Origin of the sequence: Rathayibacter sp. AY1G1 (assembly GCF_002932095.1) — a bacterium.
GTDB lineage: Bacteria > Actinomycetota > Actinomycetes > Actinomycetales > Microbacteriaceae > Rathayibacter.
Genome location: NZ_PSUZ01000018.1, coordinates 1 through 56263, shown reverse-complemented (window position 1 = coordinate 56263; position 56263 = coordinate 1). Strand labels below are relative to the sequence as shown.

Here is a 56263-nt window from a genome sequence, read left to right as displayed (position 1 = left end):
GGCTGACGGGCGGAGGGCCGGCCGGGTCGGCGCGGTCCATGGAGGAACCGCACCGCGGCTGATAGCATGAACCGGTTCCGAATCCGAAAGCGACCGCCGGTCGACCCAGGATTCGAGCCACGGAGCAGGCCGGCAGGAAGCTGGTCCTCGGTGGTGGAGTCCCGGACAGCGGCAGCGTGCGACAGAGCACGGGCCGCCGCGGCACGAGTCGCAGGCGGCACGTCCCGCTCGCGGCACAGGTCGCGACAGCCCGGAGCTCTTCTACTGGTGGCCAGCACGAACGCCCTCCACACGACGGCACGGCGCGAAGCCCTGCCGTGGGATCGTCTCGATTCCTGACCGGACCGCTGCTCCGACGAACGCCGGCGCCCAGAAGGGGCGCCGCTGCAGACGTTAAGGAGACAGACCTCTTGGAAGGTCCTGAAATCACATTCGCCGAAGCCGTTCTCGACAACGGCTCGTACGGTACCCGCACCGTCCGCTTCGAGACCGGCCGCCTCGCGCAGCAGGCTCAGGGCGCCGTCGCCGCCTACCTCGACGAGGACACCATGCTCCTGTCGGCCACGTCGGCCTCGAAGAACCCGAAGGACAACTTCGACTTCTTCCCGCTGACCGTCGACGTCGAGGAGCGCTCCTACGCCGCCGGCAAGATCCCCGGCTCGTTCTTCCGCCGCGAGGGCCGCCCCTCCACCGAGGCGATCCTGGTCTGCCGTCTGATCGACCGGCCGCTGCGCCCCTCGTTCGTCGAGGGCCTGCGCAACGAGGTCCAGATCGTCATCACGGTCCTCAGCATCGCGCCGGACGAGTTCTACGACGCCCTCGCGATCAACGCCGCGAGCGCGTCCACGCAGATCTCCGGCCTGCCGTTCTCCGGCCCGGTCGCCGGCGTCCGCCTGGCGCTCATGTCCGACGGCTCCGGCAACGACCAGTGGGTCGCCTTCCCCAAGGCCTCCCAGCTGGAGAACGCCGTCTTCGACCTCACCGTCGCGGGCCGCGTCGTCACCAACGAGGACGGCTCCTCGGACGTCGCCATCATGATGGTCGAGGCCGAGGCCACGGAGTCCTCCTGGAACCTCATCAAGGCGGGTGCGACCAAGCCCAGCGAGGACGTCGTCGCCGAGGGCCTCGAGGCCGCCAAGCCCTTCCTCCGCGCACTCGTCGAGGCGCAGGCGAAGCTCGCCGCCGAGACCGCGAAGCCGGTCAAGGACTACCCGGTGTTCCTGCCCTACGCGCAGGAGACCTACGACAACGTCGCCGAGCTCAGCTACGACGAGCTCGTCCGCGTGTACCAGATCGCCGACAAGGTCGAGCGGCAGGACGCCGACGACGCCCTCAAGGCGCGCGTCAAGGAGCAGATCGCCGAGCGCATCGCGTCGGGTCAGCTGTCGGCCGAGGCCTACAACCAGGTCGGAGCGGCGTACAAGTCCGTCACGAAGGTGGTCGTCCGCGGCCGCATCCTCCGCGACGGCGTGCGCATCGACGGACGCGGCCTGGCCGACATCCGCCCGCTCGACGCCGAGGTGCAGGTCATCCCGCGCGTCCACGGCTCGGCCATCTTCCAGCGCGGCGAGACCCAGATCCTGGGCGTCACCACGCTGAACATGCTCAAGATGGAGCAGCAGATCGACTCGCTGTCGCCCGTCACCAAGAAGCGGTACCTGCACCACTACAACTTCCCGCCCTACTCGACCGGTGAGACCGGCCGCGTCGGATCGCCGAAGCGTCGCGAGATCGGGCACGGCTTCCTCGCCGAGCGCGCCCTCGTGCCGGTGCTGCCGAGCCGCGAGGAGTTCCCCTACGCGATCCGCCAGGTCTCCGAGGCGCTGAGCTCCAACGGCTCGACCTCGATGGGCTCGGTCTGCGCGTCGACCCTGTCGCTCCTCAACGCCGGAGTGCCGCTGCGCGCCCCGGTCGCGGGCATCGCGATGGGCCTCGTGTCCGACGTCGTCGACGGCCAGACCCGCTACGCGGCGCTGACCGACATCCTGGGCGCCGAGGACGCGCTCGGCGACATGGACTTCAAGGTCGCCGGAACCGCCGAGTTCGTCACGGCCATCCAGCTCGACACGAAGCTCGACGGCATCCCGTCGTCGGTGCTCGACGCCGCGCTCAAGCAGGCCAAGGACGCCCGCACCACGATCCTCGCGGTGCTCACGGCGGCCATCGACCAGCCCGACGAGATGGCCCCGACCGCGCCCCGCGTGATCTCGGTGCAGATCCCCGTCGACAAGATCGGCGAGCTGATCGGCCCCAAGGGCAAGACGATCAACGCGATCCAGGACGAGACCGGCGCCGACATCTCCATCGAGGAGGACGGCACCGTCTACATCGGAGCCGTCGACGGCCCGTCGGCCGAGGCCGCGCGTGGGCAGGTCAACGCCATCGCGAACCCGACCAACCCCGAGGTCGGCGAGCAGTTCCTCGGAACCGTCGTCAAGCTCGCGACGTTCGGCGCGTTCGTCTCGCTCCTCCCCGGCAAGGACGGACTGCTGCACATCAGCGAGGTCCGCAAGCTCGCCGGCGGCAAGCGCGTCGAGAACGTCGAGGACGTCCTCGGAGTCGGTCAGAAGCTGCTCGTCCAGATCACCAAGATCGACGACCGCGGCAAGCTGTCCCTCGCGCCCGTCGTGGCCGAGGAGGCCGAGGCAGAGGCTCCCGCCGAGAGCTGATCCCTCCTGCACGACCGTGACGCCCGTCCCACTCCGGTGGGGCGGGCGTCCGTCGTCGGCGGGGGCATGGGGTACGGTGGCGGGACCGCGCCGCACCGCCCCGACCGGAGGACTCCGTGACCGACCCGACGCCCCTGGCCACCGAGCCGGAGACGCCCCTCCTCTCACGCACCCTGGGTCGGACCGGCCTCCCCGTGCATCCGCTCGCCCTCGACGGCTCCGTCTTCGGCTGGGCCGCCGGGATCGACGACACCACCGAGGTGCTCGACGCGTTCGGCCGTCTCGGCGGCACCCTGATCTCGACCGCGGACCACTACGCGACCGGTCGGAGCGAGTACATGATCGGCCGCTGGCTCGAGCAGAGCGGGCTGCGCGAGCGGATGCTGGTCGCGACGAAGGTCGGCCGGCACCCGGACGCGCCGGGCCTCGCCCCGGAGGACGTCCGCATCGCGATCGAGGGGAGCCTCGAGCGGCTCGGCACCCGGATCGACCTGCTCTCGTTCGACAGCGAGGACCCCGGGATCCCCATCGCCGACAGCCTGGCGGCGGTCGCGCCGTTCCTGGCGGACGGCTCGGTCGGCGCCCTGGGCGCCGCGCACTTCAGCGGAGCCGCGATCACGGCGCTGCACGAGACGGCGACCGCGTTCGCGCTGCCGTCGCTCTCGGCCGTCGTGTCGGAGTACAGCCTGATGGAGCGCCGGACCTACGAGACCGACGTCGCCCCCGAGGTGGTGCGGCTCGAGCTCGGCACCCTCGCGCGGCTGCCCCTGGCGAGCGGCTACCTCACCGGCGCCCTGCGCAGCCGCACGGACGAGCCGGAGTCGGCCCTGTTCGAGGCGGGCCTGGACTACGTCGGCCGCCACGGCTCCCGCGTGCTCGCGGCCCTCGACGAGATCGCCGGGGCCCACGGCACGGAGCCCGGCGTGGTCGCGCTCGCCTGGGTGCTCTCGCACCAGGAGGTCTCGGCGGCGATCGTCCGGGCGCGGAACGCCGCGGAGCTCGAGTCGCTGTTCGCGGCGGCCGCGCTCCCGCTGACCCGCAGCGACGTCGCTCAACTGGACCGCGTCTCCGCCTGAGGCCGTCGCCCGCTGGTCCACCGCCGTCGGGCGCCGCGCCCCGCGCCGTGCTCGGAGCGGGGCGCGGCGAGGTTCAGCGGCGCAGGATGCGCGCCTCCCACGGGCCGAGCGTCGACCCGGTCGCACCGGCGACGTTGCCGAGGACCGTCTCGGCAGCCGCCCACTCCTCGAGCAGCGGCACCTCGAGCGGCTCACCGGACACGTTCCCGACGACGAGCAGCTCGCCCGGTCCGGTGCGCGTGAAGGCGAAGAGCGCGGGGTGCTCGGGCTCCAGCAGCGCGAAGCGGCCCAGCTGCACCGTCTCGTCGGCGTGCCGCAGCGCGATCAGCGCCCGGTAGTACTCGAAGACCGACCGCTCGGCGGCCCGATCGGCGGCGACGTTCACCTCGGCGGCGTTCGGGTTGACCGCGATCCACGGCTCGCCGGTCGTGAAGCCGGCCTGGAGGCCGTCGTCCCACTGCACCGGCGTGCGGGCGTTGTCGCGGCTCTGCGCGCGCAGCCCGGCGAGCACGGTCGCCGGGTCCTCGCCGCGCTCGCCGACGGCCTCGGCCCAGTAGTTCAGGGACTCGACGTCGCGGAAGTCCTCGATGCCGGCGAACGGGACGTTCGTCATCCCGATCTCGTCGCCCTGGTAGATGTACGGCGTGCCGCGCTGGAGGTGGAGGAGCGTCGCCCAGAGGGTCGCGGACTCGTAGCGGTGCGCGCCGTCGTCCCCGAAGCGCGAGACGAGACGCGGCTGGTCGTGGTTGCCGAGGTACAGGCTGTTCCAGCCGCGCTCGGCCAGGCCGTCCTGCCAGCGCGCGAGGTTGGCCTTCAAGGCGACCAGGTCCAGCGGCACCGGGTGGAACTTGTCGACTCCGTGGTCGATGCCGACGTGCTCGAACTGGAAGACCATGTCGAGCTCACGCCGCTCGGGATCGGTCACCAGCACCGCCTCCTCGAGGGTGACCCCGGGCATCTCGCCGACGGTGAGGAAGGAGCCCTCGCGGTGCGCGAACACGGCCTCGTGCATCTCGCGGAGGTACTCGTGGAGCCGCGGACCCACCCCTCCGACGATGCCCGCGCCGCCCTGCTCGCCGTCGACGGCTCCGACGTCCTTCGAGACGAGGTTGATCACGTCCATCCGGAAGCCGTCCACTCCGCGGTCGAGCCAGCGGTTCATCATCGCGTGCACCGCGTGCCGCACCTCGGGGTTCTCCCAGTTGAGGTCCGGCTGCTGCACCGCGAAGAGGTGGAGGAAGTACTCGTCCGTCGCCGGGTCGAGCGTCCAGGCCGGGCCGGAGAAGTAGGAGCGCCAGCCGTTCGGCTCGGCGACGTCGAGGCCGGCGCCGGCGGCCGCCTCGAGCTCGCGGCCGGGCTCGGCCGAGCGGCGCCCGCGGCGCCACCAGTACCAGTCGCGCTTCGGGTCCTCCTGCGAGGAGCGGGACTCGACGAACCAGGCGTGCTCGTCGCTCGTGTGGTTGACCACGAGGTCCATCACGATGCGGATGCCGCGCTCGTGGGCCTCCGCGAGGAGCAGGTCGAACTCCTCCAGCGTGCCGAACCGCGGGTCGATGTCCTCGTAGTCCGAGATGTCGTAGCCGTTGTCGTGCTGCGGCGACGGGTAGACCGGCGAGAGCCAGATCACGTCGACCCCCAGGTCGGCGAGGTGGTCGAGCTTCGAGCGGATGCCGCCCAGGTCGCCGATGCCGTCGCCGTTCGAGTCCGCGAACGAGCGCGGGTAGATCTGGTAGACGACGGCGCTCGTCCACCAGGGCGCTGACGTCTCCCGCTCGGGGGAGTCGGAGGTCGGGGCGGCGGTCTCGGAGGGGGTCGGGGCGGCGGAGTCCATGGTCGCGAATCTAGCCCGGACGGCCGACACGGAGGGGCCCGCCGCACCGCTCGCCGGCGCGAGTCGACCCCGCCGGCGGCGCCCGTGTAACGATCTGGTGAACCGTGCGCGACCCGGCGGAGTGGCGGCTCCGGCGCTCGGATACTCTCTCCCCTGGCGGGACCCGAGCCGCCGCAGGGAGAGTGGTGGCGTGCCCAGGGACAGGACCGGCGCCGTCGTGCGGGCTCCCCGTCACAGTGCCGTCCCGCTCCCGCCCGCGGTCTCCCGCGCAGCCGCCTCGAGCGGCGTCCTCGCCGAGACCGGCCCCGTCGAGCCGACCGCCGTCGCACCCTCGCGCCGCCGGCCGATGGGCGACTCCGGCCACGACCTCTTCCCCTTCGTGCTCGACGCGGCGGCCCTCGGCCGCGACGACGGTGCCGCGCTGCTCGAGCGCTACGCGGCGTGGGGCGGCAACGGCGTCGTCGTCACCGACTCGAGCCTCGCGGAGGGCGTCGGCGGCTGGCCCGCCGGACACCGCGACCGGGACCGCTTCCTCCTGATCGGCCGCTTCGCCGCTCCGGTCGGCGCGCCCGCGACGCCGCGTGCGCTGGTGGACCGTGTCGAGGGGGCGCTGCGCCGCCTCCGCACCGACCGCCTCGATGTGCTGGCGGTCCGCCCCGACGGGGCCGGACGCCTCGACGAGCTCCTCAGCGCCGTCGACGTGCTGCTGGCGCGCGGGCTGGTGCGGTCGGTGGTCGCCTCCGGGTTCTCCCCGGAGGAGCTGTTCGAGGCGCGCGTCCTGGCCGCCCACGGGCTGCCCCGCCTCGCCGGCGCGGAGGTCCGCTGGAACCTGCTCGAGCGGCCCGGCTCGGAGGGCGATCTCGGCCTCGTCGCCGCCGGCCAGGGACTCGCCCTGCTCGCGACCGTCCCCCTCGCCCACGGGTTCCTCCGCGGCGCCGAGCGCACCCGCCGCGAGCTCGGCCGCCTGCCCGACGGGGCACTCGCCGCCGCCCACCTCGGGCGCCGCGGACGCCGGGTCCTCGCCGTCCTCGACGCGATCGGTGCCGAGCTCTCGGCCGCTCCCGCCGCCGTCGCCCTGGCCTGGCTGCTCGGCCGGCCGCGGCTGACCGCCGCGACGGTCGCCCCGCGCTCACCCGCCGACGTGGACGCGCTGGTGCGCGCGGTCTCGCTCGAGCTCGACCCCGGACACCTGGCCGCGCTGGAGCGCGCGCGCCGCTGACCGCGCCCGTCCGCGACGCCCCCTGCACCTCTCCCGCCACGGCGCGACAGCCCGGCTCGGGCCGCCGTCGCGGTGGCCTAGGGTGGGCACGATGAATCACGGAGTCGCACTGCCCCTCGACCAGCCGGAGACGTCAGTCCGGGCCGCAGGCGGATCCACGGTCCGCCGCTCCGTCCTCCCGAGCGGTGTCCGCATCCTCAGCGAATCGGTGCCCGGCGCCCGCAGCGCCACGATCGGCTTCTGGGTCGCCGCGGGTTCTCGCGACGAGCGGCCCGGCCGCCCCGCGACCGCGGGCGAGCCCGCCGTGCCCTCCAACGTCGGCTCGACGCACTTCCTCGAGCACCTGCTGTTCAAGGGCACGCAGAAGCGGTCCGCCCTCGACATCGCCGTGTCCTTCGACTCCGTGGGCGGGGAGCACAACGCTCTCACCGCCAAGGAGTACACCTGCTACTACGCCAAGATCCAGGACCGCGACCTCCCGATGGCGGTCGAGGTGATCGCCGACATGGTGACCTCGAGCCTGATCGATCCGGACGAGTTCGAGACCGAGCGCGGGGTCATTCTCGAGGAGCTGGCGATGGCGGACGACGATCCGGCCGACGTGGCGGGCGAGAAGCTGTTCGAGGCCGTGTTCGGCGACCACCCGCTGGGCCGCCCGATCGGGGGCACCGCCGCGACCATCGGCGAGGCCACCCGGGACGCGGTCTGGGCGCACTACCGCGCCGCCTACCGCCCGCGAGACGTGGTGATCACCGTCGCCGGCGCCGTCGACCACGAGGCGCTCGTCGCGCTGCTCCAGCGGGTCCTCGTCGCCGACGGCTGGGACCTCGGCACGGCGGCCCCGCCCGTCGAGCGGCGCGTCGGCGGCCGTGCGTCCTACACCCGCGGCAGCGCCCTGTCGGTGGTGCACCGCCCCACCGAGCAGGCGAACCTGCTGGTCGGCTTCCCCGGTCTCGCCGCGGGCGACGAGCGGCGAATGACGATGGGCGTCCTCAACTCGATCCTCGGCGGCGGCATGTCCTCGCGGCTGTTCCAGGAGGTGCGCGAGAAGCGCGGCCTGGCCTACTCCGTCTACTCCTTCGCCCCGTCCTACTCGGACGCGGGCCTCTTCGGGCTCTACGCCGCGTGCACCCCGGCGAAGGCGGGGACGGTCGCCGAGCTCCTGCTCACCGAGTTCCACCGCCTCGCCGAGGACGGCGTCACCGACGACGAGCTCGCGCGCGCCCGCGGCCAGCTCTCGGGAGCGGCGGCGCTCGCGCTGGAGGACTCCGACACCCGGATGTCGCGCCTCGGACGCGCCGAGCTGACCTTCGGCGAGTTCGTCGACCTCGACGAGAGCCTGCGCCGACTCGCCCTCGTCGGCGCGGAGGACGTCCAGGCACTCGCGGCAGACTTGGCCCGGGGGCCGTCGTCGATCTCGGCCGTCGGCGCGGTCGACGAGTCGGCCTTCGCCGGGATCGCCGGGATCGAGAGCGCCTCCGCGATCTGATCCGATCGTCGAACGCCCGCTGACCGCGCACCGCCGCGCCGCACCAGGGAGGACCCCGTGTCCCACTACATCTACCTCGTCCGCCACGGCGAGCAGCAGGACGCCGAGCACGGCATGCCGGACGGCCCGCTCTCGGCCCGTGGTGAGCGCCAGGCGAGGCTCATCGCCGAGCGGCTCGGCGGAGTCCCCTTCACCGGAGCGTGGCACTCCCCGCTGCGCCGGGCCGAGGAGACGGCCGCACGCTTCCAGACGCTTCTGCCGAGCCTGCCGCTCCAGCCGTCCTCGCTGCTGTTCGACTGCATCCCCTCGGGGCCGACCCCGGACATGCCCAAGGCGTTCGAGCCCTTCTTCGGCAGCGTCACCGCGGCCGAGATCGAGGCGGGGCACGCGCAGATGCAGGACGCGGTGGCCGAGTTCCTGGCGCCGTCGCGCGAGGACCGCCACGACCTCCTCATCACCCACAACTTCGTGATCGGCTGGTTCGTCCGCCACGTGTTCGACGCTCCCGACTGGCGGTGGCTGGGCCTCAACCAGGCCAACTGCGGGCTGACGATCATCCGCGTCCGCTCCCGCAAGCCGCCGGTGCTCGTCGTGCACAACGACCTCTCGCACCTGCCCGTGGAGCTGCGCACCGGCCTGCCCGAGGCCCAGCCGTACTGAGCCGCGGGCTACGCTGAGTCGGTGACTACCTCCGTCGCCGTGGTCGGCGCGTCCGGCCGACTCGGCTCGTTCACCTGCTCGCTCATCGAGGCGTCGAGCGAGTTCTCGCTCGTCGCGCGGCTCGGCTCGCGGAGCGATCCCGCCGAGATGCTCGCGGCCGACGTCGTCGTCGACATGACCGTGCCGGCCGTCAGCCAGCAGATCGTCGACTTCGCCGTGGCCAACGGGAGGAAGGTGCTCGTCGGCACCTCCGGCTGGACCGGCGAGCGGATCGCGGCCCTCCGGCGCAGCGTCGCCGAGCAGCCCGAGGCCGGCGTCGTGATCATCCCCAACTTCTCGCTGGGCTCGGTGCTCGCGACCGCGCTGGCCACCGTGGCCGCGCGGTTCTTCGACGCCGCCGAGATCGTTGAGACCCACGGCGCCCGCAAGGTCGACTCGCCCTCCGGGACCGCGGTCCGCACGGCCGAGCTGCTGCTGCGCGCCCGGGCCGAGCTCGGTCCGGTGCAGGCTCCGCACACCGACCAGCGGGCCCGCGGCCAGCAGGTCGCGAGCGTCCCGGTCCACAGCCTCCGCCTGCCCGGAGTGGAGGCGCGCCAGGAGGTCGTCTTCGGCGGCACCGGCGAGACGGTCACCATCCGGCACGACACCACCTCGCAGGCCTCCTACGAGCAGGGCGTCCTGCGCGCTCTCGACGCGGTCCGGACGACCACGGGCGTGGTGGTGGGCCTCGACGCGCTGATCGACCTGCGCGCCGCCTTCGACGCCGCGCCTCTCGCCGAGCGGCCGGTCGACGAGCAGCCCGTCATCGACCGGGCTCCGTCCGGCCAGGCCGCCGCAGCGACGAGCACCCCGTGAGGACCCGCGTCGGTGTCGTCCTGATGGCGGTCCTGCTCGCCCTCTACCTGTTCGTCTGCCTGCAGTACTCCGTCGTCGCCTTCGCCGCGGCGACGGTGCCCGGCATCGTGATGGGCGTCGGCCTGCTGATCCTCGGCGCCGTCGGCGTCTGGGGGCTCGTGCGCGAGCTGCTGTTCGGGCTCCGCGCCGAGAAGCTGGCCCGTCGGCTGGAGGGCGAGAACGCGCTGCCGCAGGAGGTCCTCGACTCGCGGGCCAGCGGGCGTCCGCTCCGGGAGGAGGCGGACGCGCTGTTCCCGCAGTACGCGGAGGAGGTCGATGCGCAGCCCGGGAGCTGGCGCGCCTGGTACCGTCTCGGCCTCGCCTACGACGCCAGCGGCGACCGCAAGCGCGCCCGAGGCGCCATCCGCCGGGCCATCGCGCTGGAGCACGAGGCTCCGGCCTGACCGCTCGGCCGCGACTCGAGCGCGGCTCGCCGGGCGAGGACCGCTCGGGCGGCCGGGATCAGGCGAGCACCCACTCCAGCGCCTCGCCGACCGTGCGGTGGCGGAACTCGAAGCCGTCGTCGAGCAGCCGCTGAGGGACCAGGCGCTGGCTCGAGAGCAGGAGCTCGTGCCCGGCGTCGCGCAGCGCGAGCTCGATGATCTTCTCGGGGACGGCCAGCTTGAACGGGCGGTGCAGCTGCTCGGCGAGGGTGCGCATCACGTCGTTCGCGGTCGCCGGCACCGGTCCGGCGAGGTTCACCGGGCCCGAGAGCGAGGACGTGAGCAGGTGGCGGATCGCCGCGGCCTCGTCGTAGAGGCTGATCCAGGGCCAGGCCTGGTTGCCGCTGCCGAGGGGTCCGCTGAGGCCGAGCTTCGTCAGGGGCAGGAGCGGCTTGAGCGCGCCGCCGTCGCCGAGGACGAGCCCGGTGCGAGCGGTGACCACCCGCGTGGCCTCGGGCGCGAGGTGGGCGGCCTTCTCCCAGCGGTCGACGACGTCGGCGAGGAACCCGTCGCCGCGCGAGGACTGCTCGGTGAGCTCCTCGCCCGGGCGGTCTCCGTAGTAGCCGACCGCGGAGGCGTTGATCAGCGTCGTCGGCGGGGTCGAGGACATCCGCATCGCGTCGGTGAGGGTCTGCGTGGACTGGATCCGCGAGTCGAGGATCTCCCGCTTGTAGGACGCGGTCCACGGCAGGCGGCTGATCGAGGCGCCGGAGAGGTTGATCACGGCGTCGACGCGGTCGAGCACGCTGAAGTCGAGCATGTGCGAGGTGGGCGCCCAATGGAACTCGTCCGGGCTCGACGGCGCGTGGCGCACCAGGCGCAGGATCTCGTGCCCCTCGGCGCGCAGCTGGCGGGTCAGCTCGGAGCCGATCATCCCGCTGGCGCCCGAGATCAGGACGCGGAGCCGGGGAGCGGACGCATGCGGCCGGGCCGAGGGCAGCTCGGACGGCGTCGACACGTGCTCGCCCGGCGTGCGCGCGGCGCGCCGCGGCGAGCCGGAGTCCGTGGTCCCGTCGTGGTCGGAGTGCCGTGCGGATGAGTCGCTCATGGTGCCTCCCGGAGCCGGTCGCGGGCCGCCCGCGAAGCGGACCCAGCCTAGAGCCTCACGCCCGGGAGCTGGCCGAGCGCCCGACCAGGCCGGCCCGCGCGAGCACGAGGTAGAGCTCGCAGCCCAGGCAGAGGCCGAACACGGCGTTGAGGAAGGCGGCGAGGAAGGCGACGGCCGCGGCGACCGGAACCGATCCCGGGACGCCGGCGACGTGCAGGAGGACGCCGGTGCCGGTCACCACCAGGCCGATCAGCTGGGCGAAGCGCGGCGGGCGGGCGTCCTCCCACTCGCGGGGCGGTGCCAGGTGCGGCCGGACCACCCGGCGGAACAGCACCGCCCAGGGGCCGGAGCCGACGCCGCGCGCGGCCGACCAGGCGAAGAGGGCGGCGAGCGCGAGCAGCAGGAGGAAGCCGGGCTGGGAGAGCCGGCCGTCGAGGTCGGCCCGGGCCGGGGCCGCGAGCCCGAGGCCCACGGCCGTGAGGAGGAGTGCGGCGGTGACTCCGGCGGCGACCCTCGGACCGCGGGGATCGACGGTGCCGGACGGGGGAGTGGCGCCGGTGGTGGAGGGGGAGCGGGTGCTCATCATGTCTCCTGGAGTCGGTCGAGCTCGATGGTCAGGGCTGCGCGGGTCGGAGCGCCGCCGATGCGGCTGCGCGGCACTCCGTCTCGATCGAGCAGGAGGAGCGTGGGCGTCTGCCGGACGCGGAAGCGCGCCGCGAGGTCGGGGCGGTGCGTCAGATCGACGTCGAGGTGCGCCAGCCCGGGCCGCTGCTGGGCGAGCTCCCCGAGCATCCGTCGCACTGCAGGGCACCGCGTGCAGACGTCGGTCGAGAATTGCACGACTGTGGCCCGGGTCCCGAGCACTGCGCCGGGGACGAGCTCGCCGGGGTCGATCGCGGGGTCCTGGCGCGAGGGGGCGCTCGCGACGCGCCCGGAGCGGGCCCGATGGACAGCCCCGAGGACGACGCCCAGCACGACGAGGCCGAGCAGTGCGGCGAGGATCGTCACGGGCTCCATCCGGGAAGCGTAGGTCGGCGCGGGCGCTGCGCGGACGACTGTTTCGGGATGTGACGACGGCCGCGGTCGGAGCGTGGTCTAGGTTCGATCCGTGACCGAACAGAGCAGCCTCAGCGCAGACCCGAGCAGTCCCGTCTTCCGCAGTGATGTCGTCGTCGAGCTGGTCCGCGCGAGCGCCCACGACTCCGACGTGCTGTTCGCGGCCCGCGTCTCGACCCAGGGCGAGAAGACGCTCGCCGAGGCGCTCGACGGCGAGGAGTCCGACGCCGAGTTGCAGCGCAAGCGCGACCGCGGCCTGATCAACTACCTCATGCGCGACCGCCACGGCTCGCCGTTCGAGCACAACTCGATGACCTTCTACGTGCAGGCGCCGATCTTCGTCTTCCGCGAGTTCATGCGGCACCGCATCGCCTCCTACAACGAGGAGTCGGGCCGCTACCGCGAGCTCCGTCCGGTCTTCTACGTGCCCGGCCCCCGCCGCAACCTCGTGCAGGTCGGCAAGCCCGGCGCCTACTCCTTCGAGCCCGGCACCGCGGAGCAGGCCGAGCTCGTCGCCGAGGAGACGCGCCGCGTCAGCACGCAGGCCTACGAGTCGTACCGGCGGATGCTCGGCGAGGGCGTCGCCCGCGAGGTCGCCCGGATCGTCCTCCCGCTGAACATCTACTCGTCGATGTACGTCACGCTCAACGCCCGCTCGCTGATGAACTTCCTCTCCCTGCGCACCAAGCGCGAGGACTCGACGTTCCCCTCCTTCCCGCAGCGCGAGATCGAGATGGCGGCCGAGCAGATGGAGACGCACTTCCAGGAGCTGATGCCCCTCACGGCCGCCGCCTTCACAGCGAACGGCCGCGTCGCCCCGTAGCCCGCCGCCCGGCGAGGACGAGCGGGCCGTCCCGCCCGATCCGCCTGCTGCCGTCCGCGCGGGCGGCTCCGGGAACCTCCTCCCGGCGGCGCGGCGGCGACCCGCTACCCTGGCAGCGTGTCAACTCCGGAGAATCCCTTCGGCCAGGTCCTGGTCGCCCTGGTCACCCCGTTCACCGCCGACGGCGAGGTCGACTGGCCCGGTGTGGAGAAGCACATCGACGACTGCATCGCAGCGGGCGCGGACGGCATCGTGGTCACCGGGACCACGGGCGAGACCAGCACCCTGACCGACCCGGAGAAGATCCGCCTCGTCGAGGTCGGCCGCTCGGTCGCCGGGGGCCGCGCCAAGATCATCACGGGAGGCGGCTCGAACGAGACCGCCCACGCCATGCAGCTCGCCCGTCAGAGCGAGAAGGCCGGCGCCGACGGCAACATGATCGTCACCCCGTACTACAACAAGCCCACGCAGGCGGGCGTGCTCACCCACTTCCGGATGATCGCGGATGCGACGGACCTGCCGGTGATCCTCTACGACATCCCCGGCCGCACCGGCGTGCCGATCCGCTACGAGACGATCCTGCGGGCGGCCAAGCACCCGAACATCCTGGCCGTGAAGGACGCGAAGGGCGATCTCTCCGAGGTCAGCCGCGTGCTCAACCAGACCGACCTGATGTACTTCTGCGGCGACGACGCGAACGTGCTCCCCGAGCTCGCCATCGGCGCCACGGGGCTCATCGGCGTCACCGCGAACATCGCCGCCGCGCCGTACCGCACGATCGTCGACGCCGTGAACGCGGGCGACCTCCACGCGGCCACCCGCGCGCACCAGCAGCTCGAGCCGCTCGTGCGCGCCGTGATGACGCACGTCCCCGGGACCGTCGCCGCGAAGTACATCCTGCACGGCCTCGGCCGCATCTCCTCGCCGCGCGTGCGGCTGCCCCTGGTCGGCCCGGAGGAGTCGGAGGCGGCGCTCATCGAGGACGAGCTCGGCCTGGTCCGCGACATCCCGGGCGTCGACTTCCGCAACTTCCGGCCCGACCGCAACGCCGCGGCCGGCGGCGCCCTCCCGAAGGTCGCCGGCACCACCCGCTGAGCCCGAGCGGCACGTCCCGAGAAAGCACCGCTGGAGAAGGAGGGCGCATGCCCGGTCCCGTGATCATCCCCGCCCCGCTCGCTCCGGGAACGCTCCGGATCATCCCCCTCGGCGGCCTCGGCGAGATCGGCCGCAACATGACCGTCTTCGAGATCGACGGCAGGCTCCTGGTCGTCGACTGCGGCGTGCTCTTCCCGGAGGAGGACCAGCCGGGCGTCGACCTGATCCTCCCGGACTTCACGCCCATCCGGGACAGGCTCGACGACATCGTCGGAGTGGTCCTCACCCACGGCCACGAGGACCACATCGGCGCCGTCCCCTACCTGCTCCGCCTGAAGCGCGACATCCCGCTGATCGGGTCCACCCTCACGCTCGCCCTCGTCGAGGCGAAGCTCAAGGAGCACCGGATCACGCCGTACACGCTCACGGTGAAGGAGGGCGACGTCGAGAACCTCGGGCCCTTCGAGCTCGAGTTCGTCGCCGTGAACCACTCGATCCCGGACGCGCTGGCCGTGTCGATCGTCACCGACGCCGGCTCGGTGCTGCACACCGGCGACTTCAAGATGGACCAGCTGCCGCTCGACGGCCGGATCACCGACCTGCGCGCCTTCGCCCGCCTCGGCGAGGAGGGCGTCGACCTGTTCATGGTCGACTCCACCAACGCCGACGTCCCCGGCTTCACGCCGAGCGAGCGCGACATCGGCCCGGTCATCGAGAGCGTCATGGCCAGGGCGACCCGCCGCGTCATCGTCGCGAGCTTCTCCAGCCACGTGCACCGGGTGCAGCAGGTGCTCGACGCGGCCCACGCCACGGGCCGCCGCGTGGCGCTGCTCGGCCGCTCCATGGTCCGCAACATGCGCATCGCCGCGGATCTCGGCTACCTGCACGTCCCTCCGGGAGTCCTGGTCGACATGAAGAAGTCGGGCGACGTCCCCGAGGACAGGATCGTCTACATGTCGACCGGGTCGCAGGGCGAGCCGATGGCCGTCCTCAGCCGGATGGCCAACCTCGATCACCAGATCGAGCCGGGGGAGGGCGACACCGTGATCCTCGCCTCCAGCCTCATCCCCGGCAACGAGAACGCGGTGTACCGGGTCATCAACGGGCTCACCCGGCTCGGAGCGACCGTCGTGCACAAGGGCAACGCGAAGGTGCACGTGTCCGGGCACGCCGCGGCCGGCGAGCTCCTCTACTGCTACAACATCCTCAAGCCGCTGAACGTGATGCCGGTGCACGGCGAGTACCGGCACCTGGTCGCGAACGCGCAGCTCGCGCGCGAGACGGGGATCGCGGAGGAGAACACGATCATCGCCGAGGACGGCACCGTGATCGACCTGCTCGACGGCAGGGCGACCGTCGTCGGACGGCTCGACCTGGGGTTCGTCTACGTCGACGGATCGTCGGTGGGCGAGATCACGGACGCCGACCTCAAGGACCGGCGGATCCTCGGCGAGGAGGGCTTCATCTCGATCATCGTGGTGGTCGAGGCGGGCACGGGGCGGATCGTCGTCGGCCCCGAGATCCACGCGAAGGGCTTCGCGGAGGACGACAGCGTCTTCGACGAGGTCAAGCCGCGGATCGCGGCCGCGCTCGAGGAGGCGGTGCGGAACGGGGCGAGCGATCAGCACGCGCTCTCGCAGGCCGTCCGTCGCGTCGTCGGCCGCTGGGTCAACACCTCCTATCGCCGCCGGCCCATGATCGTGCCGCTCGTCATCGAGGCCTGAGCCTCCCGGCCGGCGGCGGATCGGCGCCTGCCGTCGCGGCGCGGGTCACCGGCCCTGACGGGGGCGGCGGGTACGGTGGCCTCATGGCGACCAGTACCAAGACGACCTCGCGCGGGCGCGGCAGCGCGACTCCGCGCTCCGGCGCGCCGCGATCCGGCCGGGGCTCGGGCAAGGCGGCCGCTGAAACGAAGACGGTGGCCTTCGAGTCCGCCCCGCGCACCAACCCCGCCGTGCGGCTCTGGATGGCGCTGGCCCACCTCGCGGGCGGCGCCGCCCGCGCCCTCGGTCCCGAGCGGCTGGCGAAGGAGGAGCGCCGCGACGGCGTCCCCTTCCTGCTGCTGCTGCTGGCCGTCGCGGGCGCGGTGGTCGAGTGGTTCCTCGCGACCGACCCGGTCGCCCTGGTGCTCGACGCGTGGAGCTTCGGCGGCTTCTTCGGCCGTGTCGCCTACGTGCTGCCGGTCGTCCTTCTCCTCTTCTCCCTCTGGCTCTTCCGGCACCCCCGGTCCGTCGACGACAACGGGCGGATCGGCGTGGGCGTCATCACGCTGCTCGTCGCCTCCGCCGGCATCTGCCACGCGCACCTCGGCCTGCCGCAGCCCGGCCAGGGAATCGAGACCATGGCGGCCGCGGGAGGCGTCCTCGGCTGGCTGGTGGGCGCCCCGCTCGCGGCGATCGCCACCGTCCCCGGCGCGACCGTGCTGCTGTCTCTCGTGATCCTGCTGTCGCTGTTCATCATCACCAAGACCCCGCCGAACCGCATCGGCGCGCGCTCGCGGGAGCTCTACGGCTACCTCTTCGGCGCCCCCGTGCTCGACGACGAGGAGCGCGCCCGCCTCAAGGCCGAGCGGGCCGCCGCGAAGGCCGCGGCGAAGGCGGAGGCCGAGCAGGAGGAGGACGCGCAGCAGGACGGCGGAGAGCTGCCCTGGTGGCGGCGCACCGAGTCCGGGCGCGAGGACGAGCCGACCGTGCAGACCGAGCTCCCGATCGACTCCTTCACCGAGGTCATCGAGGGCGCCGCGCCGGCCCGCGGCCGCGCGAAGGGCTTCGACACCGCGCTCGAGGAGCGCGACGACGAGGCCCACCCGCCGACCCGCTCCTACGCCACCGAGGTGCTGGCCGAGGCCGAGACCGCCGAGGCGGCGCTCGCCCGCTTCGAGCAGACGGGCGCTCCCCGCGGCGCGACCGGCGTGGTCGACGACGACGCGACCGAGGTCATCCGGCTCGACCGCCTCGACGTGGCGCCCGCCGTCCCGATCCCGCCCGTCATCGAGACCGGCCCGATCGCGCCCCTCGCCGAGGAGGACCCGACCGCCGGTTTCGACTCCTCGTTCGAGGACGACGCGCCGTACCGCCTCCCTTCGGCGGCCGCCCTCTCGACGGGCACGCCCTCCAAGGCGCGCTCGGCGGCCAACGACGAGATGGTCCGCGCCATCACCGAGGTGCTGCAGCAGTTCAACGTGGACGCGACGGTCACCGGCTTCTCCCGCGGCCCGACCGTCACCCGCTACGAGATCGAGCTCGGCCCCGGCGTCAAGGTCGAGCGCGTCACCGCGCTCAGCAAGAACCTCTCCTACGCCGTCGCCAGCAACGAGGTCCGGATCCTCTCCCCGATCCCGGGCAAGAGCGCGATCGGCGTCGAGATCCCCAACACGGACCGCGAGATCGTCTCGCTGGGCGACGTCCTCCGCTCGCCGGCCTCGACGACGTCCACGCACCCGATGACCATCGGCGTCGGCAAGGACGTCGAGGGCGGCTACGTCGTGGCGAACCTCGCCAAGATGCCGCACCTCCTGGTCGCCGGCTCCACCGGCTCCGGCAAGTCCAGCTTCGTCAACTCGATGATCACGAGCCTGCTGATGCGCGCGCGCCCGCAGGACGTGCGCATGGTCCTGATCGACCCCAAGCGCGTGGAGCTCACCATCTACGGCGGAGTGCCGCACCTGATCACTCCGATCATCACGAACCCCAAGAAGGCCGCCGAGGCGCTGCAGTGGGTCGTGAAGGAGATGGACATGCGCTACGACGACCTGGCGTCGTTCGGGTTCCGCCACATCGACGACTTCAACGCGGCCGTCCGCGCCGACGAGATCAAGCTCCCCGCGGGCAGCAGCCGCGTCCTCAAGCCGTACCCGTACCTCCTCGTGGTGGTCGACGAGCTCGCCGACCTGATGATGGTCGCCCCGCGCGACGTCGAGGACTCGATCGTGCGCATCACCCAGCTCGCGCGCGCCTCGGGCATCCACCTCGTGCTGGCCACGCAGCGGCCGAGCGTCGACGTGGTGACCGGCCTCATCAAGGCGAACGTGCCCAGCCGCCTCGCCTTCGCGGTGACCAGCGTGACCGACTCGCGGGTCATCCTCGACCAGCCGGGAGCCGACAAGCTCATCGGGCAGGGCGACGGCCTCTTCCTCCCCATGGGCACCAACAAGCCGATGCGCGTCCAGGGCGCCTGGGTCCGCGAGGACGAGATCGCGAAGGTCGTCGAGCACGTCACCCGTCAGGCGCAGCCCGAGTACCGCCAGGACATCACCGTGCAGGCGCAGCGCAAGGAGATCGACTCCGACATCGGGGACGACCTCGAGCTGCTGGTCGCGGCGGCCGAGCTCGTCGTCAGCACGCAGTTCGGCTCGACCTCGATGCTGCAGCGCAAGCTCCGCGTCGGCTTCGCCAAGGCCGGCCGACTGATGGACCTGCTCGAGTCGCGCGAGGTCGTCGGCCCCTCCGAGGGGTCGAAGGCCCGCGACGTGCTGGTCACCGCCGAGCAGCTGCCGGGCGTCCTCGCGCGGATGCGCGGCGAGGACACGGGCGAGGGGCCGGCCGCGCCGTCCTCGGTCGCCCCGGACCCGTACGCGGATCCGCTGGCCGAGCCGACGGGGCCCGCCGCCAACGACTACCACGACGACGACGAGGGGTCCGGCGAGGACGCCTGGACGCTGACGGGACGCGAGTGACCGTCCCGGTCGCCCGCACTGCGAGGAACGGCGGAGCACGATGACCCACCCCACCGCACCGGCTCCGGCCGCGTCGGGCAACTGGAACCTGCCGAACGCGATCACGGTCGTCCGGATCCTGCTGGCGCCCGTCTTCTTCTGGCTCCTGCTGGCCGACGGGGGGCAGGACGGCGGGATCCGGATCGCCGCGGCGATCCTCTTCATCGTCGCGATCGCCACGGACGGCATCGACGGGCACATCGCCCGGAGCCGGGGCCTCGTGACGGATCTCGGCAAGCTCTTGGATCCGATCGCCGACAAGGTGCTCACCGGCGCGGCGCTCGTCGGGCTCTCGATCCTCGCGGAGCTGCCGTGGTGGGTGACGATCGTCATCCTCGTGCGCGAGATCGGCATCACCGTGTTCCGGATGGCCGTGCTCTCGGACCGGGTGATCCCGGCGTCGCGGGGCGGCAAGCTCAAGACGATCGTGCAGTCGATCGCGATCTCCCTCGCTCTGCTGCCGCTCTGGGCCGTCCTCGGCGAGTGGGTCCACTGGCTGAACGGCATCACGATGACGGCGGCGGTGGTGCTCACGGTCGCCACCGGGATCGACTACCTCGCCGACGCCGCCCGCCAGAGCCGGGCCGCCCGGTCGACGCGGTGACGGCCGCGCAGCTGATCGCCGAGCTCCGGCGGCGGGGTGTCGACCTCGCCGTCGCGGAGTCCCTCACCGGCGGCGCGCTCAGCTCCGCCCTCGTGGAGGTGCCCGGCGCCTCCGCCGTGTACCGCGGGGGAGTGGTGAGCTATGCCACCGACCTCAAGGACCGGCTCCTCGGGGTCGACGCGCGCGTCCTCGGCGAGCGGGGTCCCGTCGATCCCGGAGTCGCCGTGCAGATGGCGCGCGGAGCGTCCTCGCGGCTCGCAGCCGACGGGCGTCCGACGCTCGGCCTGGCGACCACTGGGGTCGCCGGTCCGGATCCGCAGGGGGACACGGCCGTCGGCACCGTCTTCGTGGCGGCCGTCCTCGGCGAGGACGAGCTCGTCCGTGAGCACCGGTTCGACGGCGACCGCGCCGCGATCCGCGCCGCCTCGGTCGACGCGGCCCTCGCCCTCGGCGCGGAGCTGATCTCCCGGGGGGCATGAGGCGGATACCCAGCGAGGGCCCTCCGGGAATCGGAATGCGCCGCATTGCGGCCCGGTTACAACTGGTGTCGCTCACACGCAAAGTCCAGTCATCCGGTATTAGAGTCGACACCATACGAACCGGGTAGTGAACAGCTATCCGGTTCTCTCGTCCCAGCCCCCCGATCACCCGCTCCGGAATCTCCGGCGCTCGTGCTCGCGGTGCAGGTGCACGACATGCGGTTGACGTGGAGAAGGAGGGTCCAGTGGTTCTAGTTCGTCAGGAGATCGGCGATGTCCTCAGGGACTTTCGCCTGCAGAAAGGTCGTACGCTCCGTCAGGTGGCGAGCAAGGCGAGCGTTGCGCTCGGCTACCTGAGCGAGGTCGAACGCGGTCAGAAGGAGGCCTCCTCGGAGATCCTCGCCTCTGTCGCCGACGCCCTCGACACCCCCATCTCGGTGATCATGCGCGAGGTCGGCGATCGTCTCGCCGTCATCGAGGGCATCGACACCATCCCCGACACCATCCCGGCCGACATGGTCGCCGGCTTCGACGCGGACCTCGTCACGCAGTAGTCGGCCCCCGTCCCCTCCACTCACCGCACCCGCTCCACGCGAAGGGCGCCCAGGCTCCGGCCGGGCGCCCTTCGGCGTTCCCGGGGGGGTGCGGCCTCCGGGCAGCGGCTACCGTGGACGCATGCGCTTGAGCGAGTTCCGGCAGCTGGTGGACGACGAGTTCGGCGGCGCCTACGCCCGTGTCCTGGTCTCGGACCTCGTGCTGACCGAGCTCGGGGGCCGCACAGCCGAGCGCGCCCTCGCGGACGGAGCGGAGCCGCGCGAGGTCTGGCTCGCCCTCTGCCGCGCCAACGACGTCCCGGAGGCCCGGTGGCACGGCGTGGATCCGCGGAAGCGTCACCGCTGACGCTCCCGTCGCCGAAGCCGTGTTCGACACGCCGACGGCTCGTGCTCGAATCCGTGTTCGAACGGGTCTAGGCTCCTCCACAGAAGCAGGAACGGCCCCGTCTCCACGGAGTCGCTCTCGCTCGGCCCCGATGTCGGTGGTCGGGCGTACCGTCGGAGACACCTGAACGGACCTGCTTCACCGCCTTGTCGCAGCCGGCCGGCACTGTCACTCCGACAGCCACCGGCATGTCGCGACAGCCTGTAGGCGACACCACCACGAACACGAGAGCGAGACGGCCATGCCCAGTTCCTCCGACCGCGAGAAGTCCCTCGAGACCGCACTCGCCCAGATCGACCGCCAGTTCGGCAAGGGCGCCGTCATGCGCCTCGGAAGCGACGACCGCGCTCCCGTCGAGGTGATCCAGACCGGTTCGATCGCGCTCGACGTCGCGCTCGGGATCGGCGGGCTCCCCCGCGGCCGCATCGTCGAGATCTACGGCCCCGAGTCCTCCGGAAAGACAACCCTCACGCTGCACGCGATCGCGAACGCGCAGCGCAACGGCGGCATCGCCGCCTTCATCGACGCGGAGCACGCGCTCGACCCCGAGTACGCCAAGAAGCTCGGCGTCGACATCGACTCCCTCCTCGTGTCGCAGCCCGACACCGGAGAGCAGGCGCTCGAGATCGCCGACATGCTCGTGCGCTCGGGCTCGATCGACCTCATCGTGATCGACTCCGTCGCGGCCCTCGTGCCGCGTGCCGAGATCGAGGGCGAGATGGGCGACTCCCACGTCGGCCTGCAGGCGCGCCTCATGTCCCAGGCGCTGCGCAAGCTGACCGGCGGACTGAACACCACGAACACCACGATGATCTTCATCAACCAGCTGCGCGAGAAGATCGGCGTCTTCTTCGGAAGTCCCGAGACCACGGCGGGCGGCAAGGCGCTCAAGTTCTACGCGTCGGTCCGCCTCGACATCCGCCGCATCGAGACGCTGAAGGACGGCACCGACGCGGTCGGCAACCGCACCCGCGTCAAGGTCGTGAAGAACAAGATGGCCCCGCCCTTCAAGCAGGCCGAGTTCGACATCCTCTACGGCGTCGGCATCTCCCGCGAGGGCAGCCTGATCGACTTCGGTGTCGAGCACGAGATCGTCCGCAAGTCGGGCGCCTGGTACACCTACGACGGCGACCAGCTCGGCCAGGGCAAGGAGAAGGCGCGCCAGTTCCTCATCGACAACGCCGATGTGGCCGCTGAGATCGAGAAGCGCATCCTGGTGAAGCTCGGCGTGATCGTCGACCCGAACGCGGCCGTCGAGGCCGCGCCGGTCGCGATCGAGACCAAGCAGCCCGTGCGCAAGGGCGCCTAGCCCGTGGCGGAGAAGGCCGCGGAGGGGGCGAAGGGCCGCCCCGTGGCCTTCCTGCCCTGGGTCGACCGGGGTGCGGCGGGCGACGAGGGCTGGGCTCCGGCGGCGCCGGACGCCGACGGGGCCGGGTCGCTTCCGGAGCCGTCCGGAGCCGGGACGCCGCGTACCAGAGCTCCCGGGACGGTCGCAGGCGAGTTGGAAGGCTCCGCCGTCGGGGGCGCCGCGTCTCCGGCCTCCGAGCGGATCGCCGAGCTCTCGGCTCATGTCGCCCGGCGCGCGCCGGCGTTCGTCGAGAACGCGGACGACGAGGACGACGACGACGCGATCGAGGTCCCGGAGGAGATCGATCCCGAGCAGGTCGCGGATCGGATCGTACGGGGGCTCTCCCGCAAGAGCCTCTCGGTCGCCGAGGTCGAGGCGCGCCTCTACACGGAGGGCGTCGCCGAGAAGGACGCCCTCGAGATCCTCGAGCGCTTCACGCGCTTCGGCTACCTCGACGACCTCCGCATGGCGGAGCAGCTGGTCGTCTCGCTCCGCGACCGCAAGAAGCTCGGCCGCTCCTCCATCCAGCAGGAGCTGCGCGCGCGGAAGATCGACCCCGAGGCGATCGCGTCAGCGCTCGACGAGCTGGACGGCGACGACGAGTACCGCACGGCGCTCGAGCTCGCGCGCAAGCGCCTGCCGAGCCTGCGCTCTCTCTCCGACGAGGTCGCCGAGCGCCGGCTCACGGGATTCCTCGCGCGCCGCGGCTACGCCGGCGGACTCGTGCAGCGCGTCGTCCGCGAGACGATCCGCAAGCCGGGGTCGAGCGTCCGCTTCCGCTGACACGGCGGGCCGAGGCGGTCCGACCGGGGCGTAGAATCCCACACCATGAGCACGCTCGGTACCGCCCCGTCGCCCGTCGCCGAGACCCGGCCGAGGACCTACGAGGTCCGTACGTTCGGGTGCCAGATGAACGTGCACGACTCCGAGCGGCTGAGCGGTTCGCTCGAGGCGGCGGGCTACGTGTCCGCCGATGGAGCCGAGGCCGACGTCGTCGTCATCAACACCTGCGCGGTGCGCGAGAACGCCGACAACAAGCTCTACGGCAACCTCGGCCACCTCGCGTCGGTGAAGCGCCGCCACGAGGGGATGCAGATCGCGGTCGGCGGCTGCCTCGCGCAGAAGGACAAGAACGTCATCCTCGACCGCGCCCCGTGGGTCGACGTCGTCTTCGGCACGCACAACATGGGCGCCCTCCCGAGCCTGCTCGAGCGCGCCCGCCACAACGACGAGGCGCAGCTCGAGATCCTCGAGTCGCTCGATGTCTTCCCCTCCACGCTCCCCACGAAGCGCGACTCGACCTACAGCGGCTGGGTCTCGATCTCGGTCGGCTGCAACAACACCTGCACCTTCTGCATCGTCCCCTCGCTCCGCGGCAAGGAGAAGGACCGGCGCCCCGGCGACGTGCTCGCCGAGATCCAGGCGCTCGTGGACGACGGCGCGATCGAGGTCACCCTTCTCGGCCAGAACGTGAACTCCTACGGCGTCGAGTTCGGCGATCGCCAGGCGTTCTCGAAGCTGCTCCGCGCGGCGGGCACCATCGACGGGCTCGAGCGGATCCGCTTCACGAGCCCCCATCCCGCGGCCTTCACCGACGACGTGATCGACGCCATGGCCGAGACGCCGGCGGTGATGCCGCAGCTGCACATGCCGCTCCAATCCGGCTCCGACCGCGTCCTCAAGGCGATGCGCCGCTCCTACCGCTCCGAGAAGTTCCTCGGGATCCTCGACCGGGTGCGCGATCGCATCCCGCACGCGGCGATCAGCACCGACATCATCGTGGGCTTCCCCGGCGAGACGGAGGCCGACTTCCAGGAGACCCTGCGGGTGGTCGAGGCGGCCCGCTTCGCCTCCGCCTTCACCTTCCAGTACTCCATCCGGCCCGGCACCCCGGCCGCGACGCTGCCCGACCAGATCCCCAAGGCGGTCGTCCAGGAGCGTTACGAGCGGCTCGTCGCCCTGCAGGACGCGATCAGCGAGCAGGAGAACCGCGCAGTCGTCGGCCGAGAGGTCGAGGTCCTCGTCGCGACCGGCGAGGGCCGTCGCGACACGGAGACGCACCGGCTGAGCGGACGCGCCGAGGACAGCCGTCTGGTGCACTTCGACGTGCCCGAGGGCTCCGAGCAGCCGCGTCCCGGAGACGTGGTCTCCGTCCGGGTCACCCGTGCCGCCCCCTTCTACCTCCTGGCGGATTCGCCCGACGGCGCGCCGCTCCGCATCCGCCGCACCCGCGCGGGCGACGCCTGGGACCGGGCGCAGACCGAGTCCTGCGGAGTTCCGGCCGCCCCGGGCGGGAGCGGGGCGCCCCGGGTCTCGCTGGGCCTGCCGTCGCTGCGCGTGCGCGACGCCGGCACGCTGACGACGCCGATCTACGACGCCCTCGATGGCGAGCGCTGAGACCGGAGCCCCCGATACCGCGCCGGAGCTCATCGCGGTCGTCGGCGCGACCGGCACGGGCAAGTCCGACCTCTCGCTCGAGCTCGCCGAGGCGATCCGGCAGGACGGCGGCGCCGCTGAGATCGTGAACGCCGACGCGATGCAGCTCTACCGCGGGATGGACATCGGCACCGCGAAGCTGCCCGCCGACGAGCGTCGGGGCGTCCCGCACCACCTGCTCGACGTCCTCGACGTGACGGAGGAGGCGTCGGTCGCCCGCTACCAGAGCGAGGCGCGGCGCGTGATCGAGAGCGTGCTGGCGCGCGGGGCGACGCCGATCCTCGTCGGGGGCTCCGGTCTGTACGTCTCCAGCGTCGTCTTCGAGTTCTCGTTCGCGGGCACCGACCCGGCCGTCCGGCGCCGGCTCGAGGAGACCGCCGAGCGGGAGGGCCTGGGCGCCCTCGTCGAGCGGTTGCGCCGGATCGACGCCGGAGTGGCCGAGCGGATCGGTCCGCACAACGCCCGGCGCATCGTCCGCGCGCTCGAGATCGCGGAGCTCACCGGCGGGAGCACGCACAGCGCGCTGATGTCCGACGAGCCGGTTCGGTGGCGCCCCGCCTCGATCCTGTTCCTCGAGGCTCCGCGGGAGGAGCTGGTGCAGCGCCTCGACCGGCGGGTGGAGCGGATGTGGGCGACCGGGATGCTCGACGAGGTCGAGCGGCTCGTCCCCTTCGGCCTGGAGCGCGGCGTCACAGCCGGGCGGGCCATCGGGTACGCCCAGGCGCTCGCCCAGCGTGCCGGCGTCCTCCGCGAGGAGGAGGCGATCGCGGCGACGCAGGCGCTCACGCGCCGCTACGCACGTCGGCAGAACAGCTGGTTCCGGCGCTACGCCGGCGCCCACCGGCTCCCGTACGACGCGCCGGACCTGGTGTCGCGGGCGCACGCCGCCGCCCAGGCCGCCGCTCCCGCTCCTCGCTAGGCTGTGCGCCATGACGATCGAGCTGCACTTCACCAAGGGCCAGGGCACCGGCAACGACTTCGTGCTCTTCAGCGACCCGGACGGTGAGGTCGACCTCTCGCCCGCGCAGATCGCGATGATCTGCGACCGCCACTTCGGCGTCGGCGCCGACGGCGTCATCCGTGCCGTCCGCTCCCGCGCGATCCCGGAGGGCGCCGCGGCTCTGGCCGAGGAGAGCGAGGCGGAGTGGTTCATGGACTACCGCAACGCCGACGGCTCGATCGCCGAGATGTGCGGCAACGGCATCCGCGTCTACGCCGCGTTCCTGCTCGCGGGCGGCCTCGCGGCGCTCGAGCCCGGCGACACCCTGCCGATCGGCACCCGCGCCGGCGTCCGCGACGTCACCCGCAGCGGTGCCGGGTTCCAGGTCGACCTCGGCCGCTGGGAGCTGGCGGGCGGCGAGCCCCTGGTGCGGGCGAAGGAGCTCAAGGTCGCGCGCCCCGGTCTCGGGATCGACCTCGGCAATCCGCACGTGGTCGTCGCCCTCAGCAACGACGAGGAGCTCGACTCCGCCGACCTCTCCTACATCCCGCAGCTCGACCCGGAGCTCGAGGACGGCGCGAACGTCGAGTTCGTGGTTCCCGGCGAGCCCCTGGTCCACGACGGGATCGGGCGGATCCGGATGCGCGTGCACGAGCGCGGCAGCGGCGAGACCCTGAGCTGCGGCACGGGTGCCGCGGCGGCGGCACTGGCGGTGCGCTACTGGGCGGGAGCGCGCGCTCCGCAGGCCTGGCGCGTGGAGGTCCCGGGCGGCACGCTCGGCGTGACGATGTTCGCGGCGGAGGAGGGCGAGCACGTCGGGCTCTCCGGCCCGGCCGACCTCGTCTTCACCGGGACGATCCGGATCGACTGAGGACCCGGTCAGGCCAGGCGGGTCGTCCGCAGCACGCGGAAGCCCTTCGCCGAGGAGACGCGCTCCACGTCGAGCCGCCCGGCGAACGCGGCGCCCAGCCAGGTCTGGAGCGAGTCGGAGCCGAGGTTGCGCTGCACGACGAGCCAGGCGTCCGCGCCCTCCTCGAGCCGCGGCAGCCAGCGTTCGAGCAGGAGGTGCAGCTCCTCCTTGCCGATGCGGATCGGCGGGTTCGACCACACGGTGCGGAAGCGGACGTCGTCGGGAACATCCTCGGGCAGCACGGCGTTGACATTGAGGACGCCGAGTTCCTCGCAGTTGCGACGGACCAGCTCGAGCGCCCGCTGGTTGACGTCGACCGCCCACACCCGGGCGTCGGGGGAGGCGAGGGCGAGCGCGAGGGCGATCGGGCCCCAGCCGCAGCCGAGGTCCAGCAGGTCCCCGTCAGCGGGGGCGTCGGGCACCGCGTCCAGCAGGACGCGTGTGCCGAGATCGACGTGACCGGGGCTGAACACCCCTCCTGCCGTCGTGACCTCGAGGTCGCGGCCGGCCAGGCGGGCCTGGATCCTGCGGGGCCGGAGGTCGCCGTCGGGAGTACTCGAGAAGTAGTGCTCGGCGGCCATGAGAAGTGAACCTATCAAGACCTGAGGAGTTAGTGTTATCCGGATGACGGAAGACCTGAACGAGACCGACACGACCGAGGCCGTGGACGTCGTCTCGAGGGTCCTGGCGAACGCGCAGTCGCGTTCGGCAGGGTACTCGCGCTTCGTCGCGGGTGGAGCCCAGGCGCTGCAGAGCGCCGGCCACGAGGGCGAGAACAGCGACGGCGAGCAGTTCGACCGCGACGACCGGCAGGCGCTGCGACGCGTCGCCGGCCTCTCGACCGAGCTCGAGGACGTCACGGAGGTCGAGTACCGCCAGCTGCGCCTGGAGAACGTCGTGCTCATCGGCGTGTACTCGCAGAATTCGCTGGAGGACGCGGAGAACTCGTTGCACGAGCTCGCCGCGCTCGCGGAGACGGCGGGAGCGACGGTCCTCGACGGCCTGCTCCAGCGCCGCCCGCACCCCGATCCGAGCACCTACCTCGGCAAGGGCAAGGCCCAGGAGCTCGCGGGGCTCGTCGCGGCCCTCGGCGCGGACACGGTCGTCGCCGACACCGAGCTCGCACCGAGCCAGCGGCGTGCGCTGGAGGACGTGGTGAAGGTCAAGGTGATCGACCGCACCGCGGTGATCCTCGACATCTTCAGCCAGCACGCGAAGAGCCGTGAGGGCAAGGCGCAGGTCGAGCTCGCGCAGCTCGAGTACCTGCTCCCGCGACTGCGCGGCTGGGGCGAGTCCATGTCCCGCCAGGCCGGCGGCCAGGTGGGCGCGGGAGCCGGAATGGGCTCGCGCGGTCCGGGTGAGACGAAGATCGAGCTCGATCGTCGCCGCATCCACACCCGCATGGCGCGCCTGCGCAAGCAGATCACGGCGATGAAGCCCGCCCGCGAGGCCAAGCGCGCGAACCGCAAGCGCAACGCCGTCCCCTCGGTGGCGATCGCGGGATACACGAACGCCGGCAAGTCGAGCCTGCTGAACCGGATGACGCACGCGGGCGTCCTCGTCGAGAACTCGCTCTTCGCGACCCTCGACGCCACCGTCCGCAAGGCCCAGACGAAGGACGGGCGCCTCTACACGCTCGCCGACACGGTCGGCTTCGTGCGAGCGCTTCCGCACCAGCTCGTCGAGGCCTTCCGGTCGACGCTCGAGGAGGTCGCGGACTCCGATGTGATCGTCCACGTCGTGGACGCCTCCCACCCCGATCCGGCCGGGCAGATCGCCACCGTGCGCGACGTGATCGGCGAGGTGGGCGCCCGCAGCATCCCCGAGATCATCGCCTTCAACAAGGCCGATCTGGTGGACGAGGGCACGCGGCTGGTGCTGCGCGGTCTCGCTCCCGACGCGGTCTTCGTGTCGGCGCGCAGCGGCGAGGGCATCGACGAGCTGGAGGCGCGGATCGCCGAGATCCTGCCCGAGCCGGACGTCGAGATCGACCTGCTCGTGCCGTACGACCGGGGCGACGTGATCTCGCATCTGCACCGCAGCGGCCGGATCCTGTCGACGCAGTACGTCGAGGGCGGCACCCACGTGGTCGCCCTCGTGCACGCCGACCTGGCGGGCTCGCTCGCCGAGTTCGCGGTTCCGCGCGCGGCCGTCCAGGCCTGATCGCCACCACCCGAGCGCCCGTCTCCCCGTCCGGGAGGCGGGCGCTCGGCGCATCCGGGAGGGGGTGCGGCGTCCCGCACCACCGACCGGCGGCGGCCGGAGGGTTCGGCGACGGGGTTTCGGCGGCCCTCCTCCGCCTTCCCGTGACCGCGACGGAGGGGCGCGCGCCCCGATCGCCGGTGCCCGTCGAACGCAGGAGGGGCCCGGCCGGCTGCACGCCGGTCGGGCCCCTCCTGCGTTCCCGGTGTCAGACCGAGCGGAGGACCGCCACGATCTTCCCGAGCACCTCGGCCTCGTCGCCGAGGATCGGCTCGAAGTTGGAGTTGCGGGGCAGCAGCCAGGTGTGGCCGTCGCGCTGGCGCAGCACCTTGACGGTGGCCTCGCCGTCGAGCATGGCCGCTACGATCTCGCCGTTCTCGGCGGTGCGCTGCGAGCGGACCACGACCCAGTCACCGTCGCAGATCGCGGCGTCGATCATCGACTCGCCGACGACCTTGAGCATGAAGAGCTCGCCCTTGCCGACGAGCTGCCGGGGAAGCGGGAACACCTCGTCGATCTGCTGGTCGGCCATGATCGGCACACCCGCCGCGATCCGGCCGACGAGGGGGACCATCGCCGCGTCGCCGACCGTCGCGGTCGACTCGAACGACCCGTCGTCCTCCGTCGAGCTGGGGACGTCGATGAGGATCTCGAGGGCGCGGGGCCGGTTCGGGTCACGGCGCAGGTAGCCGCTGAGCTCGAGCTGGTTGAGCTGGTGGGTGACGCTCGACAGCGAGGCGAGGCCGACCGCGTCGCCGATCTCGCGCATGCTCGGCGGGTAGCCGCGGCTCGACACCGAGCGCTGGATCGCGTCGAGGATCGCGAGCTGCTTGGCGCTCAGGCTCTTCCGGCGCCGGCCCGCGGCCGCCTTCGTCTTGGCGGCCGGGGTCCCGGCCCTCTGCGCGTCGCTCACGATGCTCCCTCTTCCCGGTGCGCACGCCGCGTGCGCGCCCGCCCGGTCGCGACCCGACAAGGAATGTCGGTGGTCGCTGCTCTACTACGACCAGGCTCTCGAAACTGTATCCGCCGGAACTCACGAGTCGGAACATTCGTTCGAGTGTGTCGCGCGCGAGTCCGCCCGCGGATCAGCCGAAACGGTCCCTTGACCGCTCCGGCGTTCGAAGATATGTTCGGTACAGGCGTTCGGGGCGGCCCTCCCGGCCGAGGGCCTCCCCGAATCCCTGTTGAAAGGAGCGATCCCATGACCGCACAGCTCACCTCCCGCCCGCTCCAGCGCTCGTCCGCGGCCCGGCCCGTCGAGGTACTGCCGTCCGCTCCCGAGCCGATGAACGCGTTCGGCGAAGCGCGGATCGTTCGCACCCGTCTGCGCCTCACGCGCCGCGGCCGCGCCGTGGTGGCCGCTCTGGGGGCCCTGCCGATCGTGGCGGGCGCCTTCGCCTTCGGGCTCAACGGCGGTGGAGCGGTCGCGTCGAGCGACGCCGCTGCGGTCGAGTTCCAGTACGTCACCGTTCACGCGGGCGAGTCGCTCTGGTCGCTCGCCGAGGAGCTCGCCCCGCAGGCGGACCCGCGCGACGTGGTCGACGACATCCTCTCCCTCAACCAGCTCTCGAGCGCGGGCGTCGAGCCCGGGCAGCGCCTCGCGGTCCCGGCCGAGTACGACACCGCTCGCTGAGCCGGGCTGCCCGGACGTCCGCGCCGGGTGCTTCGCTACCATTCCCTGGTGACGACTCTCGATGACCTGCCCCTCCGCGACGACCTCCGAGGCAGGCACCCGTACGGTGCACCCCAGGCGGTCGTGCCCGTCGCCCTCAACGTCAACGAGAACACCCACCCGGTCCCGGACGACGTGATCGCCGACATCGTCGGGCGGGTCACGGAGGCGCTGCGCACCGTCAACCGGTATCCCGACCGCGAGTTCCGAGAGCTGCGCGACTCCCTCGCCGGCTACCTCGGTCACGGGCTCACCGCGGACGGCGTGTGGGCTGCGAACGGATCGAACGAGGTGCTCCAGCACGTCCTTCAGGCCTTCGGCGGTCCCGGGCGCTCGCTGCTGGGGTTCGCGCCCACCTATTCGATGTACTCGATCCTCGCGTCGGGGAGCGGAACGGAGTGGATCCCCGCTCCGCGCGAGGCGGAGTTCGAGATCGGAGCCGAGTACGCCGCGGAGCAGGTGCGCCGGGCCCGGCCCGACATCGTCTTCCTCTGCGCTCCGAACAACCCGACCGGGACGCCGCTCGACCTCGCCGTGATCGAGGCGGTCTACGACGCGACCGACGGCATCGTCGTCGTCGACGAGGCGTACGCCGAGTTCGCGGGCAGGGGCGCGCCCACCGCGCTGAGCCTCCTCCCCGGGCGACCGCGCCTGCTCGTGTCCCGCACCATGAGCAAGGCCTTCGCCTTCGCCGGCGTCCGCCTGGGCTACCTCGCCGCCGACCCCGCGGTGATCGACGCGCTCCGCCTCGTCCGCCTCCCGTACCACCTGTCGGCCCTCACCCAGGCCGCCGCGACCGCCGCCCTCGCTCACGCCGACGAGATGCTCGCCATGGTCGGCGAGATCATCGTGCAGCGCGACCGGATGATCGACGGCCTGCGCGCCCTCGGCTACCGCCCGTACGCGACCGGCAGCAACTTCGTCCTCTTCGGCGGTGTCGCGGATCCGGCCGCCGTGTTCGAGGGCCTGCTCGCCCGCGGCGTCCTCATCCGCGACGTCGGCATCCCGAACCACCTCCGTGTCAGCGCCGGCACCGAGGAGGAGACGACCGCGTTCCTCGAGGCGCTCGCCTCCCTCCCCGCACCGTCGGCCGACCCCACGGTGGCGCTCTCGCGCGAGTGAGCTCCGCCCGGGGGCGGCGACGCGGCGCGAATAGACTGGGAGGCATGACCTCCCCGAGCGCCGCACCCGGGCGCACCGCCTCCCTCAGCCGTGCCACCAGCGAGTCGAGCATCGAGCTCTCCCTCGACCTCGACGGCACGGGCGTCGCCGATCTCGAGACCGGCGTGCCCTTCTTCGACCACCTGCTGACGGCGTTCGCGAAGCATTCGCTCACGGACCTGCGCGTCCGGGCCCGCGGCGACATCGAGATCGACATCCACCACACCGCGGAGGACATCGGCATCGTACTCGGCACGGCCATCCGACAGGCTCTCGGCGACAAGGCCGGGATCTCACGCTTCGGCGACGCGCTCGTCCCCCTCGACGAGGCGCTCGTGCAGGCGGTCGTCGACATCTCGGGGCGCCCCTACCTCGTGCACACCGGCGAGCCGGAGGGCTTCGCGCTGCACCTGATCGGCGGCCACTTCACCGGGTCGATGGTGCGCCACGTCTTCGAGGCGATCGCGTTCAACGCCGGCCTCACCGTGCACGTCACGGTGCTCGGCGGCAGGGACCCGCACCACATCGCCGAAGCGGAGTTCAAGGCGTTCGCCCGCGCCTTCCGTCAGGCCAAGGCCCTCGATCCGCTCGTCTCCGGCGTGCCGTCGACGAAGGGCGCGCTGTGAGCTCGGCCCGCCCCTCCGTCGTGGTCTACGACTACGGCTCGGGGAACGTGCACTCCGCCGTCAAGGCGCTCGAGCTCGCCGGGGCCGACGTCGAGCTGACGGGGGACCGGCAGCGGGCGCTGGAGGCGGACGGCCTCCTCGTGCCCGGCGTCGGCGCCTTCGACGCCGTGATGTCGGCACTGACCCGCGCCCGCGGCGGCGAGATCATCGAGAAGCGCCTCGCCGGCGGGCGCCCCGTCCTGGGCATCTGCGTCGGGATGCAGGTGCTCTTCGAGCGCGGCGTCGAGCGCGGGGTCGAGAGCGAGGGCCTGGGCGAGTGGCCGGGGACGGTGGACCTCCTCCCGGCCGAGGTCGTCCCGCACATGGGTTGGAACACCGTCTCCGCTCCCGAGGGCTCGGTGCTCTTCGACGGCATCGCCGAGGAGCGCTTCTACTTCGTGCACTCCTACGGCGCCCGCGAGTGGTCGCTCGACGTGATGTCCCCGTTCCCGCGTCCCGCGGTCACCTGGGCCGATCACGGAGGCCCCTTCATCGCCGCGGTCGAGAACGGGCCGCTCTCGGCCACGCAGTTCCACCCCGAGAAGTCGGGGGCCGCCGGGCTCCGGCTGCTGGCCAATTGGCTGGGCACCCTCCGCACGAACTAGGATCGGCCGGTGGTCGGCGCCTCCAGGGGCCGGCACCGGCTCCGAGACTGAGGATGACGATGAGCGAGTTCACCAAGGCCCCGGGCCTGGTCCTCCTGCCCGCGATCGACGTGGCGGGCGGCAGGGCCGTGCGGCTCACGCAGGGCGAGGCCGGGACCGAGACCAACTACGGCGACCCGATCGACGCCGCGGGCGACTGGGCCGACCAGGGCGCGGAGTGGATCCACCTCGTCGACCTCGACGCCGCCTTCGGCCGCGGCGACAACCACGGCATCATGAAGAAGGTCATCCGGCAGGTGAAGGGCGTCAACGTCGAGCTCTCCGGCGGGATCCGCGACGACCGCAGCCTCGAGTCCGCGCTGAGCGCCGGCGCGAAGCGCATCAACCTCGGCACCGCGGCGCTCGAGAACCCCGAGTGGGCCGCGAGCGTCATCGCGCAGTACGGCGACCAGATCGCCGTCGGGCTCGACGTCCGGGGCACCACGCTCGCCGCGCGCGGCTGGACCAAGGAGGGCGGCGACCTCTGGCAGGTCCTCGACCGCCTGGAGGAGGCCGGCTGCACCCGCTACGTCGTCACCGACGTCACGAAGGACGGCACGCTCAAGGGCCCGAACCTCGAGCTCCTCGAGCAGGTCATGGCCCGCACCCACCGCCCCGTGATCGCCTCGGGCGGCATCTCGAACCTCGACGACATCGCCGCTCTGCGCGACCTCGTGCCCCAGGGGCTCGAGGGCGCGATCGTCGGCAAGGCGCTGTACGCGGGCGCGTTCACGCTCGCGGAGGCCCTGGATGTCGCATCCGAGTGAGCCCCGCCCGCTCCCGGCGCATCTGACCGACTCCGCCGGCACTCCCTGGGCGGGCCGGCACTTCGAGCCGAGCGCAGCACCGGAGGACGACGGGAGCGCCCCGGAGGCGCTGGTCGCCGCGCTCGAGTCCTTCGCCGGTGGCACTCGCGGCCCGGAGGCCGTGGTCGACGCGCTCCGCACGTCCCGCCTGCTCATCCCTCTGGTCGCCCGCCTCGGCGAGGAGGCCGAGGGGGTCGGGGGACTCCGGGCGGACAAGACGCAGGAGCTCGCGATCGTCACGGTCGCCGGACCCGACGGCCGCACGGTGCTCCCCGTCTTCAGCGGCGTCGAGAGCATGCGCCGGTGGGACCCGGCCGCCCGTCCCGTCCCTGTCGACGGGCGCCGCGCGGCCCTGGCGGCCGTCGCGGAGGGCACCGAGGTGATGGTCCTCGACCCCGCGTCCGAGCGGGCGTTCGCGGTCCGGCGCCCGGCGCTCTGGGCGATCGCGGAGGGCGGCGACTGGCGGCCGGCCCCCGCCGATGCGGAGGTGCTCCGGGCTCTGCGCGCGGCTGCGGAGGGGGAGCGGGCGGTCGCCTCGCTCGAGGTGCGCGCGGGAGATCCGGAGCAGCGCCTGGCGGGGCCCGAGCTCGTGGTGGTCCTGAGCCTGCGCCCGGGGCTCGATCAGGACGCGCTCGGCGCCCTCGTCGCGCGCCTGGGGGAGCGGTGGGCGGCCGACGAGACCGTCGCGCAGCGCGTCGACTCGATGACGCTGCAGCTCGCCGCCGCCCGCTGACTCCCGATCAGGTGACCGGGCCGGTCCACTTCTCGCCCGGGCCCTTGCCGATCGGGTCGGCGATCGGGGACGCCTCACGGAACGCGAGCTGGAGGGTGCGGAGGCCGTCGCGCAGGCTCCGGGCGTGCATGTCGCTGATGTCGGGCGCCCCGGCCGTGACCAGGCCCGCGAGCGCGTTGATGAGCTTGCGCGCCTCGTCGAGGTCGACCTGCGCTCCGGGCTCGTCGGCGAGCCCGCACTTGACGGCGGCCGCGCTCATCAGGTGCACGGCGGCGGTGGTGATGATCTCCACCGCCGGGACCTCCGCGATGTCGCGCGCGGCCTCCACGTCGGAGGCTCCGCCGTCCTCGCCGAATCGTCGCGTGTAGTCGTCGTCGTACTGGGCCATGGGTCCTTCGTTCGTCGTCCGTGGTGGAGGGGCGCGGCCGCCGCAGCAGAGGATCGAGGGGCGGCCGGATCCGCTCTGTCGGGCGGGCCGCCGGTCTGCTATGGTTGTCCGGGCTCCGAGGCATGTCCTCGGTTCGAAAGTGGAGATTCTCCCACCCGCGCTTGACCGCTTCACAAGGTTACCGGGTCAGAAGCACTCCGCCCCCGAGGGTCGTCAGACCACCGGAGGCAGGGCTGCGGCTCTCGAGGTCCGCCTCGGGAACCGCGTCACAGGGTGCGAGCGCCGTGCTGCAGGCACGACGTGGACGGGACGATCACCTCTCTCGGGTGCGCTGGAGAAGACTCCGGCAGCGCAGCTGCACTCACCGAGATCAGAGGAGAAACGCAATCAGCGATCCCCGTACCAACGACCGTATCCGCGTCCCCGAGGTCCGCCTCGTGGGTCCCGCAGGAGAACAGGTCGGCGTCGTCAAGATCGAGGTCGCCCTGCGACTCGCGCAGGACGCAGACCTGGACCTGGTCGAGGTCGCCCCCAACTCCAAGCCGCCCGTGGCCAAGATCATGGACTACGGGAAGTTCAAGTACGAGCAGGCTCAGAAGCTCAAGGAAGCCCGTCGCAACCAGGCGAACACGATCCTCAAGGAGGTCCGTTTCCGCCTGAAGATCGACAAGCACGACTACGAGACCAAGCGCAAGCGCGCCGAGGGCTTCCTGAAGGCCGGCGACAAGGTCAAGGCGATGATCCTCTTCCGCGGTCGCGAGCAGTCGCGTCCCGAGATGGGCGTCCGCCTGCTCCAGCGCTTCGCGGAGGACGTCGCCGAGTTCGGCCAGGTCGAGTCCACCCCGACCATCGACGGTCGCAACATGGTGATGGTCATCGGCCCGCTGAAGAACAAGTCCGAGGCGAAGGCCGAGGCCAATGCGGTCCGCGCCGCTCGTCGCGAGGCCAACACCCCCGAGGACACGGCCGAGGCCGAGTCCGTCTAGTACTTCGCCGCCCCGGCCTCGGGGCCGGTGGACGCCCCGCTCGCGGGGCACCGGTTTCGCCCCGCCGAGCGCGGAGTGACGTTCACAAGGAGAGAACATGCCCAAGATGAAGACCCACTCGGGTGCCAAGAAGCGCTTCAAGGTGACCGGCTCCGGCAAGGTCATGAAGCAGCAGGCCGGCATGCGTCACAACCTGGAGTCCAAGTCCAGCGTTCGCACGCGCCGCCTCAACCAGGACCAGGTCCTCGCCCCGCAGGACGCCAAGGTCGCCAAGAAGCTTCTCGGTCTGTAGCCCACCGCCGGCGCAGCCCGCTGCGCCGCGTGGTCGCTACTCAGCCGACACGGATCGATAGGAAGAAACAGCAATGGCAAGAGTGAAGAGGGCCGTCAACGCCCACAAGAAGCGTCGCGTCATCCTCGAGCGCGCCTCGGGCTACCGCGGCCAGCGGTCGCGCCTCTACCGCAAGGCGAAGGAGCAGGTCACCCACTCCCTCGTCTACTCGTACCGCGACCGCCGCGCCAAGAAGGGCGAGTTCCGTCGTCTCTGGATCCAGCGCATCAACGCCGCGTCCCGCGCGAACGGTCTGACCTACAACCGCTTCATCCAGGGCCTCGCCCTGGCCGGCGTCCAGGTCGACCGCCGCATCCTCGCGGACCTCGCGATCACCGAGCCGGCCACGTTCGCCTCGCTCGTCGCGACCGCGAAGAGCGCGCTGCCCGCCGACACCTCGGCGCCCAAGGCCGCAGCGTAGTCAGCACGGATTCCCGGAGGGGGTCGCGACCGAGAGGTCGCGGCCCCCTCCGTCGTTCGCGGGCCCTCCCGCGCCGTGTCTGCGGGGGCGGCGATCACCGCGCCGATAGGCTCGCCGCATGCTCGACAACCCCCGCTCTCCCCGTGTCCGCTCCGTGGCGAAGCTCACCCGCCGCCCGGCCCGGCTCGAGACGGGGCTCTTCCTCCTCGAGGGCCCGCAGGCACTCTCCGAGGCGCTGCAGTACCGCCCGGAGCTGATCGTCGAGTCGTTCGCGACTCCGACCGCTCTGGAGCGGCACCCCGAGATCGTCGCCGCGGCCGCCGAGGCGGAGGTGGACATCGAGTACGTGACCGAGGATGTCCTCGACGCGATGGCCGACACCGTCACTCCGCAGGGCTTCGTCGCGGTCTGCCGTCAGTTCCCCACGTCGCTCAAGGACGTCGTCGCCTCCGAGCCGCGCCTCGTGGCGGTGCTCGAGGAGGTCCGCGATCCGGGCAACCTCGGCACGATCATCCGTGCCGCCGACGCCGCCGGCGCTGACGCGGTCGTGCTGTCCGGCCGCTCGGTCGACCTCTACAACCCCAAGGTCGTGCGCTCCACGACCGGCTCGCTCTTCCACCTCCCGGTCGCGGTCGGCGCCGACCTCGCCGACGTGCTGGGCCGGCTCCGCGGCGTGGGACTGCGCTCCGTCGCGGCCGACGTGAAGGGGGAGGACCTGCTCGACGTCCGCACCCGCGGGGACCTCGCCCAGCCGATCGTCTGGGTCTTCGGCAACGAGGCGCGCGGCCTCGAGGACGAGTCGCTCGCCCTCGTCGACGGCGTGGTGGCGGTGCCCATCTACGGGGCGGCGGAGTCGCTGAACCTCGCGACCGCGGCCTCCGTCTGCCTGTACGAGAGCGCCTTCGCGCTGCGTTCCTGAGAGGAACCGGGCCGAGGGTGCCGCGAACCTGGAGAACAGGGCGCGTTGTTACCCTTCGGTTAAGAATTCCCTCATGATTTGACCGGCCCATCCCCGTGTGCTTCTCTGACGGCATGGTCACAGCCCCGCAAGACGAGCGCGCCGCCGCTCCCGCCGGTGAACCCCTCGTCGTCCTCTCCGGGGTGCAGAAGCACTACGGCGACTTCCAGGCCCTGAAGGACATCGATCTGACGGTGCACCGGGGCGAGGTCGTCGTGGTCCTCGGCCCCTCCGGATCCGGCAAGTCGACGCTCTGCCGCACGGTCAACCGGCTCGAGACGATCTCGGGCGGCACCATCACCATCGACGGTCAGAAGCTCCCGGAGGAGGGCAAGGGCCTCGCCGCGCTCCGCGCCGACGTCGGGATGGTCTTCCAGTCGTTCAACCTCTTCGCGCACAAGACGATCCTCGAGAACGTCACCCTCGGCCCGATCAAGGTCCGCGGGCTCTCCCGCAAGGACGCGGAGGCCCAGGCCACGGCGCTGCTCGACCGGGTCGGCGTCGGCCACCAGGCCGCCAAGACCCCGGCCCAGCTCTCCGGCGGGCAGCAGCAGCGCGTCGCGATCGCGCGGGCGCTGGCGATGAAGCCCAAGGTGATGCTGTTCGACGAGCCGACCTCGGCGCTCGACCCCGAGATGATCAACGAGGTCCTGGACGTGATGGTCGGGCTCGCCAAGGACGGGATGACGATGATCGTCGTCACCCACGAGATGGGCTTCGCCCGGAAGGCCGCCGATCGCGTCGTGTTCATGGCCGACGGCGAGATCCTCGAGGACACCGACCCTGAGTCGTTCTTCACCGCGCCCCGCACCGACCGGGCCAAGGACTTCCTCTCCAAGCTCATCACGCACTAGAAGCGCGATCAGCAGCCACCAGGCAGGTCGGACCCGTGACCCGGGAGCCGACCCGACATCGCCCGCTCCGGCGGGCCGAACCCCAGGAAGGACGATCATGCGCACCAGGCTCATGTTCATGACCGCGGGACTCGCGGCAGCGACCCTCGCCCTCGCCGGCTGCTCCGGCGACGCCGGAACCGCCGGCGGCGGCGCCGGTGGAGGCTCCGAGGGAGGGACCTCCGCGTACGAGGTCGCCTCCGACGTCACTCTCGAGGGCAGCCCGACCTTCGACGCGATGACCGCGGACGGCAAGGTCGTCATCGGCGTCAAGGAGGATCAGCCCGGGCTGGGCTACCTCGACGCGGCGACCGGCGAGCGCTCCGGCTTCGACATCGAGATCGCCAAGTGGACCGCCGCCTCGCTCGGCTTCGCGGCCGACGCCATCGAGTTCCAGGCGATCCCGTCGGCCAACCGCGAGGCGTCGATCGTGAACGGCGACATCGACTACTACGTCGGCACCTACTCGATCACCGACAAGCGCAAGGAGCAGGTCGGCTTCGCCGGACCCTACTTCGAGACCGGCCAGCAGCTGCTCGTCGCGGCCGACAACGACACGATCACCGGACCGGACGACCTCACCGCCGACACCACCGTGTGCTCGGCCACCGGCTCCACCCCGATCCAGAACATCCGCACCAACTACCCCGAGGTGAAGACCGAGGAGTTCGACACGTACTCGCAGTGCGTGGACGCCCTCTCCGACGGCACCGTCGACGCCGTCACCACCGACGGCGCGATCCTGATCGGTTACGCCGCTCAGAAGCCCGACGAGCTCAAGGTCGTCGGAGAGCCCTTCAGCACCGAGCTCTACGGCATCGGCCTGCCGAAGGACGACGACGCCCTGCGCCACTTCGTCAACGGCATGCTGACCGACGGCGGCGAGACCTGGAGCGCCATCTACGACGAGACGCTCGGCCAGTCCGGCACGACCGTCACCCAGCCGGCGGTGAACGACTACTAGGAGGCGCCCCGGGCGGCCCGACCGCCGCCCGGGGGTCCCCTCTCCTCGACCACCACCACCGCTCCGACAGAAGGGCCAGCCGCATGGATGTCCTGTTGAACAACCTCGACGTCTACGTCCCGGCCTTCGGCAACACCCTGATCCTCTTCAGCGTCTCGCTCGTGTTCGCCCTGCTGATCGGCACGGTGGTCGGCGCGATGCGCGTCTCGCCCGTCCCGATCGCCCGCGCGGTCGGCACGGTGTACGTGAACACCATCCGGAACACCCCGCTCACGCTGGTGATGTTCTTCTTCGCCTTCGGCTACCCCAAGCTCGACCTGCCGCAGGTGGACTACACGAACCTGGCGATCTGCGCCCTCAGCCTCTACACCGCGACCTACGTCGCGGAGGTGCTGCGGTCGGGCATCAACACCGTGCCGATCGGCCAGGCCGAGGCGGCCCGCGCGATCGGCCTCGACTTCGGCCTCACGATGACGCAGGTCGTCCTGCCCCAGGCCTTCCGCTCCGTGATCCCGCCGCTCATGAGCGTCCTGATCGCGCTGCTGAAGAACACCACCGTCGCCGCCGGCTTCTCGGTCGCGGAGGCGGGCACCATCGTCCGCGTGCTCAACGAGCGCGGCGAGAACAGCCTCATCGTCGTCCTCTGGGTGGCCCTGGTCTTCGTGGTCCTGGTCACCCTGCTCTCGCTCGTCCAACGTCAGCTCGAGAAGAAGTGGAGGGTCGCCCGATGAGCTCCGTCCTCTTCGACAACCCCGGCCCCCGGGCCGTCGTGCGCAACCGCGTCATCGGCGTCGTCGTCGTCCTGCTGATCGCGGCGTTCCTCGGCTTCGTGGTCTGGCGCTTCGCGGAGTCCGGCCAGTTCGACGCCTCCAAGTGGCGCGCGTTCGGCTACCCGCTGGTCTGGCAGAGCATCGGCGGCGCCCTCGGCCGCACGCTCGCGGCCTTCGCCACGGCGGGCGTCGCCAGCCTCGTCCTCGGCCTCCTCCTGGCGATCGGCCGGCTCTCGGACCGGCGCTGGATCAACGTCCCCGTCACGCTCTTCATCGAGCTGTTCCGGGCGATCCCCGTCCTGATCCTGATGATGCTGATGTACTACGGCCTGCCGTTCGCGGGCCTCAAGCTCAGCCCCTACCTCGCCGTCGTCATCGCCCTGACCCTCTACAACGGCTCCGTCTTCTCCGAGATCTTCCGCGCCGGCATCGAAGCCCTCCCGCGAGGACAGAAGGAGGCGGGCTACGCGATCGGCCTGCGCAAGTCCGGCGTGATGCGGCTCATCCTGTTCCCCCAGGCGATCCGCTCGATGCTGCCCGTGATCATCGCCCAGCTCGTCGTCGCCCTCAAGGACACGGCGCTCGGCTCGATCATCACCTACAACGAGCTGCTGTACTACGCGCGCTACCTGGGCAACCAGTCGAGCCTCGACAGCCCGATCATCCCGGCGGCGATCGTCATCGGAGCGATCTACATCGGCATCTGCCTCCTCCTCTCGGGGCTGGCGAAGTGGATCGAGATCCGCACGAAGAGCGGCGGACGCGGCGGCCGCACCATCGGCGGCCACCCCGCAGCCCGCGCGCAGACGGACACGCAGCTGATCGCTGTGCAGGATTGAACTGTGAGGATCGCCCGAGGGCGATCCTCACCGCGGTCGGCTTCCTGACGGGGTCGGGTTCCGCAGAGCGTCCTGCGTCCGGCTAGGAGGAATCGCTCGCACGCGATTCGTCCGTTCGCCTCGAGGGTCCGGCGATCGCTCAGCGCATCGAGCGGTGGTGCTCCGCTCCGGCGTCGTCGACGCGGAGGCGGTGGTGATCGGGGAGTCGCGATCGGTCCGGGCGTCTTCCCGTCCGGCGGCGCCCAGCTTCCTGCCGGTCGAGCAGCCTCCGACCCCGGCGTAGCGAGAACCCGCCCCTGCTGGTCGAGCAGCGCCGGTGGCGGGGCTTCGAGGGCCGTCGGCGCAGATGGGGGCCTGGCCGCGGGCGAGCGCGACGAGCGCCGCGCGCGGGCGGCGGGAGGGGGCGGAGGCCCTCGCCTACACTGGGGGATCGTGTCAGACAGCAACCCGATCACCGATGAGGCCGTCTCCGCGGCGGTCGCCGACGCCCTCGCCGCCATCGGCGCGGCGGGCGACTCCACCGCTCTGAAGTCCGCCCGAGCCGCCCACCTCGGCGAGGGGTCCGCCCTCGCCCGCCTCAACGCGCAGATGCGCTCCGTCCCGCCCGAGCACAAGGCGGCGTCCGGCAAGCTCGTCGGCGGTGCCCGCAAGCAGGTGGGCGACGCCTACGCCGCCCGCGAGGCCGAGCTCGTCGAGGCCGAGGACGCGGCCGCGCTCGAGGCCGAGCGCGTGGACGTCACCGCCGGTGCCAGCTTCGTGCGCCGCGGCGCCCGCCACCCTCTCTCGCTGCTCCAGGAGTCGATCGCCGACGTGTTCGTCGGGATGGGCTGGGAGATCGCGGAGGGGCCGGAGCTCGAGAACGAGTGGTTCAACTTCGACGCCCTGAACTTCGACGAGGACCACCCGGCCCGAGCCATGCAGGACACCTTCTTCGTCGACCCCGTCGACTCGCACCTGGTGCTGCGCACGCACACCTCGCCGGTGCAGATCCGCTCGATGCTCGAGCGCCCGCTGCCGCTCTACGTGATCGCTCCCGGACGGGTGTACCGCACCGACGAGCTCGACGCGACGCACACGCCCGTGTTCACGCAGTTCGAGGGCCTCGCCGTCGACCGCGGCCTGACCATGGCGCACCTGCGCGGCACCCTCGAGCACGTCGCGCGGATCCTCTTCGGCGACGACGCGCGCATCCGCCTGCGCCCGAACTACTTCCCCTTCACCGAGCCCAGCGCCGAGCTGGACGTCTGGCACCCGACCTTCGTCGGCGGTGCCCGCTGGATCGAGTGGGGCGGCTGCGGCATGGTGAATCCGAACGTGCTGCGCGCGGCCGGGATCGACCCGGAGGAGTACTCCGGGTTCGCCTTCGGCATGGGGATCGAGCGGACCCTGATGTTCCGCAACGACGTGAAGGACATGCGCGACATGGTCGAGGGCGACGTCCGCTTCAGCGAGCAGTACGGGATGGTGATCTGATGCGCATCCCGCTGAGCTGGCTGGGGGAGTACGTCGACCTCGAGCAGGACGTCACGACGGAGTCCGTGCACGCGGCCCTGGTGTCGGTCGGCCTGGAGGAGGAGGACGTCCACCGGTTCGAGGTGACCGGGCCCGTCGTCGTCGGTGAGGTGCTCGACCTCGCTCCGGAGCCGCAGAAGAACGGCAAGACCATCAACTGGTGCCACGTCCGCGTGGCCCCGGAGGGCGGGCGTGCCGCCGACGGTGGAGAGGACGTCCGCGGCATCGTCTGCGGAGCCCACAACTTCGCGGCCGGCGACAAGGTCGTCGTGTCCCTGCCGGGTGCGGTCCTGCCCGGGCCGTTCCCGATCTCCGCGCGGAAGACCTACGGGCACGTGTCCGACGGGATGATCGCCTCGAGCCGCGAGCTCGGCCTCGGGGACGACCACGAGGGCATCCTCCGCCTCGCCTCGCTCGGGCTCGACCCGGAGCCGGGCACGGACGCCGTCGCGCTCCTCGGTCTCGACGACGCCGCGGTCGAGGTCAACGTGACGCCCGACCGCGGCTACGCCTTCTCGATCCGTGGCATCGCCCGCGAGTACGCCCACGCCACCGGAGCCGCCTTCCGCGACCCCGCTCGGGCGCTCCCTCCGCACGAGCGCACGGAGACGGCGCCCGTCTTCCCCGTGTCCGTGGCCGACGAGACGCCGATCCGCGGACGTGTCGGCGCCTCCGTGTTCGTCACGCGCGTCGTCCGGGGCGTCGACGTCTCGCGACCGACGCCGCCGTGGATGCTCGCGCGACTGCGCCTGGCCGGCGTCCGCTCGATCTCGCTCGTCGTGGACATCACCAACTACGTGATGTTCGAGCTGGGCCAGCCGCTGCACGGCTACGACCTGGCGACCCTGCAGGGCGGCATCGTGGTGCGGCGCGCCGCGCCGGGGGAGACCCTCGAGACGCTCGACGGCCAGACCCGGCGCCTGCACGCGGAGGACCTCGTCATCGCCGACGACAGCGGAGCGATCGGCCTCGCCGGAGTGATGGGGGGCGCGCGCACCGAGATCTCGGACGCCACGTCCGACGTCCTGCTCGAGGCGGCGAACTTCGACCCGGTCTCGATCGCCCGGACGGCTCGCCGGCACAAGCTGCCGAGCGAGGCGTCGCGGCGCTTCGAGCGCGGCGTCGACCCCGAGGTGGCCTCGGTCGCCGCGGCCCGCGCGGTGCAGCTGCTCGTGGAGCTCGCCGGCGGCACGGCGGACGAGCTCGGCTCGGTCCTGGCCGACCCGCGCACGGCGGAGCCGGTCGAGCTGCCGGACGGCTACGTCGCAGGCCTCATCGGCGTGGAGTACACCCCGGAGGAGATCCGCGGCGCGCTCGTCGAGATCGGCGCCTCCGTCGAGGCCGGCGGAGCGGGCCTGCTGGTGACTCCGCCGAGCTGGCGCCCCGACCTCGTCGACCGCGCCTCGCTCGCGGAGGAGGTCGCCCGCATCACCGGGTACGACCGCATCCCGGCGATCCTGCCCGTGGCGCCTCCCGGCCGCGGGCTGACCCCGGGCCAGCGGCTGCGCCGCACCCTCGCCCAGGCGCTCGCCGCCGCGGGTCTGACCGAGGTGCTCTCGTACCCGTTCCTCTCGCGCTCGATCAACGACCGGCTCGGCTCGGTCGACGGGGAGCCGCAGGAGCAGATCACGCTCGCCAACCCGCTCGACGCGACCGCGGGCCAGCTGCGGATCTCTCTGCTGCCGGGTCTCGTGCAGGTCGCGGCCCGCAACCGCTCGCGCGGCCTGACGGATCTCGCGGTCTACGAGCTCGGCTCCGTCTTCCTCCCGGTTGCCGGCCGCCCGTTCGGCTCGGGGGCGCTCCCTGCGGGCGGGACGCGTCCGTCCGCGGAGGTCGAGGCCGAGCTGAACGCGGGCATTCCGCCGCAGCCGCGGCACCTCGCGGCGCTGCTCACGGGTGCCGCCGTCGTGCGCCAGCCCGGTGTCGCCGGGCGTGACGTCGACTGGCGCGACGCCCTCGACGTGGTCCGCGAGGTCGCCGCAGCGACTGGCACCGAGCTCGTGCTGCGCCAGGGGGCCCACGCCGCGCTGCACCCGGGCCGCACCGCCGAGGTCGTGCTCGACGGCGCGGTCATCGGGCACGCGGGGGAGCTGCTCCCGGCGCTCGCCGAGGAGCTCGACCTCCCGCGCCGCGTCGCCGTGGTCGAGCTCGACCTCGAGCCGCTGCTCGCGCGGGCCGGGAGGGTCGTCGTGGCCCGTCCGGTGGGCGCGCTGCCCGCCGCGACCCAGGACCTCTCGCTCGTCGTGCCGGTCGGCATCGCGGCAGCCGACGTGCGCGCCGCCGTCGCCGAGGGGGCGGGCGAGCTGCTCGAGGCGATCCGCCTGGTCGACGACTACCGCGGCACCGGGCTCGCCGAGGGGACGAAGTCGCTGACGTTCGCGCTGCGCTTCCGCGCGCCGGACCGCACGCTCACCGCGGCCGAGGCGACGGCCGCGAAGGAGAACGGCGTGGCCGTGGCGGCGGAGCGCTTCGGCGTCCGACTCCGCGAGTGAGGCCGGGGGTCCCGTCCGGCTCGGCCGGGCGGGGCCCCGCACCGGCTAGGCTCTCGGGCATGACTTTCTCCGTGGCGGTGGCCGGTGCGAGCGGCTACGCGGGCGGCGAGCTGCTGCGACTGCTCGCCGACCACCCCGAGTTCGAGGTGCGCACGGTGACGGCGCACGCCAACGCGGGTCAGCCCCTCATCGCCGTGCACCCGCACCTCCGCTCGCTCCGCGACCTCGTCCTCGTCGACACGACGACCGGGAACCTCGCCGGGCACGACGTCGTCTTCCTCGCCCTCCCGCACGGGAAGTCGGGCGAGATCACCGCGACCCTGCCCGAGGACGTCCTCGTCGTCGACTGCGGCGCCGACCACCGCTTGACCGACCCGCAGGACTGGGCCGACTTCTACGGGGGCGACTTCGCCGGGGCCTGGCCCTACGGGCTCCCGGAGCTGCTGATCGGCGGCGGCGGACGCAAGCAGCGCGAGGCGCTCGCCGGAGTGCGGCGCATCGCCGTCCCCGGCTGCAACGTCACGGCGATCACGCTCGGCCTGGCCCCCGGCCTGCACGCCGGAGTGATCGAGTCGTCGGACCTCGTCGCGGTCCTCGCCGTCGGACCCTCGGGTGCGGGCAAGAGCCTGCGGATCGACCTCCTCGCCAGCGAGCTCCTCGGCTCCGCGCACGCCTACGGCCTCGGCGGAGCGCACCGCCACAATCCCGAGATCCGGCAGAACCTCCTGCTCGCCGGAACCGGACCCGTCTCGATCTCGTTCACCCCGGTCCTCGTGCCGATGTCCCGGGGCATCCTGGCGACCTCGACCGCGCGCCTCGCTCCCGGCGTCTCCGCGCAGGACGTGCGCGCCGCGTGGGAGACCGCCTACGGCGACGAGACCTTCGTCCAGCTGCTCCCGGAGGGCTCCTTCCCCCGGACGGCCGACGTGGTGGGGGCGAACACCGCTCTGATCGGACTCGCCGTGGACGAGCGGGCCCGCCGCGTCGTGGTCGTCTCGGCCATCGACAACCTGGTCAAGGGCACCGCGGGCGCGGCCGTCCAGTCCACCAACATCGCCCTGGGACTCCCGGAGTCCCTCGGCCTGAGCGTGAACGGAGTCGCGCCGTGAGCGTCACCGCAGCAGCAGGGTTCCGGGCGGCCGGAGTCGTCGCCGGGCTGAAGTCGACCGGAGCGCGCGACGTCGCGCTCGTGCAGAACCTCGGCCCGCTGCAGAGCGCCGCCGCGGTCTTCACGAGCAACCGCTGCAAGGCGAACCCCGTCCTCTGGAGCGAGCAGGTGATGCGCGACGGCGTCGTCTCGGCGATCGTCCTCAACTCCGGCGGCGCCAACTGCTACACGGGTGCTCAGGGCTTCCAGGTCACCCACCGCACCGCGGAGCTCGTGGGCGAGAGCCTCGAGGTGTCCGCCGGCGACGTGCTGGTGTGCTCCACCGGGCTGATCGGCGACCAGCTCGACCTCGCGAAGCTCACCGCCGGCGTGACCGGCGCCTCCGCCGAGCTCGCCGGGGGACCCGAGGCGGGCGAGGCGGCCGCCCGCGCGATCATGACCACCGACACGGTCCCGAAGCAGGCGGTGGTCCGTTCCGAGCAGGGCTGGAGCATCGGCGGCATGGCCAAGGGCGCCGGGATGCTCGCGCCGGGTCTGGCGACGATGCTGGTCGTGATCACGACCGACGCGGCCCTCGAGTCCGCCGCTCTCGACACCGCCCTGCGTGCCGCGACCCGCGTCACCTTCGACCGCCTCGACTCGGACGGCTGCATGTCGACGAACGACACCGTCGCACTGCTCGCGAGCGGCGCCAGCGGCGTCGAGGCCGACGCCGACGAGTTCACCGCGGCCCTGACCGCGGTCTGCCGCGACCTCACCCTGCAGCTGCAGGCGGATGCGGAGGGCGCCGCCCACGACGTCGCGATCCGCGTGCTGAACGCCGCGACCGAGGACGAGGCCGTGGTCGTCGCCCGCGCCGTCTCCCGCAGCAACCTGTTCAAGGCCGCGATCTTCGGCAAGGATCCCAACTGGGGCCGCGTCCTCGCCGCCGTGGGCACGACCGATGCGCAGTTCGACCCGTACGGCATCGACGTCGCGATGAACGGGGTGCAGGTCTGCCTCGCGGGCGAGCCGCACGAGAGCCGCGACCTCGTCGACCTCGCCCCTCGGGAGGTCGCCGTCGACATCGACCTGCACGCCGGCGACGCGACGGCCACGATCTGGACCAACGACCTCACGCACGACTACGTGCACGAGAACTCCGCGTACTCGAGCTGAGGCGGCCATGAGCGACGACACCACTCTCTCGGCCGAGAGCCGCGCCGAGCGCGACGCCGCGCCCGGGAAGGCCGCGACGCTCATCGAGTCGCTGCCCTGGCTGCAGAGCTTCCACGGGCGCACGATGGTGATCAAGTTCGGCGGCAACGCGATGGTGTCGGAGGAGCTGCAGCGCTCCTTCGCCCAGGACATGGTCTACCTGCGCTACGCCGGGATCCGCCCCGTGGTCGTCCACGGCGGCGGGCCGCAGATCTCGCGGATGCTCGACCGGCTCGGGATCGAGAGCGAGTTCCGGGGCGGCTACCGGGTCACGAGCCCCGAGGCGATGGAGGTGGTGCGGATGGTGCTCACCGGCAGCATCAGCCGCGACATCGTCCGCCGGATCAACGAGCACGGCCCCCTCGCCGCCGGCATCTCCGGTGAGGACGCGGGCCTCTTCGTCGGCCGCCGCCGCGGTGTCGTGATCGACGGCGAGGAGCACGACCTCGGACTCGTCGGAGACGTGATCGCTGTGGACCCCGCCGCCGTCCTCGCTCAGCTCGAGGCCGGCCGGATCCCGGTCGTGTCCTCGATCGCCCCCGATTCGGACGACCCCACGCAGTCGCTGAACGTCAACGCCGACGCCGCCGCCGCCGCGCTGGCCGTCGCTCTCGGCGCCGAGAAGCTCGTCGTCCTCACCGACGTGGCCGGCCTCTACTCCGACTGGCCCGACCGCGAGTCGCTCGTCTCGCACATCCGCTCGGACGACCTCGCGGCTCTGCTGCCCTCGCTCGAATCGGGCATGATCCCCAAGATGACCGCCTGCCTCGACGCCGTGCGCGGGGGAGTGCCCAAGGCCGCCATCATCGACGGCCGCATCCCGCACTCGATCCTGCTCGAGGTGTTCACCTCGGAGGGCATCGGCACCGAGGTCGTCGCCTCGCTCGACCCCCGCGACCGGGAGCGAATGTCGGGCCGCTGATCCTCAGCGGCCCCGGCTCCGAGCGCCCGTCCCGTCCGGGACGCGCGCACCGTCGGCCCTCGCGGCCGGACCGCTCCGATCGAAAGGCCACCATGTCCACCCCCACGACCGCGTCCCGCACCGGCTCGGCGCGCGACCGCTACTCCGCCGCGATGATGCAGACCTTCGCGCCGCCGCTCGCCGTGCTCGAGCGCGGTGAGGGCTGCCGGGTCTGGGACGTCGACGGGCGGGAGTACCTCGACTTCCTCGGCGGCATCGCCGTCAACTCGCTCGGCCATGCGCATCCCGTGTTCGTCGAGGCCGTGACGCGCCAGGCCGGTGCGCTCGCCCACGTCTCCAACTACTTCGCGACCGCCCCGCAGATCGAGCTGGCCGAGACCCTGCGCCGCCTCACCGGGGCCGGGGAGACGGGCCGCGTCTACTTCGCCAACTCGGGCACCGAGGCCAACGAGGCGGCCTTCAAGCTGGCGCGGCTGAACGCGGCCGGCGGCCGGCACCGCGTCCTGGCGCTGCAGAACGCGTTCCACGGGCGGACGATGGGCGCGCTCGCGCTGACCGGCAAGGCGGCCATGCGCGCGCCGTTCGAGCCGATGCCGGGAGGGGTCGAGCACCTCGAGGCGAGCATCGAGGCCCTCGAGGCGGCTCTCGACGAGTCCGTCGCCGCGCTGATCGTCGAGCCCATCCAGGGGGAGGCGGGCGTCATCCCCCTGCCGGGCGGCTACCTCGAGCGCGCGCGCGAGCTCACTCGCGAGCACGGCGCGCTGCTCATCGTCGACGAGATCCAGACCGGGGTCGGGCGGACCGGACGCTGGTTCGCCTACCAGGAGGCGGGGATCCTGCCCGACGCCGTCACCCTGGCCAAGGGGCTCGGCGGAGGCTTCCCCGTCGGAGCGCTGGTGACCTTCGGCGAGGCGTCCGACCTCCTGCAGAAGGGCCACCACGGCAGCACGTTCGGCGGCAATCCGCTCGCGACCGCCGTGGCCGGAGCCGTGCTCGCCGAGATCGAGCGCGCCGACCTTCTTGGCAACGCGCGGGAGCGCGGGGCGCAGATCGTCGACGCGCTGACCGCTCTCGACTCGCCCCTGATCGGAGGGGTCCGCGGCGCGGGCCTCCTCCTGGGCATCGCCCTGACCCGGCCGGTCGCCGCCGAGCTCGCCGCCGCCTGCCTCGACGCCGGCCTGATCGTGAACGCGGCGAACGACTCGAGCATCCGGCTCGCGCCTCCGCTCGTGGTGACCGCCGCCGACGTCGCCGAGTTCGCCGAGCGCTTCGGCCGCGCACTGCAGACCCTCTGACCCCGTACCTCCACCGAAAGCGACCAGCACCGTGACCCGCCACTTCCTCCGCGACGACGACATCACTCCCGCCGAGCAGGCCGAGATCCTCGACCTCGCCCTCGAGCTCAAGCGCGACCGCTTCTCCCGGAAGCCCCTCGCCGGGCCGCAGACCGTCGCCGTGATCTTCGACAAGTCCTCCACGCGCACCCGCGTCTCCTTCGCGGTCGGCATCGCCGATCTCGGCGGCAGCCCCCTGATCATCTCGACCGCGAGCAGCCAGCTCGGCGGCAAGGAGACCGCCTCCGACACGGCACGGGTCCTGGAGCGCCAGGTCGCCGCGATCGTGTGGCGCACCTACGCGCAGTCGGGCCTGGAGGAGATGGCGCGCAGCACGCGCGTGCCGGTCGTCAACGCGCTCTCGGACGAGTTCCACCCGTGCCAGCTCCTCGCCGACCTGCTGACCATCCGCGAGCACCGCGGTCACCTCGCGGGACTCACGCTCACGTTCTTCGGCGACGGAGCGAGCAACATGGCGCACTCGTACCTCCTGGCGGGGGCCACGGCCGGCATGCACGTCCGCATCGTCTCCCCGGAGTCGTACTCGCCGGACGCGGCGGTCCTGGCCGATGCGCAGCGCATCGCCGCGGCCACCGGCGGATCGGCGATCACCACGACCGACCCCGACGAGGGCGCGGCCGGCTCCGACATCGTGATCACGGACACGTGGGTGTCGATGGGCAAGGAGGACGAGAAGGCGGCGCGCGTCGCGACCTTCGGCGCCTACCGGGTCGACGCCGCCACGATGGCCGCTGCCGCTCCCGACGCGCTGTTCCTGCACTGCCTGCCCGCGGACCGCGGCTACGAGGTGACCGCCGACGTGATCGACGGCCCGCAGAGCGTGATCTGGGACGAGGCGGAGAACCGCCTGCACGCGCAGAAGGCCCTGCTCGTGTGGCTCCTGGAGCGCGCCGGCACCGCCGACGCCGCTCAGTAGACTCGACAGCCGAACCCGAGGAGAACCATGACGGAACGACCCTCCGCCCGCGCGGGCGAGGCCGGAGCCCTGTGGGGCGGCCGCTTCGCCGGCGGCCCCTCGCCCGAGCTCGCCGCGCTCTCGAGGTCGACCCACTTCGACTGGCAGCTCGCCCCCTACGACCTCGCCGGCTCCCGCGCCCACGCCCGGGCGCTCGCCGGAGCGGGCTACCTCGACGACGCCGAGCTCACCGCGATGCTCGCGGCGCTCGACCGGCTCGAGGCTGCCGTCGCCGACGGGAGCTTCGCCGCCGACGAGTCGGACGAGGACGTGCACGGCGCACTCGAGCGCGGCCTGATGCTCGAAGCCGGTCCCGAGCTCGGCGGCAAGCTCCGCGCGGGGCGCTCGCGCAACGACCAGATCGCCACCTTCGTCCGGATGTACCTCCGCGACCACGCGGCGCTCGTCTCGGAGCTGGTGGTGCAGCTCATCGACGCCCTCGCCGCGCAGGCGTCGGCGCACCCGACGGCGATCATGCCCGGGCGCACCCACCTCCAGCACGCTCAGCCCGTGCTCCTCGCGCACCATCTGCTCGCCCACGGCTGGGCGCTGCTGCGCGATCTGGAGCGCCTGCGGGACTGGGCCGTCCGGGCGGACGTCTCGCCCTACGGCTCGGGCGCCCTCGCCGGCTCGACCCTCGGCCTCGACGCCGAGGCGGTCGCCCGCGATCTCGGCTTCGCGTCGAGCGTGCCGAACTCGATCGACGGGACGGCCAGCCGCGACCTCGTCGCCGAGTTCGCCTTCGTCACCGCCATGATCGGGATCGACGTCTCGCGCATCGCGGAGGAGGTCATCCTCTGGAACACGCGGGAGTTCGCCTTCGTCACGCTCGACGACGGCTACTCGACCGGGTCCTCGATCATGCCGCAGAAGAAGAACCCCGACATCGCCGAGCTCGCCCGGGGGAAGTCCGGCCGCTTGATCGGCAACCTCACCGGGCTGCTCGCGACCCTCAAGGCGCTGCCGCTCGCCTACAACCGCGACCTGCAGGAGGACAAGGAGCCGGTCTTCGACTCGGTGACGACCCTCGAGGTGCTGCTGCCCGCGTTCAGCGGCATGATCGCGACCCTCACCTTCCACACCGACCGGATGGCGGAGCTCGCGCCCCAGGGCTTCTCCCTCGCGACCGACGTGGCCGAGTGGCTCGTGAAGAAGCACGTGCCCTTCCGGGACGCCCACGAGATCACCGGTGAGCTGGTCAAGCTGGCGGAGTCGCAGGGGAGGGGGCTCGAGGATCTCGACGACGCCGCGCTCGCCTCGGTGTCGCCGCTGCTCACTCCAGACGTGCGGTCCGTCCTCAGCATCGAGGGATCGGTGGCGAGCCGGGACGGTGTCGGCGGCACGGCTCCCGACCGCGTCGCGGAGCAGCTCGCCCGGCTGACCGAGCGCGTCCGGGTCGTGCGCGGATCCCTCCGAGGGGAACGCCCGTGACTCTTCGAGGAGCGCCGGGCGACGACGGCCGTCCGCCGCTGCGCCCCTGGCAGCAGCGGACTCTGGTGCTCGTCGCCGCAGTCGTCATCGTCGCGGTGATCGTGATCACCCTCGTGTCGGGCCAGAGCTTCTTCTGAGCGCCGACCTCCCCGACCTCGCGCGCTCGGCCCTCGAGGTGGCACCGGAGCTGCTCGGCCGCGTCCTCCTGCACCGCACGCCGGAGGGCGTGGTCGGCGTCCGGCTGACCGAGGTCGAGGCGTACCTCGGAACCGGTGAGGATCCGGGCTCGCATGCGCACCGCGGACCGACACCCCGGACGGCTCCCATGTTCGGTCCGCCCGGGTCCGTGTACGCGTACTTCACCTACGGGATGCACACCTGCGTGAACATCGTCTGCTCCCCGGCGGGCACGGCGTCGGCGGTGCTGCTGCGCGCCGGCGAGGTCGTATCGGGGGAGGATCTCGCGATGATCCGGCGCGGACCCGTTCGCAGCCGGGATCTGGCCCGCGGACCCGCACGGCTGGCGAAGGCCCTCGGAGTCCGTCTCACCGAGTCGGGCGACCCGCTCGAGGCGGCGTTCGAGCTGCTGCCGGGGGAGAGGCCGTCCTCCGTGGCGGCGGGCCCGCGCACCGGAGTCTCGGGCCCGGGCGGCGGGGACGACTTCCCGTGGCGCTTCAGCATCCCGGGCGACCCCACCGTCTCGCCCTACCGGAGAGCAGTGCCCCGGCGGCGGCCCGGAGCTCAGCCCGCGAGGTAGAGCCGGGCGAGAACGCCGAGAGCCGCCGCCCAGGCGAGGCTCGCCAGCGTGCCGATGATGAACCGCTCGCGCGCTTCCGGGGAGGCGAGCTCGCTGAAGCGGCCGACGCCCTTGATCGCCACCACGACCGCGATCCCCTCGGGGAGACCGCTCATCAGTGCGCCGGCCGTCGCGATCCGCTCGAGGACCCCGATCGTCGTCCCCCCGCGCAGCACCTCGATCGGCTGGCCGATCGCCGAGGGCGCGCTCCCGGCGGCGGGGCGGGAGGTTCCGGCGACCATGATGCCGCCGTGGCTGCCGCTGCGGGAGTCGGCCGTCGCGAGCCGGAGGGTGAGCAGCACGACCGGCCCGCCGCCCGCGATCGCCAGCGCGAAGGCCAGCACCGCCACCAGGACGGAGTGGATCGGGGGCGCGGACGGTCCGGCGACCGCCGTGAGCAGGAAGGCGGCGGCCGCCGCCACGAGGGGGATCCAGGCGAGCTGCGGACGGCGAAGGCGCACGGCGAGCACCGCACCGGCGAGTCCGGCGAGCAGCACGAGCACCACGCCCGTCCACGAGGCGGACTGCAGCGCGGAGGCGAGGAGCAGGGCGGGGGATCCGGGGGGTGCCGTCATCGGGGTGTCCTCTCGTCGGTGGGGTCGAGCGTACGGTCGACCACTGTCAGCAGGCGCGCGAGCGCGTCACGGGCGGGAGCGTCGACTCGAGCACTCGCCGCGCGGACCCGGAGGCTGACCGCCTGCGGGCTGACGGCGAGGCGCTCGGCCGCATCCTTCTGGGAGAGGCCGCTCTCGAGCAGGTCGACGATCTGCCAGCCAGCCTCGGAGCGCGCGTCGCGCAGCAGGAGGAGCGGATCGATCAGCGACTGGACGTCCGCCGGTGCCGGCGCCGCCGTTCCCGGTGCGTCCGGATCGAGGGAGAAGCGCGTCGGCCGGCCCTTCGCCGCCTCGACCGCCCGGCGCGCCGCGAAGTACGCCTCCCCGGTCGCCGCTCTCGTGGTCGCGGGGAGTGGCCGGTCGACCGGGCCGATCCCGAGGCCGATGCTCCAGTGGCCGGTCCGGTGCAGCTCGAGCACGAGCGCGACGACGGCATCGGCCCGGTCGAGCACGCACTGGAACTCGTCGCCCGCCGTCCGCTCCGGGGGCAGGACGAACGACGCCCGACCGTCGTCGATCAGGCTCGCGATCGCCTGGTCCACGCGGTCGTGGTCGTGCCTGCTGTCGCGCTGATCCGCGGTGATGACGAACATCGGACCTCCTCGATCAAGTATCGGCACTTGATCGCCCCGGATCAAGCCTGTGCGCTTGACTCCCGGAGACCGGCTCCTTCCCGCCGCGGTAGCCTGGTCGGGTGATCGACCAGCACCTCCCCGGGTCCGCGACGAGCCCGCGGCTCGACCCCGCCTTCGACTCCGTGTGGGACGAGCTGGTCTGGCGAGGCTCGGTGCACGTGTCGACCGATGCGGGAGCGTTGCGCGAGCTGCTGTCGGGGGAGCCGATCACCTACTACTGCGGGTTCGACCCGACCGCGCCCAGCCTCCACCTCGGGAACCTGGTGCAGCTGATCGTCATGCGCCGGCTCCAGCTGGCCGGGCATCGGCCGCTCGGGCTCGTCGGCGGCTCGACCGGGCTGATCGGGGATCCGCGTCCGACGGCCGAGCGGACGCTGAACTCGCGCGAGACGGTGACGGCGTGGGTCGAGCGCCTCCAGGCGCAGGTGTCCCGGTTCGTTCCCGCGGGCGGCGACAACGGGCTGCGCCTGGTCAACAACCTCGACTGGACCGCTCCGCTGTCGGCGATCGACTTCCTGCGGGAGATCGGGAAGCACTTCCGTGTGGGGACGATGCTCAAGAAGGACGCGGTCAGCGCCCGCCTCAACTCCGACGCGGGGATCAGCTACACCGAGTTCAGCTACCAGATCCTGCAGGGACTCGACTACCTGGAGCTCTACCGGCAGTACGGGTGCGTCCTGCAGACCGGCGGCAGCGACCAGTGGGGCAACCTGACGAGCGGGACCGACCTGATCCACCGCACGGAGGGCGTGTCGGTCCACGCGATCGGCACACCGCTGGTGATGAACTCCGACGGCACCAAGTTCGGCAAGAGCGAGGGCAACGCCGTCTGGCTCGACTCCGAGCTCACCAGCCCGTACGCGTTCTACCAGTTCTGGGTCAACACGGACGACCGTGACGTCGCCGACCGCCTGCGGATCTTCACCTTCCTGTCGCGCACGGAGATCGAGCGCCTGGAGAAGGCCGCTGCCGACGAGCCGTTCCGCCGGGAGGCGCAGCGCGCGCTCGCCTGGGAGGTCACGTCGCTGGTGCACGGAGCGGAGGCGACGCGCTCGGTGATCGACGCCTCGGCCGCGCTCTTCGGCAAGGGCTCGCTCGAGGGGATCGACCCGGTCATCCTCCGCGGCGCACTCGAGGCGGTGCCCTCGATGGAGGCGACCCCGGAGACGCCGGCGCTGCAGGCGTTCGTCGAGACCGGACTCGTCGCCAGCACGGGGGAGGCGCGGCGGGCTCTCGCCCAGGGCGGGCTCTCGGTGAACAACACCGCCCTCCCGTCCGAGACCGTCACGCTCGGCGAGCTCCCGTTGATCGATGGGATCGCCGTCCTCCGTCGCGGCAAGAAGAGCTTCGCGGGGGCCTTCGTCCGCTGACCGCGTGCCCGCTCTCCTCGAGCGGACGCGGATGATGACGGCGTCGGCGGTCTCATCAACACGGTGTCCCGTGTCCGGTGTCCGGTGTCCGGTAGCCGGTAGCCGGTAGCCGGTAGCCGGTAGCCGGTAGCCGGTAGCCGGTAGCCGGTAGCCGGTAGCCGGTAGCCGGTGTCGGGTACCGAGTCGGACACTCAGCGACGCACGGCCCCTGAATCGCGACACGCCCGGGACGCAGGCGATTTGCCGCTCGGCCGAGGCCCGACGTAATGTAACTCCTCGTCACCCCAAAGGAGCGGCAAGCGGGAGTCAGGCGCGGAGCGTCGAGACCAGCTGGCCCACCTCAAGCGGGGACCATCCCCTCGCTCCCAGGCCTGTTAGAGATTCGTCTCTTGAAGACTGCGGGATCGCGAGCGTAAGATGCAAAGCCTCCACGGGACACGGTCCCGGCTTCGTTGCAAGGCCTCACGGCCGAGCCCGGTGCAGCGGTGCGGTCCTCGATCGTGCAGCGAACACCACGAAGAAGCCGGACTTGACACGGCCTGCGGATGTGCTAAGTTAGTCGAGTTGCCACGGAGGCGATCGGGACTTCGGTCCTGACAAGCCTAACCGGTCTCGGCAAGCAAGACAAATCGAGTGGCTCACGCCCTCGTACAGCAAACTTCGATCACTTTCGTTGTGAAGCACCGTTCTGGTGTGGAGGCGGGATGTGTCCGATTCTTGAGAACTCAACAGCGTGCACTATGTTCAATGCCAATTTTATACCCCGGCCT

Annotated in this window: 56 protein-coding genes (1 of these 56 cut by a window edge); 47 read left to right on the top strand and 9 right to left on the bottom strand. The window is 72.2% G+C overall.

The genetic code is table 11. From position 1 onward, the window contains the following. The 3 genes from C5C36_RS11340 to C5C36_RS11330 form a co-directional block, all read left to right on the top strand. Positions 1-6, top strand: the final stretch of a protein-coding gene (locus C5C36_RS11340; protein ID WP_104226292.1) for a hypothetical protein. 435 nt of this gene lie to the left of the window's left edge; 6 of the gene's 441 nt are visible here — the last part of the coding sequence; the start codon falls outside the window, past its left edge; the stop codon is at positions 4-6. 404 nt (positions 7-410) lie between these two features. After that, positions 411-2669, top strand: a complete 2259-nt coding sequence (locus tag C5C36_RS11335) for a polyribonucleotide nucleotidyltransferase (RefSeq protein WP_104309769.1) — start codon at positions 411-413, stop codon at positions 2667-2669. 116 nt (positions 2670-2785) lie between these two features. Next, positions 2786-3745: an aldo/keto reductase gene (locus tag C5C36_RS11330; protein ID WP_104260622.1), complete on the top strand. Its 960-nt coding sequence runs from the start codon at positions 2786-2788 to the stop codon at positions 3743-3745. A 73-nt stretch (positions 3746-3818) separates the two neighbouring features. Here the strand turns inward: C5C36_RS11330 and C5C36_RS11325 are convergent, their stop codons facing one another. After that, positions 3819-5576 (bottom strand): alpha-glucosidase, encoded by a 1758-nt coding sequence (locus tag C5C36_RS11325; protein ID WP_104233260.1) that lies wholly within the window; start codon positions 5574-5576, stop codon positions 3819-3821. A 190-nt stretch (positions 5577-5766) separates the two neighbouring features. Between C5C36_RS11325 and C5C36_RS11320 the strand changes: the two genes are divergently transcribed. The 5 genes from C5C36_RS11320 to C5C36_RS11300 all read left to right on the top strand — a co-directional run bounded on the left by C5C36_RS11320 (position 5767) and on the right by C5C36_RS11300 (position 10242). Beyond that, positions 5767-6795: an aldo/keto reductase gene (locus tag C5C36_RS11320; RefSeq protein ID WP_181065686.1), complete on the top strand. Its 1029-nt coding sequence runs from the start codon at positions 5767-5769 to the stop codon at positions 6793-6795. A 91-nt stretch (positions 6796-6886) separates the two neighbouring features. Further along, positions 6887-8284 (top strand): pitrilysin family protein, encoded by a 1398-nt coding sequence (locus C5C36_RS11315; protein ID WP_104224504.1) that lies wholly within the window; start codon positions 6887-6889, stop codon positions 8282-8284. Between the two features lie 57 nt (positions 8285-8341). Next, positions 8342-8944, top strand: a complete 603-nt coding sequence (locus tag C5C36_RS11310; protein ID WP_104224462.1) for a histidine phosphatase family protein — start codon at positions 8342-8344, stop codon at positions 8942-8944. 21 nt (positions 8945-8965) lie between these two features. After that, positions 8966-9799 carry a 4-hydroxy-tetrahydrodipicolinate reductase gene (gene dapB / locus C5C36_RS11305; protein WP_104287952.1) on the top strand — a complete coding sequence of 278 codons (834 nt, stop codon included), beginning with the start codon at positions 8966-8968 and terminating at the stop codon, positions 9797-9799. Next, positions 9796-10242 carry a tetratricopeptide repeat protein gene (locus C5C36_RS11300; protein ID WP_104233263.1) on the top strand — a complete coding sequence of 149 codons (447 nt, stop codon included), beginning with the start codon at positions 9796-9798 and terminating at the stop codon, positions 10240-10242. The genes dapB and C5C36_RS11300 overlap by 4 nt, the downstream gene beginning before the upstream one ends. A gap of 58 nt (positions 10243-10300) precedes the next feature. Here C5C36_RS11300 and C5C36_RS11295 read toward each other — a convergent pair whose 3' ends face one another. From C5C36_RS11295 to C5C36_RS11285, 3 genes are read right to left on the bottom strand one after another with little or no spacing between them, the layout of a single operon-like run. After that, a complete protein-coding gene (locus tag C5C36_RS11295; RefSeq protein WP_104287951.1) occupies positions 10301-11329 on the bottom strand; it encodes a TIGR01777 family oxidoreductase in 1029 nt (342 codons plus the stop codon). Positions 11330-11384: 55 nt separating this feature from the next. Continuing rightward, entirely contained in the window at positions 11385-11912 is a 528-nt protein-coding gene (locus C5C36_RS11290) for a DUF4395 domain-containing protein (protein ID WP_104309768.1), read from the bottom strand. Continuing rightward, positions 11912-12346 (bottom strand): thioredoxin family protein, encoded by a 435-nt coding sequence (locus C5C36_RS11285; RefSeq protein WP_104267086.1) that lies wholly within the window; start codon positions 12344-12346, stop codon positions 11912-11914. The genes C5C36_RS11290 and C5C36_RS11285 overlap by 1 nt, the downstream gene beginning before the upstream one ends. A 91-nt stretch (positions 12347-12437) precedes the next feature. On the opposite strand from C5C36_RS11285, the gene thyX reads away from it, so the two are divergent. The 13 genes from thyX to dapF all read left to right on the top strand — a co-directional run bounded on the left by thyX (position 12438) and on the right by dapF (position 26634). Then, a complete protein-coding gene (gene thyX, locus C5C36_RS11280) occupies positions 12438-13208 on the top strand; it encodes an FAD-dependent thymidylate synthase (RefSeq protein WP_104226301.1) in 771 nt (256 codons plus the stop codon). A 117-nt stretch (positions 13209-13325) separates the two neighbouring features. After that, complete coding sequence (dapA, locus tag C5C36_RS11275) at positions 13326-14303, top strand: 4-hydroxy-tetrahydrodipicolinate synthase (RefSeq protein ID WP_104224469.1); 978 nt, start codon at positions 13326-13328, stop codon at positions 14301-14303. 47 nt (positions 14304-14350) lie between these two features. Beyond that, positions 14351-16027 (top strand): ribonuclease J, encoded by a 1677-nt coding sequence (locus tag C5C36_RS11270; protein WP_104224470.1) that lies wholly within the window; start codon positions 14351-14353, stop codon positions 16025-16027. 83 nt (positions 16028-16110) lie between these two features. Then, positions 16111-18978, top strand: coding sequence for a DNA translocase FtsK (locus C5C36_RS11265; RefSeq protein ID WP_104309767.1), 2868 nt, complete (start codon positions 16111-16113; stop codon positions 18976-18978). A gap of 40 nt (positions 18979-19018) precedes the next feature. Beyond that, entirely contained in the window at positions 19019-19621 is a 603-nt protein-coding gene (gene pgsA, locus C5C36_RS11260; RefSeq protein ID WP_104309766.1) for a CDP-diacylglycerol--glycerol-3-phosphate 3-phosphatidyltransferase, read from the top strand. Then, positions 19618-20100 carry a CinA family protein gene (locus tag C5C36_RS11255; protein ID WP_104262712.1) on the top strand — a complete coding sequence of 161 codons (483 nt, stop codon included), beginning with the start codon at positions 19618-19620 and terminating at the stop codon, positions 20098-20100. The genes pgsA and C5C36_RS11255 overlap by 4 nt, the downstream gene beginning before the upstream one ends. 245 nt (positions 20101-20345) lie before the next feature. Next, positions 20346-20654 carry a helix-turn-helix domain-containing protein gene (locus C5C36_RS11250; RefSeq protein ID WP_068207524.1) on the top strand — a complete coding sequence of 103 codons (309 nt, stop codon included), beginning with the start codon at positions 20346-20348 and terminating at the stop codon, positions 20652-20654. Between the two features lie 121 nt (positions 20655-20775). Then, positions 20776-21000: a DUF3046 domain-containing protein gene (locus tag C5C36_RS11245; protein ID WP_104224474.1), complete on the top strand. Its 225-nt coding sequence runs from the start codon at positions 20776-20778 to the stop codon at positions 20998-21000. Positions 21001-21280: 280 nt separating this feature from the next. Continuing rightward, positions 21281-22348 (top strand): recombinase RecA, encoded by a 1068-nt coding sequence (gene recA, locus C5C36_RS11240; RefSeq protein ID WP_104262713.1) that lies wholly within the window; start codon positions 21281-21283, stop codon positions 22346-22348. A 42-nt stretch (positions 22349-22390) separates the two neighbouring features. Beyond that, positions 22391-23170: a regulatory protein RecX gene (locus C5C36_RS11235; protein ID WP_146085327.1), complete on the top strand. Its 780-nt coding sequence runs from the start codon at positions 22391-22393 to the stop codon at positions 23168-23170. Positions 23171-23215: 45 nt separating this feature from the next. Then, the gene (gene miaB, locus C5C36_RS11230; RefSeq protein WP_104260627.1) at positions 23216-24784 is read left to right on the top strand and encodes a tRNA (N6-isopentenyl adenosine(37)-C2)-methylthiotransferase MiaB; all 1569 of its coding nucleotides are present in this window, start codon (positions 23216-23218) and stop codon (positions 24782-24784) included. Beyond that, a complete protein-coding gene (gene miaA, locus C5C36_RS11225; RefSeq protein ID WP_104262716.1) occupies positions 24771-25742 on the top strand; it encodes a tRNA (adenosine(37)-N6)-dimethylallyltransferase MiaA in 972 nt (323 codons plus the stop codon). Before miaB ends, miaA begins: the two co-directional genes overlap by 14 nt. 10 nt (positions 25743-25752) lie before the next feature. Then, positions 25753-26634 (top strand): diaminopimelate epimerase, encoded by an 882-nt coding sequence (dapF, locus tag C5C36_RS11220; RefSeq protein WP_104250184.1) that lies wholly within the window; start codon positions 25753-25755, stop codon positions 26632-26634. 8 nt (positions 26635-26642) lie between these two features. Here dapF and C5C36_RS11215 read toward each other — a convergent pair whose 3' ends face one another. After that, positions 26643-27254 carry a class I SAM-dependent methyltransferase gene (locus tag C5C36_RS11215; protein WP_104224480.1) on the bottom strand — a complete coding sequence of 204 codons (612 nt, stop codon included), beginning with the start codon at positions 27252-27254 and terminating at the stop codon, positions 26643-26645. A 43-nt stretch (positions 27255-27297) separates the two neighbouring features. Between C5C36_RS11215 and hflX the strand changes: the two genes are divergently transcribed. After that, the gene (hflX, locus tag C5C36_RS11210; protein ID WP_104309764.1) at positions 27298-28836 is read left to right on the top strand and encodes a GTPase HflX; all 1539 of its coding nucleotides are present in this window, start codon (positions 27298-27300) and stop codon (positions 28834-28836) included. Positions 28837-29083: 247 nt separating this feature from the next. On the opposite strand, the gene lexA is transcribed toward hflX, so the two are convergent. Then, positions 29084-29788: a transcriptional repressor LexA gene (gene lexA / locus C5C36_RS11205; RefSeq protein WP_104224482.1), complete on the bottom strand. Its 705-nt coding sequence runs from the start codon at positions 29786-29788 to the stop codon at positions 29084-29086. A gap of 288 nt (positions 29789-30076) precedes the next feature. Between lexA and C5C36_RS11200 the strand changes: the two genes are divergently transcribed. From C5C36_RS11200 to C5C36_RS11175, 6 genes are read left to right on the top strand one after another with little or no spacing between them, the layout of a single operon-like run. Next, on the top strand, positions 30077-30508 hold the full coding sequence (locus C5C36_RS11200; RefSeq protein ID WP_308470901.1) for a LysM peptidoglycan-binding domain-containing protein: 432 nt from the start codon (positions 30077-30079) through the stop codon (positions 30506-30508). A 48-nt stretch (positions 30509-30556) separates the two neighbouring features. Further along, a complete protein-coding gene (locus C5C36_RS11195; RefSeq protein WP_181131480.1) occupies positions 30557-31669 on the top strand; it encodes a histidinol-phosphate transaminase in 1113 nt (370 codons plus the stop codon). Positions 31670-31713: 44 nt separating this feature from the next. Next, complete coding sequence (gene hisB / locus C5C36_RS11190; RefSeq protein WP_104224484.1) at positions 31714-32334, top strand: imidazoleglycerol-phosphate dehydratase HisB; 621 nt, start codon at positions 31714-31716, stop codon at positions 32332-32334. Then, positions 32331-32978 carry an imidazole glycerol phosphate synthase subunit HisH gene (hisH, locus tag C5C36_RS11185; RefSeq protein WP_104309763.1) on the top strand — a complete coding sequence of 216 codons (648 nt, stop codon included), beginning with the start codon at positions 32331-32333 and terminating at the stop codon, positions 32976-32978. The genes hisB and hisH overlap by 4 nt, the downstream gene beginning before the upstream one ends. Before the next feature lie 59 nt (positions 32979-33037). Further along, on the top strand, positions 33038-33784 hold the full coding sequence (gene priA / locus C5C36_RS11180) for a bifunctional 1-(5-phosphoribosyl)-5-((5-phosphoribosylamino)methylideneamino)imidazole-4-carboxamide isomerase/phosphoribosylanthranilate isomerase PriA (RefSeq protein ID WP_104224506.1): 747 nt from the start codon (positions 33038-33040) through the stop codon (positions 33782-33784). After that, the gene (locus C5C36_RS11175) at positions 33768-34556 is read left to right on the top strand and encodes an SseB family protein (RefSeq protein ID WP_104309762.1); all 789 of its coding nucleotides are present in this window, start codon (positions 33768-33770) and stop codon (positions 34554-34556) included. Before priA ends, C5C36_RS11175 begins: the two co-directional genes overlap by 17 nt. Positions 34557-34563: 7 nt before the next feature. Here C5C36_RS11175 and C5C36_RS11170 read toward each other — a convergent pair whose 3' ends face one another. Continuing rightward, positions 34564-34944, bottom strand: coding sequence for a DUF1844 domain-containing protein (locus C5C36_RS11170; RefSeq protein ID WP_104313470.1), 381 nt, complete (start codon positions 34942-34944; stop codon positions 34564-34566). A gap of 437 nt (positions 34945-35381) precedes the next feature. Here C5C36_RS11170 and infC point away from each other — a divergent pair, with 437 nt between their 5' ends. From infC to C5C36_RS11085, 18 genes are all read left to right on the top strand, one after another. Next, on the top strand, positions 35382-35930 hold the full coding sequence (gene infC / locus C5C36_RS11165; protein ID WP_374952931.1) for a translation initiation factor IF-3: 549 nt from the start codon (positions 35382-35384) through the stop codon (positions 35928-35930). A gap of 97 nt (positions 35931-36027) precedes the next feature. Then, positions 36028-36222 carry a 50S ribosomal protein L35 gene (gene rpmI, locus C5C36_RS11160; protein WP_055793295.1) on the top strand — a complete coding sequence of 65 codons (195 nt, stop codon included), beginning with the start codon at positions 36028-36030 and terminating at the stop codon, positions 36220-36222. A gap of 73 nt (positions 36223-36295) precedes the next feature. After that, positions 36296-36682 carry a 50S ribosomal protein L20 gene (rplT, locus tag C5C36_RS11155; RefSeq protein ID WP_104224487.1) on the top strand — a complete coding sequence of 129 codons (387 nt, stop codon included), beginning with the start codon at positions 36296-36298 and terminating at the stop codon, positions 36680-36682. Between the two features lie 118 nt (positions 36683-36800). Beyond that, the gene (locus C5C36_RS11150; protein WP_104309761.1) at positions 36801-37601 is read left to right on the top strand and encodes an RNA methyltransferase; all 801 of its coding nucleotides are present in this window, start codon (positions 36801-36803) and stop codon (positions 37599-37601) included. A 113-nt stretch (positions 37602-37714) separates the two neighbouring features. Then, entirely contained in the window at positions 37715-38494 is a 780-nt protein-coding gene (locus tag C5C36_RS11145; protein WP_104224489.1) for an amino acid ABC transporter ATP-binding protein, read from the top strand. A gap of 97 nt (positions 38495-38591) precedes the next feature. Beyond that, positions 38592-39497 carry a glutamate ABC transporter substrate-binding protein gene (locus tag C5C36_RS11140; RefSeq protein ID WP_181027238.1) on the top strand — a complete coding sequence of 302 codons (906 nt, stop codon included), beginning with the start codon at positions 38592-38594 and terminating at the stop codon, positions 39495-39497. A gap of 83 nt (positions 39498-39580) precedes the next feature. Continuing rightward, on the top strand, positions 39581-40228 hold the full coding sequence (locus C5C36_RS11135) for an amino acid ABC transporter permease (RefSeq protein ID WP_104224491.1): 648 nt from the start codon (positions 39581-39583) through the stop codon (positions 40226-40228). Beyond that, positions 40225-41106 carry an amino acid ABC transporter permease gene (locus C5C36_RS11130; RefSeq protein WP_104224492.1) on the top strand — a complete coding sequence of 294 codons (882 nt, stop codon included), beginning with the start codon at positions 40225-40227 and terminating at the stop codon, positions 41104-41106. Before C5C36_RS11135 ends, C5C36_RS11130 begins: the two co-directional genes overlap by 4 nt. A 432-nt stretch (positions 41107-41538) precedes the next feature. Further along, a complete protein-coding gene (pheS, locus tag C5C36_RS11125) occupies positions 41539-42579 on the top strand; it encodes a phenylalanine--tRNA ligase subunit alpha (RefSeq protein ID WP_104250188.1) in 1041 nt (346 codons plus the stop codon). Then, positions 42579-45110 carry a phenylalanine--tRNA ligase subunit beta gene (gene pheT / locus C5C36_RS11120; RefSeq protein WP_104309760.1) on the top strand — a complete coding sequence of 844 codons (2532 nt, stop codon included), beginning with the start codon at positions 42579-42581 and terminating at the stop codon, positions 45108-45110. Before pheS ends, pheT begins: the two co-directional genes overlap by 1 nt. A 59-nt stretch (positions 45111-45169) precedes the next feature. Continuing rightward, a complete protein-coding gene (argC, locus tag C5C36_RS11115) occupies positions 45170-46219 on the top strand; it encodes an N-acetyl-gamma-glutamyl-phosphate reductase (protein WP_104268757.1) in 1050 nt (349 codons plus the stop codon). Next, positions 46216-47376 (top strand): bifunctional glutamate N-acetyltransferase/amino-acid acetyltransferase ArgJ, encoded by a 1161-nt coding sequence (gene argJ / locus C5C36_RS11110; protein WP_104255576.1) that lies wholly within the window; start codon positions 46216-46218, stop codon positions 47374-47376. The genes argC and argJ overlap by 4 nt, the downstream gene beginning before the upstream one ends. A gap of 7 nt (positions 47377-47383) precedes the next feature. Next, the gene (gene argB, locus C5C36_RS11105; RefSeq protein ID WP_104224497.1) at positions 47384-48337 is read left to right on the top strand and encodes an acetylglutamate kinase; all 954 of its coding nucleotides are present in this window, start codon (positions 47384-47386) and stop codon (positions 48335-48337) included. 92 nt (positions 48338-48429) lie between these two features. Continuing rightward, positions 48430-49632 (top strand): acetylornithine transaminase, encoded by a 1203-nt coding sequence (locus C5C36_RS11100; RefSeq protein ID WP_104309759.1) that lies wholly within the window; start codon positions 48430-48432, stop codon positions 49630-49632. Positions 49633-49663: 31 nt separating this feature from the next. Then, positions 49664-50608, top strand: a complete 945-nt coding sequence (argF, locus tag C5C36_RS11095) for an ornithine carbamoyltransferase (protein ID WP_104309758.1) — start codon at positions 49664-49666, stop codon at positions 50606-50608. 27 nt (positions 50609-50635) lie between these two features. Continuing rightward, positions 50636-52078: an argininosuccinate lyase gene (gene argH, locus C5C36_RS11090; protein ID WP_104250193.1), complete on the top strand. Its 1443-nt coding sequence runs from the start codon at positions 50636-50638 to the stop codon at positions 52076-52078. Beyond that, on the top strand, positions 52075-52215 hold the full coding sequence (locus tag C5C36_RS17635) for a hypothetical protein (RefSeq protein WP_160034127.1): 141 nt from the start codon (positions 52075-52077) through the stop codon (positions 52213-52215). Before argH ends, C5C36_RS17635 begins: the two co-directional genes overlap by 4 nt. Next, positions 52212-52835 carry a DNA-3-methyladenine glycosylase gene (locus C5C36_RS11085; protein WP_104226321.1) on the top strand — a complete coding sequence of 208 codons (624 nt, stop codon included), beginning with the start codon at positions 52212-52214 and terminating at the stop codon, positions 52833-52835. Before C5C36_RS17635 ends, C5C36_RS11085 begins: the two co-directional genes overlap by 4 nt. On the opposite strand, the gene C5C36_RS11080 is transcribed toward C5C36_RS11085, so the two are convergent. Next, a complete protein-coding gene (locus tag C5C36_RS11080; protein ID WP_258059401.1) occupies positions 52820-53449 on the bottom strand; it encodes a hypothetical protein in 630 nt (209 codons plus the stop codon). The two genes, C5C36_RS11085 and C5C36_RS11080, sit on opposite strands and share 16 nt — an antisense overlap. Next, complete coding sequence (locus C5C36_RS11075) at positions 53446-54081, bottom strand: DNA-binding protein (RefSeq protein WP_104226322.1); 636 nt, start codon at positions 54079-54081, stop codon at positions 53446-53448. The genes C5C36_RS11080 and C5C36_RS11075 overlap by 4 nt, the downstream gene beginning before the upstream one ends. 101 nt (positions 54082-54182) lie before the next feature. Here C5C36_RS11075 and tyrS point away from each other — a divergent pair, with 101 nt between their 5' ends. Beyond that, positions 54183-55493, top strand: a complete 1311-nt coding sequence (tyrS, locus tag C5C36_RS11070; RefSeq protein ID WP_104309757.1) for a tyrosine--tRNA ligase — start codon at positions 54183-54185, stop codon at positions 55491-55493. Positions 55494-56263 lie beyond the last annotated feature (770 nt).

Coding starts and splice junctions, on each gene's coding strand:
- C5C36_RS11325 (WP_104233260.1), bottom strand. CDS start 5,576: ATGGACTCCGCCGCCCCGACCCCCTCCGAGACCGCCGCCCCGACCTCC.
- C5C36_RS11315 (WP_104224504.1), top strand. CDS start 6,887: ATGAATCACGGAGTCGCACTGCCCCTCGACCAGCCGGAGACGTCAGTC.
- C5C36_RS11295 (WP_104287951.1), bottom strand. CDS start 11,329: ATGAGCGACTCATCCGCACGGCACTCCGACCACGACGGGACCACGGAC.
- C5C36_RS11290 (WP_104309768.1), bottom strand. CDS start 11,912: ATGAGCACCCGCTCCCCCTCCACCACCGGCGCCACTCCCCCGTCCGGC.
- C5C36_RS11285 (WP_104267086.1), bottom strand. CDS start 12,346: ATGGAGCCCGTGACGATCCTCGCCGCACTGCTCGGCCTCGTCGTGCTG.
- C5C36_RS11270 (WP_104224470.1), top strand. CDS start 14,351: ATGCCCGGTCCCGTGATCATCCCCGCCCCGCTCGCTCCGGGAACGCTC.
- C5C36_RS11265 (WP_104309767.1), top strand. CDS start 16,111: ATGGCGACCAGTACCAAGACGACCTCGCGCGGGCGCGGCAGCGCGACT.
- pgsA (WP_104309766.1), top strand. CDS start 19,019: ATGACCCACCCCACCGCACCGGCTCCGGCCGCGTCGGGCAACTGGAAC.
- C5C36_RS11245 (WP_104224474.1), top strand. CDS start 20,776: ATGCGCTTGAGCGAGTTCCGGCAGCTGGTGGACGACGAGTTCGGCGGC.
- recA (WP_104262713.1), top strand. CDS start 21,281: ATGCCCAGTTCCTCCGACCGCGAGAAGTCCCTCGAGACCGCACTCGCC.
- miaB (WP_104260627.1), top strand. CDS start 23,216: ATGAGCACGCTCGGTACCGCCCCGTCGCCCGTCGCCGAGACCCGGCCG.
- miaA (WP_104262716.1), top strand. CDS start 24,771: ATGGCGAGCGCTGAGACCGGAGCCCCCGATACCGCGCCGGAGCTCATC.
- dapF (WP_104250184.1), top strand. CDS start 25,753: ATGACGATCGAGCTGCACTTCACCAAGGGCCAGGGCACCGGCAACGAC.
- C5C36_RS11215 (WP_104224480.1), bottom strand. CDS start 27,254: ATGGCCGCCGAGCACTACTTCTCGAGTACTCCCGACGGCGACCTCCGG.
- hflX (WP_104309764.1), top strand. CDS start 27,298: ATGACGGAAGACCTGAACGAGACCGACACGACCGAGGCCGTGGACGTC.
- C5C36_RS11200 (WP_308470901.1), top strand. CDS start 30,077: ATGACCGCACAGCTCACCTCCCGCCCGCTCCAGCGCTCGTCCGCGGCC.
- hisB (WP_104224484.1), top strand. CDS start 31,714: ATGACCTCCCCGAGCGCCGCACCCGGGCGCACCGCCTCCCTCAGCCGT.
- priA (WP_104224506.1), top strand. CDS start 33,038: ATGAGCGAGTTCACCAAGGCCCCGGGCCTGGTCCTCCTGCCCGCGATC.
- C5C36_RS11175 (WP_104309762.1), top strand. CDS start 33,768: ATGTCGCATCCGAGTGAGCCCCGCCCGCTCCCGGCGCATCTGACCGAC.
- C5C36_RS11170 (WP_104313470.1), bottom strand. CDS start 34,944: ATGGCCCAGTACGACGACGACTACACGCGACGATTCGGCGAGGACGGC.
- rpmI (WP_055793295.1), top strand. CDS start 36,028: ATGCCCAAGATGAAGACCCACTCGGGTGCCAAGAAGCGCTTCAAGGTG.
- rplT (WP_104224487.1), top strand. CDS start 36,296: ATGGCAAGAGTGAAGAGGGCCGTCAACGCCCACAAGAAGCGTCGCGTC.
- C5C36_RS11150 (WP_104309761.1), top strand. CDS start 36,801: ATGCTCGACAACCCCCGCTCTCCCCGTGTCCGCTCCGTGGCGAAGCTC.
- C5C36_RS11145 (WP_104224489.1), top strand. CDS start 37,715: ATGGTCACAGCCCCGCAAGACGAGCGCGCCGCCGCTCCCGCCGGTGAA.
- C5C36_RS11140 (WP_181027238.1), top strand. CDS start 38,592: ATGCGCACCAGGCTCATGTTCATGACCGCGGGACTCGCGGCAGCGACC.
- C5C36_RS11135 (WP_104224491.1), top strand. CDS start 39,581: ATGGATGTCCTGTTGAACAACCTCGACGTCTACGTCCCGGCCTTCGGC.
- C5C36_RS11130 (WP_104224492.1), top strand. CDS start 40,225: ATGAGCTCCGTCCTCTTCGACAACCCCGGCCCCCGGGCCGTCGTGCGC.
- pheT (WP_104309760.1), top strand. CDS start 42,579: ATGCGCATCCCGCTGAGCTGGCTGGGGGAGTACGTCGACCTCGAGCAG.
- argC (WP_104268757.1), top strand. CDS start 45,170: ATGACTTTCTCCGTGGCGGTGGCCGGTGCGAGCGGCTACGCGGGCGGC.
- argB (WP_104224497.1), top strand. CDS start 47,384: ATGAGCGACGACACCACTCTCTCGGCCGAGAGCCGCGCCGAGCGCGAC.
- C5C36_RS11100 (WP_104309759.1), top strand. CDS start 48,430: ATGTCCACCCCCACGACCGCGTCCCGCACCGGCTCGGCGCGCGACCGC.
- argH (WP_104250193.1), top strand. CDS start 50,636: ATGACGGAACGACCCTCCGCCCGCGCGGGCGAGGCCGGAGCCCTGTGG.
- C5C36_RS11080 (WP_258059401.1), bottom strand. CDS start 53,449: ATGACGGCACCCCCCGGATCCCCCGCCCTGCTCCTCGCCTCCGCGCTG.
- C5C36_RS11075 (WP_104226322.1), bottom strand. CDS start 54,081: ATGTTCGTCATCACCGCGGATCAGCGCGACAGCAGGCACGACCACGAC.